The 56,167-nt window shown below is 64.9% G+C and carries 54 protein-coding genes, 1 tRNA gene and 1 pseudogene; 26 read left to right on the top strand and 30 right to left on the bottom strand.

The genetic code is table 11. From position 1 onward, the window contains the following. Positions 1-193 precede the first annotated feature (193 nt). Both ACVW17_RS20400 and ACVW17_RS20395 read left to right on the top strand, forming a co-directional pair. Entirely contained in the window at positions 194-1,168 is a 975-nt protein-coding gene (locus ACVW17_RS20400; RefSeq protein WP_456753537.1) for a helix-turn-helix domain-containing protein, read from the top strand. Between the two features lie 25 nt (positions 1,169-1,193). After that, a complete protein-coding gene (locus ACVW17_RS20395) occupies positions 1,194-1,613 on the top strand; it encodes a YkvA family protein (RefSeq protein WP_456753536.1) in 420 nt (139 codons plus the stop codon). Here the strand turns inward: ACVW17_RS20395 and ACVW17_RS20390 are convergent. Beyond that, complete coding sequence (locus tag ACVW17_RS20390) at positions 1,610-2,974, bottom strand: histidine kinase (RefSeq protein ID WP_456753535.1); 1,365 nt, start codon at positions 2,972-2,974, stop codon at positions 1,610-1,612. The two genes, ACVW17_RS20395 and ACVW17_RS20390, sit on opposite strands and share 4 nt — an antisense overlap. A 181-nt stretch (positions 2,975-3,155) precedes the next feature. Between ACVW17_RS20390 and ACVW17_RS20385 the strand changes: the two genes are divergently transcribed. Further along, the gene (locus tag ACVW17_RS20385) at positions 3,156-3,776 is read left to right on the top strand and encodes a response regulator (RefSeq protein WP_456753534.1); all 621 of its coding nucleotides are present in this window, start codon (positions 3,156-3,158) and stop codon (positions 3,774-3,776) included. A gap of 24 nt (positions 3,777-3,800) precedes the next feature. Further along, complete coding sequence (gene fghA / locus ACVW17_RS20380) at positions 3,801-4,646, top strand: S-formylglutathione hydrolase (protein ID WP_456753533.1); 846 nt, start codon at positions 3,801-3,803, stop codon at positions 4,644-4,646. A gap of 133 nt (positions 4,647-4,779) precedes the next feature. Here fghA and ACVW17_RS20375 read toward each other — a convergent pair whose 3' ends face one another. Both ACVW17_RS20375 and ACVW17_RS20370 read right to left on the bottom strand, forming a co-directional pair. Further along, positions 4,780-6,111, bottom strand: coding sequence for an IS1182 family transposase (locus ACVW17_RS20375; RefSeq protein WP_456756347.1), 1,332 nt, complete (start codon positions 6,109-6,111; stop codon positions 4,780-4,782). Between the two features lie 238 nt (positions 6,112-6,349). Further along, positions 6,350-6,862: a DUF3280 domain-containing protein gene (locus ACVW17_RS20370; RefSeq protein ID WP_456753532.1), complete on the bottom strand. Its 513-nt coding sequence runs from the start codon at positions 6,860-6,862 to the stop codon at positions 6,350-6,352. 187 nt (positions 6,863-7,049) lie between these two features. Here ACVW17_RS20370 and ACVW17_RS20365 point away from each other — a divergent pair, with 187 nt between their 5' ends. The 6 genes from ACVW17_RS20365 to ACVW17_RS20340 all read left to right on the top strand — a co-directional run bounded on the left by ACVW17_RS20365 (position 7,050) and on the right by ACVW17_RS20340 (position 11,902). Further along, positions 7,050-8,231 carry an ABC transporter substrate-binding protein gene (locus ACVW17_RS20365; protein WP_456753531.1) on the top strand — a complete coding sequence of 394 codons (1,182 nt, stop codon included), beginning with the start codon at positions 7,050-7,052 and terminating at the stop codon, positions 8,229-8,231. A gap of 5 nt (positions 8,232-8,236) precedes the next feature. Continuing rightward, positions 8,237-9,214 carry a YVTN family beta-propeller repeat protein gene (locus ACVW17_RS20360; protein WP_456753530.1) on the top strand — a complete coding sequence of 326 codons (978 nt, stop codon included), beginning with the start codon at positions 8,237-8,239 and terminating at the stop codon, positions 9,212-9,214. Further along, positions 9,211-10,026: an ABC transporter ATP-binding protein gene (locus ACVW17_RS20355; RefSeq protein WP_456753529.1), complete on the top strand. Its 816-nt coding sequence runs from the start codon at positions 9,211-9,213 to the stop codon at positions 10,024-10,026. The genes ACVW17_RS20360 and ACVW17_RS20355 overlap by 4 nt, the downstream gene beginning before the upstream one ends. Further along, the gene (locus ACVW17_RS20350; RefSeq protein WP_456753528.1) at positions 10,023-10,871 is read left to right on the top strand and encodes an ABC transporter permease; all 849 of its coding nucleotides are present in this window, start codon (positions 10,023-10,025) and stop codon (positions 10,869-10,871) included. The genes ACVW17_RS20355 and ACVW17_RS20350 overlap by 4 nt, the downstream gene beginning before the upstream one ends. Continuing rightward, entirely contained in the window at positions 10,868-11,485 is a 618-nt protein-coding gene (locus tag ACVW17_RS20345; protein ID WP_456753527.1) for a hypothetical protein, read from the top strand. Before ACVW17_RS20350 ends, ACVW17_RS20345 begins: the two co-directional genes overlap by 4 nt. 141 nt (positions 11,486-11,626) lie before the next feature. After that, positions 11,627-11,902 (top strand): copper-binding protein, encoded by a 276-nt coding sequence (locus tag ACVW17_RS20340; protein WP_456753526.1) that lies wholly within the window; start codon positions 11,627-11,629, stop codon positions 11,900-11,902. Positions 11,903-11,926: 24 nt separating this feature from the next. Here ACVW17_RS20340 and ACVW17_RS20335 read toward each other — a convergent pair whose 3' ends face one another. Together ACVW17_RS20335 and ACVW17_RS20330 are read right to left on the bottom strand one after the other, a co-directional pair. Then, complete coding sequence (locus ACVW17_RS20335) at positions 11,927-12,481, bottom strand: PQQ-dependent catabolism-associated CXXCW motif protein (RefSeq protein ID WP_456753525.1); 555 nt, start codon at positions 12,479-12,481, stop codon at positions 11,927-11,929. Next, positions 12,478-13,359 (bottom strand): substrate-binding domain-containing protein, encoded by an 882-nt coding sequence (locus tag ACVW17_RS20330; RefSeq protein ID WP_456753524.1) that lies wholly within the window; start codon positions 13,357-13,359, stop codon positions 12,478-12,480. Before ACVW17_RS20330 ends, ACVW17_RS20335 begins: the two co-directional genes overlap by 4 nt. A 167-nt stretch (positions 13,360-13,526) precedes the next feature. On the opposite strand from ACVW17_RS20330, the gene ACVW17_RS20325 reads away from it, so the two are divergent. Both ACVW17_RS20325 and ACVW17_RS20320 read left to right on the top strand, forming a co-directional pair. Next, positions 13,527-14,453, top strand: a complete 927-nt coding sequence (locus ACVW17_RS20325; protein ID WP_456753523.1) for a quinoprotein relay system zinc metallohydrolase 2 — start codon at positions 13,527-13,529, stop codon at positions 14,451-14,453. A gap of 44 nt (positions 14,454-14,497) precedes the next feature. Continuing rightward, entirely contained in the window at positions 14,498-15,322 is an 825-nt protein-coding gene (locus tag ACVW17_RS20320) for a quinoprotein dehydrogenase-associated SoxYZ-like carrier (protein WP_456753522.1), read from the top strand. A 41-nt stretch (positions 15,323-15,363) separates the two neighbouring features. On the opposite strand, the gene ACVW17_RS20315 is transcribed toward ACVW17_RS20320, so the two are convergent. Next, entirely contained in the window at positions 15,364-15,705 is a 342-nt protein-coding gene (locus ACVW17_RS20315) for a hypothetical protein (protein WP_456753521.1), read from the bottom strand. A 149-nt stretch (positions 15,706-15,854) separates the two neighbouring features. Between ACVW17_RS20315 and ACVW17_RS20310 the strand changes: the two genes are divergently transcribed. From ACVW17_RS20310 to ACVW17_RS20295, 4 genes are read left to right on the top strand one after another with little or no spacing between them, the layout of a single operon-like run. Continuing rightward, a complete protein-coding gene (locus ACVW17_RS20310) occupies positions 15,855-16,787 on the top strand; it encodes an ABC transporter substrate-binding protein (protein ID WP_456756481.1) in 933 nt (310 codons plus the stop codon). Positions 16,788-16,789: 2 nt separating this feature from the next. Continuing rightward, the gene (locus ACVW17_RS20305; protein ID WP_456753520.1) at positions 16,790-17,527 is read left to right on the top strand and encodes an ABC transporter permease; all 738 of its coding nucleotides are present in this window, start codon (positions 16,790-16,792) and stop codon (positions 17,525-17,527) included. Next, complete coding sequence (locus ACVW17_RS20300; protein ID WP_456753519.1) at positions 17,517-18,227, top strand: ABC transporter ATP-binding protein; 711 nt, start codon at positions 17,517-17,519, stop codon at positions 18,225-18,227. The genes ACVW17_RS20305 and ACVW17_RS20300 overlap by 11 nt, the downstream gene beginning before the upstream one ends. 41 nt (positions 18,228-18,268) lie before the next feature. Further along, positions 18,269-18,622, top strand: coding sequence for a hypothetical protein (locus tag ACVW17_RS20295; protein ID WP_456753518.1), 354 nt, complete (start codon positions 18,269-18,271; stop codon positions 18,620-18,622). Positions 18,623-18,626: 4 nt separating this feature from the next. On the opposite strand, the gene ACVW17_RS20290 is transcribed toward ACVW17_RS20295, so the two are convergent. Continuing rightward, positions 18,627-18,863 carry a hypothetical protein gene (locus ACVW17_RS20290; RefSeq protein WP_456753517.1) on the bottom strand — a complete coding sequence of 79 codons (237 nt, stop codon included), beginning with the start codon at positions 18,861-18,863 and terminating at the stop codon, positions 18,627-18,629. A gap of 211 nt (positions 18,864-19,074) precedes the next feature. Here ACVW17_RS20290 and ACVW17_RS20285 point away from each other — a divergent pair, with 211 nt between their 5' ends. Next, positions 19,075-20,142, top strand: a complete 1,068-nt coding sequence (locus tag ACVW17_RS20285; protein WP_456753516.1) for an efflux RND transporter periplasmic adaptor subunit — start codon at positions 19,075-19,077, stop codon at positions 20,140-20,142. Then, entirely contained in the window at positions 20,135-23,263 is a 3,129-nt protein-coding gene (locus ACVW17_RS20280; protein ID WP_456753515.1) for an efflux RND transporter permease subunit, read from the top strand. The genes ACVW17_RS20285 and ACVW17_RS20280 overlap by 8 nt, the downstream gene beginning before the upstream one ends. A gap of 258 nt (positions 23,264-23,521) precedes the next feature. Here ACVW17_RS20280 and pqqA read toward each other — a convergent pair whose 3' ends face one another. Next, positions 23,522-23,602 (bottom strand): pyrroloquinoline quinone precursor peptide PqqA, encoded by an 81-nt coding sequence (gene pqqA / locus ACVW17_RS20275; protein WP_009031067.1) that lies wholly within the window; start codon positions 23,600-23,602, stop codon positions 23,522-23,524. A 342-nt stretch (positions 23,603-23,944) separates the two neighbouring features. Further along, the gene (locus ACVW17_RS20270) at positions 23,945-24,343 is read right to left on the bottom strand and encodes a calcium-binding protein (protein WP_456756480.1); all 399 of its coding nucleotides are present in this window, start codon (positions 24,341-24,343) and stop codon (positions 23,945-23,947) included. Between the two features lie 217 nt (positions 24,344-24,560). On the opposite strand from ACVW17_RS20270, the gene ACVW17_RS20265 reads away from it, so the two are divergent. The 4 genes from ACVW17_RS20265 (at position 24,561) to ACVW17_RS20250 (ending at position 27,987) form a co-directional block, all read left to right on the top strand. Continuing rightward, entirely contained in the window at positions 24,561-24,806 is a 246-nt protein-coding gene (locus tag ACVW17_RS20265) for a hypothetical protein (protein WP_456753514.1), read from the top strand. 229 nt (positions 24,807-25,035) lie between these two features. Next, positions 25,036-26,700 carry a methanol/ethanol family PQQ-dependent dehydrogenase gene (locus tag ACVW17_RS20260; protein WP_456753513.1) on the top strand — a complete coding sequence of 555 codons (1,665 nt, stop codon included), beginning with the start codon at positions 25,036-25,038 and terminating at the stop codon, positions 26,698-26,700. A gap of 13 nt (positions 26,701-26,713) precedes the next feature. After that, complete coding sequence (locus ACVW17_RS20255; protein WP_456753512.1) at positions 26,714-27,064, top strand: c-type cytochrome; 351 nt, start codon at positions 26,714-26,716, stop codon at positions 27,062-27,064. Then, positions 27,061-27,987, top strand: coding sequence for a substrate-binding periplasmic protein (locus ACVW17_RS20250; protein WP_456753511.1), 927 nt, complete (start codon positions 27,061-27,063; stop codon positions 27,985-27,987). Before ACVW17_RS20255 ends, ACVW17_RS20250 begins: the two co-directional genes overlap by 4 nt. Positions 27,988-27,996: 9 nt before the next feature. Here ACVW17_RS20250 and ACVW17_RS20245 read toward each other — a convergent pair whose 3' ends face one another. From ACVW17_RS20245 to ACVW17_RS20195, 11 genes are all read right to left on the bottom strand, one after another. Beyond that, positions 27,997-28,905 carry a flagellin gene (locus ACVW17_RS20245; protein ID WP_456753510.1) on the bottom strand — a complete coding sequence of 303 codons (909 nt, stop codon included), beginning with the start codon at positions 28,903-28,905 and terminating at the stop codon, positions 27,997-27,999. A gap of 16 nt (positions 28,906-28,921) precedes the next feature. Then, positions 28,922-30,703: a flagellar hook-associated protein FlgK gene (gene flgK / locus ACVW17_RS20240; protein ID WP_456753509.1), complete on the bottom strand. Its 1,782-nt coding sequence runs from the start codon at positions 30,701-30,703 to the stop codon at positions 28,922-28,924. A gap of 27 nt (positions 30,704-30,730) precedes the next feature. Further along, a complete protein-coding gene (locus ACVW17_RS20235) occupies positions 30,731-31,186 on the bottom strand; it encodes a flagellar protein FlgN (protein ID WP_456753508.1) in 456 nt (151 codons plus the stop codon). 19 nt (positions 31,187-31,205) lie between these two features. Next, positions 31,206-31,457, bottom strand: a complete 252-nt coding sequence (locus ACVW17_RS20230; RefSeq protein WP_456753507.1) for a hypothetical protein — start codon at positions 31,455-31,457, stop codon at positions 31,206-31,208. After that, positions 31,457-32,746 carry a flagellar hook protein FlgE gene (gene flgE, locus ACVW17_RS20225; protein WP_456753506.1) on the bottom strand — a complete coding sequence of 430 codons (1,290 nt, stop codon included), beginning with the start codon at positions 32,744-32,746 and terminating at the stop codon, positions 31,457-31,459. Before flgE ends, ACVW17_RS20230 begins: the two co-directional genes overlap by 1 nt. Before the next feature lie 19 nt (positions 32,747-32,765). Beyond that, on the bottom strand, positions 32,766-33,437 hold the full coding sequence (locus ACVW17_RS20220; protein ID WP_456753505.1) for a flagellar hook assembly protein FlgD: 672 nt from the start codon (positions 33,435-33,437) through the stop codon (positions 32,766-32,768). 250 nt (positions 33,438-33,687) lie between these two features. Next, complete coding sequence (locus tag ACVW17_RS20215) at positions 33,688-34,206, bottom strand: hypothetical protein (protein WP_456753504.1); 519 nt, start codon at positions 34,204-34,206, stop codon at positions 33,688-33,690. A gap of 94 nt (positions 34,207-34,300) precedes the next feature. Then, positions 34,301-34,744, bottom strand: a complete 444-nt coding sequence (locus tag ACVW17_RS20210) for a flagellar export chaperone FliS (RefSeq protein WP_456753503.1) — start codon at positions 34,742-34,744, stop codon at positions 34,301-34,303. Next, positions 34,744-36,444, bottom strand: coding sequence for a flagellar filament capping protein FliD (gene fliD / locus ACVW17_RS20205; RefSeq protein ID WP_456753502.1), 1,701 nt, complete (start codon positions 36,442-36,444; stop codon positions 34,744-34,746). The genes ACVW17_RS20210 and fliD overlap by 1 nt, the downstream gene beginning before the upstream one ends. A gap of 63 nt (positions 36,445-36,507) precedes the next feature. Further along, positions 36,508-37,332 (bottom strand): flagellin, encoded by an 825-nt coding sequence (locus tag ACVW17_RS20200; RefSeq protein ID WP_212016051.1) that lies wholly within the window; start codon positions 37,330-37,332, stop codon positions 36,508-36,510. Between the two features lie 140 nt (positions 37,333-37,472). Next, positions 37,473-38,174, bottom strand: coding sequence for an RNA polymerase sigma factor (locus tag ACVW17_RS20195; protein WP_456753501.1), 702 nt, complete (start codon positions 38,172-38,174; stop codon positions 37,473-37,475). A gap of 667 nt (positions 38,175-38,841) precedes the next feature. Between ACVW17_RS20195 and ACVW17_RS20190 the strand changes: the two genes are divergently transcribed. The 3 genes from ACVW17_RS20190 to ACVW17_RS20180 are packed head-to-tail and all read left to right on the top strand — an operon-like array spanning position 38,842 to position 43,407. After that, a complete protein-coding gene (locus tag ACVW17_RS20190) occupies positions 38,842-41,229 on the top strand; it encodes a hypothetical protein (RefSeq protein WP_456753500.1) in 2,388 nt (795 codons plus the stop codon). A 58-nt stretch (positions 41,230-41,287) separates the two neighbouring features. Then, positions 41,288-42,646: a hypothetical protein gene (locus ACVW17_RS20185; protein WP_456753499.1), complete on the top strand. Its 1,359-nt coding sequence runs from the start codon at positions 41,288-41,290 to the stop codon at positions 42,644-42,646. Between the two features lie 35 nt (positions 42,647-42,681). Continuing rightward, a complete protein-coding gene (locus tag ACVW17_RS20180; protein WP_456756479.1) occupies positions 42,682-43,407 on the top strand; it encodes a formyltransferase family protein in 726 nt (241 codons plus the stop codon). An 18-nt stretch (positions 43,408-43,425) separates the two neighbouring features. Here ACVW17_RS20180 and ACVW17_RS20175 read toward each other — a convergent pair whose 3' ends face one another. The 4 genes from ACVW17_RS20175 to ACVW17_RS20160 all read right to left on the bottom strand — a co-directional run bounded on the left by ACVW17_RS20175 (position 43,426) and on the right by ACVW17_RS20160 (position 49,914). Further along, on the bottom strand, positions 43,426-44,379 hold the full coding sequence (locus ACVW17_RS20175) for an aliphatic sulfonate ABC transporter substrate-binding protein (protein ID WP_456753498.1): 954 nt from the start codon (positions 44,377-44,379) through the stop codon (positions 43,426-43,428). Positions 44,380-44,403: 24 nt separating this feature from the next. Further along, complete coding sequence (locus ACVW17_RS20170; protein WP_456753497.1) at positions 44,404-44,634, bottom strand: hypothetical protein; 231 nt, start codon at positions 44,632-44,634, stop codon at positions 44,404-44,406. Positions 44,635-45,006: 372 nt separating this feature from the next. Continuing rightward, positions 45,007-46,461, bottom strand: coding sequence for a short-chain fatty acid transporter (locus tag ACVW17_RS20165; protein WP_456753496.1), 1,455 nt, complete (start codon positions 46,459-46,461; stop codon positions 45,007-45,009). A 51-nt stretch (positions 46,462-46,512) separates the two neighbouring features. Beyond that, positions 46,513-49,914: a molybdopterin-dependent oxidoreductase gene (locus ACVW17_RS20160; RefSeq protein WP_456753495.1), complete on the bottom strand. Its 3,402-nt coding sequence runs from the start codon at positions 49,912-49,914 to the stop codon at positions 46,513-46,515. A gap of 143 nt (positions 49,915-50,057) precedes the next feature. On the opposite strand from ACVW17_RS20160, the gene ACVW17_RS20155 reads away from it, so the two are divergent. Further along, positions 50,058-50,735 carry a GntR family transcriptional regulator gene (locus ACVW17_RS20155; protein WP_456753494.1) on the top strand — a complete coding sequence of 226 codons (678 nt, stop codon included), beginning with the start codon at positions 50,058-50,060 and terminating at the stop codon, positions 50,733-50,735. A gap of 42 nt (positions 50,736-50,777) precedes the next feature. Here the strand turns inward: ACVW17_RS20155 and ACVW17_RS20150 are convergent, their stop codons facing one another. From ACVW17_RS20150 to ACVW17_RS20125, 6 genes and pseudogenes are all read right to left on the bottom strand, one after another. Beyond that, positions 50,778-51,938, bottom strand: coding sequence for an acyl-CoA dehydrogenase family protein (locus ACVW17_RS20150; RefSeq protein ID WP_456753493.1), 1,161 nt, complete (start codon positions 51,936-51,938; stop codon positions 50,778-50,780). A gap of 127 nt (positions 51,939-52,065) precedes the next feature. After that, a complete protein-coding gene (locus ACVW17_RS20145) occupies positions 52,066-52,833 on the bottom strand; it encodes a crotonase/enoyl-CoA hydratase family protein (RefSeq protein WP_456753492.1) in 768 nt (255 codons plus the stop codon). A 31-nt stretch (positions 52,834-52,864) separates the two neighbouring features. After that, positions 52,865-53,647, bottom strand: a complete 783-nt coding sequence (locus tag ACVW17_RS20140; protein ID WP_456753491.1) for an SDR family NAD(P)-dependent oxidoreductase — start codon at positions 53,645-53,647, stop codon at positions 52,865-52,867. An 18-nt stretch (positions 53,648-53,665) separates the two neighbouring features. Continuing rightward, positions 53,666-54,916 (bottom strand): acetyl-CoA C-acetyltransferase, encoded by a 1,251-nt coding sequence (locus tag ACVW17_RS20135; protein ID WP_456753490.1) that lies wholly within the window; start codon positions 54,914-54,916, stop codon positions 53,666-53,668. Positions 54,917-55,174: 258 nt separating this feature from the next. Continuing rightward, positions 55,175-55,438: pseudogene (locus tag ACVW17_RS20130) on the bottom strand (helix-turn-helix domain-containing protein); the annotation flags it as partial. Between the two features lie 619 nt (positions 55,439-56,057). Beyond that, positions 56,058-56,133: transfer RNA gene (locus ACVW17_RS20125), tRNA-Lys, on the bottom strand. Positions 56,134-56,167 lie beyond the last annotated feature (34 nt).

Below are 56,167 nucleotides of genomic sequence, written 5' to 3'. Positions count from 1 at the left end.
AGCGCCAGTTTGACGCGTGCTAAGGTTGCGCTTGACGAGCCCAGAACTAAGTCGGAGGATCACCCGACATTGACCGGGAAGATGTCCCGTCGCCTCCCTAAGCTGTTCAGAATCAGGGAGAAGGCGCATCATCCCGGACCAGACCTAAGCTCTGTTGGCAGTCACGTTGGGGATCGAATCGGTGGCTGGAAAGATGTCCGATACAGTCCATTCACTCAGCACGAACGGATTGACGCCCAAGCGTCAGATCCAGCGCTGGTCGGATGCGCTCACTGACCTCTGCGGTCAGTTCGACGTCGATGCGCTGGAAGGATCCTCGCTTGAAGGCCGGATCAACTACACCACCGTGTCGCGGCTGAAGTTGTGCCAGATCGAGGCAAGCCAGCATCGCATCGCCCATGCGCTCTCGCGCATTAAGCTGAGCGAGCATCCCTACATCAAGATCGTCTTCCAGACCCATGGCGTCTCGCATTTCGAGCAGGACGGTCTGCACTTCGACATCATGCCGGGCGACTGCTTCGCCTATGACGTGTCGTGTCCGCACACGATCATCAGCCCGTCCCTGACGCGTCATGAGGTTGTCATCGTTCCAAAGGACCTGCTCAAGGAGCGCGGCTTCCAGCTCTCCAAGATGGCGCCGTGCAAGCTGTCGGCGCGCAACGGCACCGGCCGCATCGCCTATGATTTCGTCCATGCTGCGTTCGGCGAGGCGCCGACGCTGACCCCGGTCAACGCGGTCGGCGTCGCCGATGCGCTGATCGACCTGCTGCTGCTGCCGCTGCGCGAGACCGGCGCGATGTTCGATCGCGGCAGCGCCGAGGCGACCTATGTGCGGGCCCAGGGCTTCATCCGCGAGCACCTGCGCGATCCCGATCTTTGCATCGACCGCATTTCCGCGGCGCTGGGCTGCTCCAAGCGCTATCTGCATATGCTGTTCAGCGATCGCGGCATGACTGTCAGCGACTACATCTGGAAGGCACGGCTGCAGAATTGCCGGCAGGAGCTGGAATCCCAGAACGGCAAGACCATCACCGATGTCGCGTTCTCATGGGGCTTCTCGAGCTCCTCGCATTTCAGCCGCGTCTTCCGGAAGTATTTCGGCATCGCGCCCTCCTCCGTCCACAAGGGTCTGCACGGCGGCATACCGGTGGATGTGGTGCTGGAGTAGCGCTTCCGTCTGGCGTGCAGGCGCCATGCTGTCGGCCTTCAAACTCTCCTCACTCAAGCTGTCTTCGATCAGGCTTTGGGCGCGCAACCTCAAGCGTGACAGCGTTGCGCTCTACCTAGCATCGCGCGATCCACGCGTACCGTGGTACGCAAAGGCCCTTGCAATCGCCATTGCGGCCTATGCGCTCTCGCCGATCGACCTGATACCGGATTTCATCCCGGTGCTCGGCTATCTCGACGACCTGATCCTGCTGCCGCTCGGCATCTGGCTTGCGCTTTCGCTGATTCCGGACGAGGTCATGGCGGAATCCCGCACTAAGGCCGCAGCCATCTTGCAGCGCCCGATCAGCCGGGCCGGCATGATCGCGATCGTCACGCTCTGGATCGCCGGCGCACTGGCGCTGGCCTGGGCCGCCTTCACCTATTGGCCGCGGTCACCGGGCTAAGCGCGCACGGCCTTCGGCACCAGCGCCTCGACCGTCACACCATCATCGGCGGAATCGATCTTGAGCGTGCCGCCGAGCGCGAGGATTCGCTCCTGCATGCCGGTCAAACCGCGGCCAAGCCGGTGATCGGCGAGCAAGCCGCGGCCATTGTCGCGGACCCGCACCAGCGCGCAGCCGCGGCTGCCGCGCGCGCCCGCCTGCCGCTCCGCAGGTTCGATCGTGATATCGACCGAAGTCGCGCCGGCGTGGCGGAACACGTTGGTGAGCGCTTCCTGGACGATGCGATAGATCGTCAGATCGGCCATCTCGCCGGTATCGCCGAGCTCGGGCGATACGTTGCTGTCGATCTCCACCTCCGGGTGGGTTTCGCTCCACATCCGCACCAGCGCGCCGAGCGCCTCCGCAAGTCCGAGCTCGGCCAATCCGACCGGCCGCAATCGCTCCAGGATGCGGCGGGTGAACTGCTGCAGCGCATTGACCTGCTCGAGGATGGCGTTGCCGTGCTTGCGCAGCGCCGCCGGATCGGGCTGTTCGACCTCCGCCAGCCGGGTCAGCGCGCCGGCATGCGCACGCAGGGCGAACAGATAGGGCCCGAACTCATCGTGCAGTTCGCGCGCGATTTCCTTGCGCTCGGAATCCTGCAGCGACACCGCGCGTTCGGCCAGCAGCCGCTTGCTATCCACGGCTTCGCCCAGTGTCGCCGCCAGATGGTTCAGTTTGGCACAGATCGCGGCCAGTTCCGGCGACCCGCCAGGCTCGACGCGCGCGTCGTAATCGCCGGCCTCGATGCCGGTCATGGCCTGCGACAGCGCCTCCAGCGGCGCCAGCGCGCGGCCGACCACCAGCATGGTGACCAGCAGCAGCGCCACCGCGATCGCGGAGCCCACCTCGAGCTGGGTGACGATGCCATCCCAGATCTCGGCGATTTCGTCGTCTGGATGCGAAGTGATGACAAGCGATTGCGGCTTGCCGTGAACCGAGATCGGCACCCGCACCGAGGTCTGCTCGGGATGGACCAGCGCGACGAACCATTCCGGCGCGGCGCGCAAACCATCGGCGTCCTCGGGCCGTTCGGTGGACTTGGCGGTCGCGCCATCCTGTCGCGTGATGCTGACGTGACGCAGCCGGCTCAGGTCCTGGACGATCTGGTCGAGCCGCGCATCGGGGTCCGGTGCCTCGTCGAGACCGGCCACGATCGTCGCGACGAACTCGCGCGCCAGCCGGATCACGCTCTGGTCCTCGGCCTGGACGCGCGGACCTGCTTCGAGCACGAGCCGCGCAATATTGATGCCCAGCCCAAGCGCCAAGATCAGCGCCAGCAGCAGGTTGATCCGTGCGCGCAAGGATAGCTTTTGCCACATGACGTTGCCCCCGACCGCGATCCCTCCTCCGAGAGGATCGTTGACAGCCAAATTTGCCCGGCTATCTAATCGCACCCTATCGCAATCCCATGCGAGGTGCACAACCGGCCGGAACCGAGGTGTTCTTCGTGCAAGCCGATGAGACGATGAGTGAACAGAAGCAGGTCGCCGGAACAATGCCATGCGCATTCTGATCGTTGATGATCATCCCATCGTTGCCTCCGGTTGCCGCACCGTGTTCGCCGACGATCCCGGGATCACCCTGCTCGAAGCCGCGGATGCCGAAAGCGGCGAGCGCGCGTTTGTCGCAGACAAACCCGATCTCTGCGTGATCGACATCAACCTGCCGACCGTCTCCGGCTTCGAGCTGGCGCGCCGCATCCTGACGCGCGATGCATCCGCACGCCTCATCATGTTCAGCATGAACGACGACCCGGTGTTCGCCGCCCGCGCCATCGACATCGGCGCCAAGGGCTACGTTTCGAAGACCGGCGATCCCAACGATCTGGTCGAGGCGGTGCGCGAAGTCGGCAATGGCGGCGTCTATCTGCCGCCGGCGATCGCACGCAACGTCGCGTTTGCGCGGCCGGGCTTTGCGCAAAACCCGCTGTCCAAGCTGACCTCGCGCGAGATGGAGATCCTGCGCCTGCTCAGTTCCGGCAAGAGCCTGTCGGAGATCGCCTGGCTGGTGCATTCGTCATACAAGACGGTCGCGAACACGTCATCGATCATGCGCCAGAAGCTTGGCGTGCGCACGTCGGCCGAGCTGGTGCGCCTAGCGATCGAGAGTGGCGTCGCCTGACGCTGCACTCCAACCGAGAGGAATATGGCAATGCAGACGGTTTCCCAGAACAAGTCGCATGGCGGTACGCAAGGTGTTTACCGCCATCCGAGCCGCGAGACCAAGACCGACATGACCTTCTCGGTGTTCGTCCCGGAACACGCGGCCGGCGCCAAATTGCCTGTGGTCACCTATCTCTCAGGCCTGACCTGCACCCACACCAACGTCACCGAAAAGGGTGAATTCCGCCAGGCCTGCGCCGAGCTCGGCCTGATCTTCGTTGCGCCCGACACCAGCCCGCGCGGCGAAGGCGTTCCCGGCGATCCCGCCAATGCATATGATTTCGGCCTCGGCGCAGGCTTCTATGTCGATGCGACCGAACCGCCGTTCGCGACCAATTACCGGATGTGGAGCTACGTCACCGAGGAATTGCCCAAGCTGATCGCCGAGCATTTCCCGGTCGACACGACGCGGCAATCGATCCTCGGTCACTCCATGGGCGGCCATGGCGCGCTGACGGTCGCGTTGACCTATCCCGATCGCTATCGCGCGGCCAGCGCGTTTGCGCCGATCGTGGCGCCGTCGCAGGTGCCGTGGGGCAACAAGGCGCTCGGCGGCTATCTCGGCAACAACAAACAGGCATGGCGCAAGCACGACGCGGTCGCGCTGATCGAGGACGGCGCCCGCTTCTCGGACCTGCTGGTCGATTACGGCGATGCCGACGGCTTCCTTGCCGAGCAGCTGCGGCCCGAGCTGTTGAAAGCCGCCTGCGAGAAGGCCGGCATCCCGCTCACTTTGCGGCGTCAGCCGGGCTACGACCACAGCTACTACTTCATCTCGACCTTCATGGCCGATCACCTGCGCTGGCACGCCGCACGGCTGAAGGCTTGAGCGTTCCCCGCGCGAAGTGTGAGTATCCGTCATCCTGAGAGCTTGTGACGGATTCGGCTCCTGCGGAGTTTTTGGCGGCTGTTCGTCGCAGCAATTGGCAGGTTTGAGTTCGAGTTCGGCGATGACCCGTTGTTTAGGCTCTGGAGAGGCGGTTGCCTTGCAGGATGTTGTTGACGAGGGCGTACCAGAGCACGACGGCACGGACCTTTTCGATGCCGCGCACGGTCAATTGCCGCAGGTCCCAATTGCGCCAGCGGGCATGGATGCACTCGCAGATCGACCGGGACCTGTATCGGGCCTTGCCCTCTTTGCTCGCCATTCGCGCACGCCAGGCCAACACCCCCGGACCGTCGCCGCGCCGCGGTAGATAGGGATCGGTACCGTGCTTGGATTGAGTGGGCGGACAAAAGATATCGATGCCCTCGGCATAGGCCCATTCGATGTCCTCGGCACTGCCAAAGCCGCCATCGACGAGATGGTCCTTGGGCAACCCTCCGGGCCGCGCACGCTGCCGCTCCAGCATGGGACGCATCAGGCCGCGATCGGATCCGATGTTGCAAATTCTGGTGTCGACGACGATCTGCTCGCCGGCCACGCTCGTCACCTGCACGTTGTAGGCGGGGCGGAAGCCGCCGTTCGCCATCTTCATGACCCGTGCATAGGCGTCCGTCGTGGAGGCCCGCGGCTCCTTCGGCGTCTTGCCGTTGCCGCGACTTTCTTCGCGCTCCTTGCGCTGCTGCTTGATCTCGGCGAGCGCCGTCTGCGCCGCCTTCACCCGCGCGCTGCGTTCCCGCGCGGCCCGCTCCTTGGCTGCCCGGGCACGCTTATTGCTGGCGTCCGAGCGTGTGTCGACCTCGCGCTTGAGGTCTTCCACCACGGCCTCAGCCTGCGCCAAATGCTTATCCAGCGTCGCCTCGCGCCGGAACGAGGCCGCCCCGGCGCTGGCCCGGACCCGCATGCCATCCTGCGCCAAGGTCTCCAGATCGACGAGACCGGCCTTTGCCAACGCTGCCAGATGCTCACTGAGCAGTCGGTCAAGCAGATCGGCGTTGCCGACCCGGAAGTCCGCCAGCAGGTGATAGTTCACCGACACCCCGCCGCACAGCCAGCGATAGGCATCGTGGCTCTCGCACAGCCGCTCCAACGCCCGCGCGCTGCCAACGCCTTCGCTGGCGGCATAGAGCCACAGCGCCAGCAAAAGCCGGGGCGAGGTCGCGGGGTGACCGGGACGATCGCCGCGAGCCTTGATCCGGTCCTCCAACTCACTCAGATCAAGCTCTTCGACATAAGACCAGATCAGCCGCACCGGATGGTCTTCCCCGATCAGGCTCTCAATATCAACCGCTCGCAGCGCAATCTGGTCGCGCTGGGGCTCACGCAGCCGCGGAGCGCCGGGCAAGCCCGCTTCGACTGATGGCTTCGCCTGCTCCGGCAGGTCCCCAAACAACTCATCGGCAGCCAACATCACCTCCCGCGAATCCATCATCGCCAGAGAATCACACCGCGCCGGCTTTCGGCTATAATGCTCGCTGAAACCCCAAAAAAATCACACCCTCTGAGGAGCCGCGCAGCGGCGTCTCGAAGGATGCACGGCCCGGCTGGTGGCCGTCGACCCTTCGAGACGCGCGCAAGGGCGCGCTCCTCAGGGTCACGGGGCTAAACTGGTGTCGCTCCATCAACGCTATTGCGAGCGAAGGGCTGATCTATCGGGCCTGCGGCAGGCCGTAGTTCGGCGCGAGCAGGCGGTTGCGCACGAGGTAATCGGTGGCCCGCGACCAGGATTCGTCGGTGTTGCCGCGCATGTCGGCGCTCGCGGCCGCCACCAATTGCCCGGTGTGCACGTCGCGCAGATAGAGATTGATGTTGAGGATCAGGTTGGAGACCTTCTGCACCACGCCGGTCATCGCAAGGTCAGCGCCGAGCTGGCCGGCCAGCTTCACGTCGCAGCCGCCGCAGGCCTGAAGATTGCTGCCGTGCGCCGCAACATTGACGGGCGCGATATCGAGCACCCGGAACTTGCCGGAGTCCGCAAGCTCCTTGCGGACCTGATCGCCGGCCCGCAGCAGCCGTGCCTGCTCGTCGGTCCGCGGCCCGTTCACTTCCCCTTGCAGGCTTGTATCGATCATCTCGAAGTCGAACACCGCAAGCTTGGGCGGCTCGGCGCGGACCGCCGCAGACATCACCAGCAAAGATACGACGACGAACGCTGATCTCATGCAAATCCTGATCTCATGCAAAGCCTGATCTCATGATTGTGAACCAATCGAATATGTAACCTTGCAACGACAAAAAGCGGGGTTGCAAGCCAGGCCAATTCCGGCATCTTGCACATCAACGCTTGGCCAGAAAAGCGGAAGCTTTCGATAGTGCCATGCCGAGTGAGGAAAGACTGCGGGAGGAGTTATGTTCCGATGGCTGATCGGCACGATCGCGCTCAGCATGATGGCGACCGGAGCGCTGGCGGCTGGTCCCGTCGAGATCCATATCGGCTATCTCGGCCATGCCGGCGTCAAATCGACGCTCTCGCTGGTCGAGCAACCGGCCGACAACGACGGCATCGCCGGCGCGCGGCTTGCGATCGAGGACAACAATACGACCGGCAAGTTCCTCAACCAGCGCTTCACGCTCGACGAGGTCAAGGTCAAGGACAGCGACGATGTCGCCAAGGCCGCGGCCGATCTCGCCGGCCGCAACGACTACATCATCACCGATCTGCCCGCCGATGCCCTGCTCAAGGTCGCCGACGCATTGCGCGATCGCGGCACCGTGCTGCTGAACGCGGGTGCGATCGACGACCGGCTGCGCGAGCAGGACTGCCGCGCCAACGTCATCCATGTCGCGCCGACCCGCTCGATGCTGGCGGACGCGCTCGGCCAGTACCTGGTGTGGAAGCAGTGGAAGCGTTGGCTGCTGGTGACGGGCTCGCATGATCAGGACAAGCTCTACGCCGATGCGCTGCGTCGCGCTGCCACGCGGTTTGGCGCCAAGATCGTCCAGGAACGGACCTTCGAGGACACCGGCGGCGCCCGCCGCACCGACTCCGGCGTGACGCTGATCCAGCGCCAGATGCCGGTGTTCACCCAGCAGGCGCCGGCCTACGACGTACTGGTCGCCGCCGACGAGAGCGAGGTGTTCGCGAACTATCTCCCTTACCGGACCTGGGACCCGCGGCCCGTCGCGGGCTCGGCGGGCCTGGTGCCGACCAGCTGGGACGCGGCGCATGACCAATGGGGCGCGGTCCAGATTCAGAACCGCTTCGTCAAGCTGAACATGCGCCGCATGACCGCGCTCGACATGCAGGCCTGGACCGCCGCGCGCATGATCGGCGAAGCCACTTCCCGCACCAATTCGGGCGATCCCAAGAAGGTCATCGCCTTCCTCAAAGGCAAGGATTTCTCGATCGCCGCCTTCAAGGGCACGCGGTTGACCCTGCGCGACTGGAATTGGCAGCTCCGTCAGCCGATCCTGCTGGCCGATGGTCGTATGGTCGTTTCGGTCTCGCCGCAGGAAGGTTTCCTGCACCAGGTCTCCGAGCTCGACACGCTCGGAGTTGACCGGCCCGAAACGAAATGCAAGCTGCAGTGAGGGAGATGAAACGTATGTGGCGCCGCTGTCTGTTGACCGGGATGCTCGTTTGGCTTGCCGCGACACCGGCGTCCGCCTTCGTTGCCTATGTCTCCAACGAAAAGGGCAACACCGTCACGGTGATCGACACCACCAGCTGGACGGTGACAAAGACCATCAAGGTCGGCCAGCGGCCGCGCGGCATCGAGTTCTCGCGCGACGGCAAGTTCGTCATGGTCGCGGTCGGCGACGACGACACCATCCAGGTGATCGACACCAAGACCCAGGAGATCGTCGACACCCTGCCCTCCGGCCCCGACCCGGAACTGTTCACCCAGGATGCGGCCGGCAAGACCATGTATGTCGCCAACGAGAACGACAACACGGTCACCGTGATCGATCTCGAGAAGCGCGCCCGGATCGGCGACATCCAGGTCGGCGTCGAGCCTGAGGGCATGACGATCAGCCCGGACGGCAAGATCCTGATCAACACGTCCGAGACCACCAACATGGCGCATTTCATCGATACGTCGACGCGCCAGATCGTCGCCAATGTGCTGGTCGATTCGCGGCCCCGTTTCGCCCAGTTCAAGCGCGACGGCTCCGAATTGTGGGTATCCTCCGAGATCGGCGGCACGGTGTCGATCATCGATCCAGTCAAGCACGAGGTCACCGGCAAGATCACCTTCGAGATCCCAGGCCTGCGCAACGAGGCGATCCAGCCGGTCGGCATCGGCATGACCAAGGACGGCAAGACCGCGTTCGTCGCGCTCGGACCCGCCAACCGCGTCGCGGTCGTCGACGGCGCGACCCACAAGGTGCTCAAATATCTCCTGGTCGGCCAGCGGGTCTGGCACATGGATTTCACGCCGGACGAGAAATATCTGATGGTCACCAACGGCGTCTCCAACGACGTCTCGGTGATCGATGTCGCATCCCAGAAGGTGATCAAGACCATTCAGGTCGGCGAACTGCCCTGGGGGATCACGATCGCGCAGCCATGACCGCAACCGACGCCCATATCGCGAGCCAGCCGTCGCCGGATACAGGCCCTGTAGCGGCGGTGCAGCCGGCATTGTCGATCGGCAATGTCAGCCACAGCTACGGTCCGCGACGCGCCCTGATCGACGTCAATTTCACGGTTCAGCCGGCAAGCTTCACCGCGCTGCTCGGCCTCAATGGCGCCGGCAAGAGCACGTTGTTCTCGCTGGTGACGCGGCTGTTCGGCATCCAGAACGGCCAGATCAAGATCTTCGGCCACGACATCAGCCGGACACCGGGTGAAGCGCTGCGGCTGATGGGTGTCGTGTTCCAGCCGCGCACGCTCGATCTCGATCTCTCGCTGACGCAAAACCTGCTCTATCACGCCGCGCTGCACGGCATCTCGCGGCGCGAGGCGCGGCTGCGCAGCGCCGAGGTGCTCACCCGCATCGGGCTTGCCGACCGCGCCGGCAGCAAGGTGCGCGATCTCTCGGGGGGGCAGATGCGGCGGCTCGAGATCGCCCGCGCGCTGCTGCATCGGCCTCGGCTGCTGCTGCTCGACGAAGCCACCGTCGGGCTCGACGTCAAGGCGCGCGCCGACATCCTCGACCATGTCCGCCAGCTCGTCACCGAACAAGGCATCGGCGTGCTGTGGGCGACGCATCTGTTCGACGAGATCATGCCGGGCGACGACCTCGTGGTGCTGCATCAGGGCCGGATGCTGGCGCACGGGGCGATGGCGCGCGTGATCGCCGATGCCGGCGCCCAGGACGTCAACACCGCGTTCATGCGCCTGACCGGAACGGCCACCCTTACCGGAAAGCCGCCCACATGAGCAGCACGACGGTCACGCCCGAGCGCAGCGGCTTCTCGCCGTCGGAATACATCGTCTGCCTGAACGGCATCGTGTGGCGCGAGGCGCTGCGTTTCCTGCATCAGCGCGAGCGCTTCGTCTCGGCGCTGGTCAGGCCGCTGGTCTGGCTGTTCATCTTCGCCGCCGGCTTCCGCCAGGTGCTCGGCATCTCGATCATCCCGCCCTATGAGACCTACATCCTCTACGAGGTCTATATCGCGCCCGGCCTGATGGCGATGATCCAGCTGTTCAACGGCATGCAATCCTCGCTGTCGATGGTCTACGACCGCGAGATGGGCAACATGCGGACGTTGCTGGTCAGCCCGCTGCCGCGCGGCTATCTCTTGTTCTGCAAGCTGCTCGCCGGCACGGCCGTCTCGCTGCTCCAGGTCTACGCCTTCCTGCTGATCGCCTGGTTCTGGGACATCACGCCGCCGACCGTCGGCTATCTCACGGTGCTGCCGGCGCTGGTGCTGTCGGGCCTGATGCTCGGCGCCTTGGGCATGCTGATCTCGGCCAGCATCAAGCAGCTCGAAAACTTCGCCGGTGTGATGAACTTTGTCATCTTCCCGATGTTCTTCGCATCGTCGGCCCTCTACCCGCTCTGGCGGGTGCAGGAAGGCAGCCCGATGCTGTATTATGTCTGCCAGTGCAATCCGTTCACCCATGCGGTGGAGCTGATCCGGTTTGCGCTGTACGGCAAGATGAACTGGGTCTCCCTCGCGGTGGTCGGCGGCTGCACGGTGGTGTTCATGATCGGCGCGATCCTGGCTTACGATCCATCGCGCGGCCTGGTGCGCCGCGGTCCCGGCGGAGGCGAGGCATGACGATCTGGCGCATGGCACTGGGCGCGCTGCTCGCGATGGTTCTGTCGAACCAGGACGCATCGGCTGCCGACCCGCGTTATCCGGACTGGCCCTGCCAACAGGCCAAGGTGCCGGAAATCTCGCTCGCCGCGGTGTGGGCCGGCCCGCCGCTCGGCGATGCCGAGACCAAATGGCGGGACGATCCGAAGGTCAGCGCGCTCGCGACCAAGCTTGCCGCGCGCCGCGTTCCGCTGGAGGACGCGCAGAAGGAGATCACCGAGTTCCTGCAAGCCTCCGCGGCCGACAAGGCCAATGCCGGAAAGCTGCTGTTCGCAGGCCTGTTCGATACGCTCAACGGCCAGCGCGCCTCGGTCATGAACGGGCTCGAGCGCGTGATGCGCAAGCAGCGCGAGGCCGCGGAAAAGATCCGCGACGATACGCTCGCGCTGCAAAAGCTGCAGGACGCCACCCCGCCGGACCAGGCCAAGGTCGACGAGCTCGGCAATCAGCTGGTCTGGGAAACGCGGATCTTCGAAGACCGCGGGCGCGTGGTGAAGTTCGTCTGCGAGGTGCCGACCGCGATCGATCAGCGGCTGTTTGCGCTCAGTCGCACCATCCAGCAGGAGCTGGACTAAGGCTTGCCCCCGGTGATGACAGATACGCATCCCGACGCGCTCTTTTGGGCCGCGCTGTTGCGGAACCAACTGCGCTCTCCGCTCGTTGACTCCAACTATATCTGAAGTTGGGAGACCTCGATGAGAGCAGCCAAGATCGTCATGACCAGCCTCGCGGCCGCGAGCCTGATCACCTCAGCGGCTTTGGCCCAGCAACCGATGACCGGAATCGTCACCAAGATTGACCGATTGAGCGGAACCATCTCGCTCCAGCAGACGCAAAGCGGAACGGTGGGCGCGGCCGGCGGCGCGATGCAGGAATACAAGGTACCCAAGGGATTGTCGCTGGAGGACTTCCACGCCGGCGACAAGGTGACGTTCACCACCTCAGACAACGATGGCGGCAAGACCATCAACAAGCTCGACAAGCAAAAATAACCGGGATGACGTGTGAGGACGGGCTCAATGCTCGCCCTCGCGCGGCTCGGGTTCCGATTCCGCCAGCGGCAATTTGGCGCGCCCCCAGCCGTCGGTCCCCTCCGGATACCACGCCACGTTGCGGTAGCCGTAGGACAGCACGCGCTTGGCCGCGTTCCACGACATCCAGCAACTTTCCTGGCAGTAGATCACGAGCAATTTTGCCGTGTCGCCGCCGGAGGCGCGGACCAGACCGCGTCGCAGATAATCTTCGGTCGATGCGGCGAGCTTGCCGTAGCCGGTGTCGGGCAGCCAGATGCTGCCGGGGATGTTGCGATGCGGCCGCTCGCGCCACACCGTGCCGGCGGGAAGATTCGGCTTCGGTGCGCGCGGCAGCACGTCGACGAAAGCGCCTGATTTGTCGCGCCAGATCGCTTCCGCCTCCGCAGTCGTGAGCACGCGTGCGCCGGCAAGCGATGTCGGCACTGGCGCACGGTAATCCTCGGTGCGATAACCTTCCGGCTCTGGAGGCGGGTCCTGCGCGCGGACAGGCGAAGCGGCGACCAACATCACCGCAAACATCGCCGCGAGGCGGATCATGGCGACTTGGTCGCGCTCTCCGGACCGATCGGACGGTCGTTCTCGTCGAGCAGCGGCACGCCGTAATCAAGCAGGATCTTGTTGATCGCCGGCTGGTTCTCCTGGATCAGGCGGTTGAGCTGCCGCTTCCAGTTCTGATCGGACCCGCGCACGCCCATGCCGATGCGATAGACCAGCTTCGGTCCGGTCGTCTCCTTCACCAGCGGCGTAATGTGCAGCGGCGGGTTCGCCTTCTTGGCATAGAAGCCCGCCATCGGTCCCCACAGGATGCCGGCATCGATCTCGCCCTTGGCAAGATCGTCCATCATGGCCTGGGCCGACGAATCGTAGCGGGTGTCGATCATCAGCGGATAGGGCTTCGCATTGCCCATCAGGCCGGCGGCGGCCATGTTGGTGGCGGGCGGCGTTCCCGCAACGATGCCGATATGCTTGCCCTTCAGCCGCTCGTCCTCGAGCGTCGTGACCTGATCGAGCTCGCCGCCCGCCTTGGTCACCAGCGCATAGGCCGTGCGGTAATACGGATTGGTGCCTTGGGCGAGGTCATCGCCCTGCGGAAAGCCCATGATCACGTCGCAGCGATGCGCCGCGAGCGTCATCCGCACGAAGCCGGTCGCCTGCGGAAAGAACATGTAGTCGAGCTTCTTCTGCAGCTTCTCGGCAAACAGCTCGCCGATCTTGTTCTCAAACCCCTCGCCCTTCTCGTTCGAGAACGGCAGGTTGCGCGGATCGGCGCAAATGCGCAGCACCTTGGCGTCGACCAGCTCGATCGAGAGTTCGCCCTGATCATTGATCTGCGCGCGCGAGATATCGCCGCCGGCGAGGCTTGCGATCAGGCCGGCAACCGCGAGCAGAACAGGACGGCATCCGACAATTCTCATTACGTCGTCTCCTCGTGATCGGATCGATCGCCGCGATCCACCAATTGCCCGGCGCACCATGACGTGCAACAGGAATAATCATCGCGATTGCGCCGCGTTGCTTGCTGCAGCGCACACTGGCGCGCGGCGACATCGATCGCGCGCTCCGGAGAAACTGAGGCGGAAACATGGTTCATGGCGGATCGGTGCTTGCGCTGCTCCTGGTGCTTTGGACGCCGACCATAGCGTGGGCGCAAGAGGCGGAATTGCCTGTGAGCGAAGTCGCGCCCGGAATCTTCGTTCACAGCGGGGTCACCTCCTTGATGACGCGCGAGAATGAAGGTGCCATCGCCAATATCGGATTCGTGATCGGCGACAGCGCGGTTGCGGTCGTCGATACCGGCGGCAGCGTTCGCGAAGGCCGGCAATTGCTCGCCGCGGTCCGCAGTCACACCGACAAGCCGATCCGCTACGTGATCAATACCCACGCGCATCCGGACCACAGCTTCGGCAACGCGGCGTTCGTCGGTGACGGGACCCGTTTCGTCGGCCACAAGATGCTGCCCCGCGCGCTGGCGGCACGCGGGCAATTCTATCTCGACGGCTTTCGCCGGACGATGGGCGACGCCTTGATCGACGAGGTGAAGATCATTCCGCCGACCGTGCTGGTCGAGGACACGCTTCAGCTCGACCTCGGCGGACGAAGCCTGACCTTGAAGGCCTGGCCGCCTGCCCATAGCGACAACGACCTCACCGTCTTCGACGCGCAGACCAGCACCCTGTTCGCGGGCGACATGGTGTTCCTGGTCCACATTCCCGTGGTCGACGGCAGCCTCAAGGGCTGGCTGCGTGCGCTCGACGACCTCGCGGCCATTCCCGCCGAGCGCGTGGTTCCCGGTCACGGACCCGTGAGCGCCTGGCCTGCGGGGCTCGCCGACGAGCGGCGTTATCTTGAGACGCTGGCCGCGGACGTTCGCGCCCTGGTCAAGAGCGGCAAGCCGATCACGGCCGCGGCCGAGCATGCAGCGGAGGCCGAGCGGCCGCGCTGGCAGTTGTTCGACGATTACAACGCCCGCAACGCAACTGCAGCATTTTCGGAAATTGAATGGGAGTAGCCGTTGGTCCTATAATGACGCGGCTCGCACAGGATTTCGCGAACATGACCGGACATCGCGCCCGCCTGCTCTGCATCGCCAGCCTCTTCACGATCGCGCTGGGCACACCGGCTGCGTCCGCGGCAGAGACCTATGATCCCTGGCCGGGCCTGGTCCAGGACATCTTCAGCAACCGCCCGATGAATGACGGCAACGACGTCATCGGCATCGAGATGCCGTCGCGGGCGGAAGATGCCGCGATCGTGCCGGTGACGCTGCGCAGCAAGCTTCAGCCCAGCGACAGTCGCCGCGTCGTCGCGATCACGCTCGTGATCGACGAGAACCCGGCGCCGATGGCCGCCAGGTTCACGCTTGGACCGGACGCCAACGTCACCGAGATCTCGACCCGCGTCCGGGTCAACAACTACACCAACGTTCACGCCGTCGCGGAGCTCAGCGACGGAAAGCTCTATGTCAGCAAGGTCTATGTCAAAGCCTCCGGCGGCTGCTCGGCACCGGCCGGCAAGAATGTCGAGGAAGCAAACAACCGGCTTGGCCAGATGCGCTACCGGCAATTCACCAGATCCGAACAGGGGCCGGCGAGCAGCACGCGGGACGCCCAGATCATGATCGGGCATCCGAACAATTCAGGCCTGCAGATGGACCAGGTCACGCAGCTCTATATCCCGGCCTTCTTCGTCAACGAGCTGCACATCTGGCAGGACGACAGCCCGGTGCTGGCGATGGAGGGCGGCATCTCGATTTCCGAGGATCCCAATATCCGCTTCACCTACGTCTCGAATGGCGCCAAGCGTTTCCGCGCCGAAGCCAAGGACACCGAAGGGCACGTCTTCGAGCACGAATGGAAGGTCGAGAATCCCGGGACCTGACCTGCCCGCTATCTGCCGATAGACTTTAGAAGCACCTGACTTCAGAAGCACCTGACTTCAGCCTCGGCCTGCGCGCGCCTGAGGTCGTTGAGCGCATTGGCGGCCTGCTCCGAGGAGCGGAACTGACCGCCCAGATTGCCGCGCACCTGCGCCATGCTCAGCACGGTCTCGGCGGTGACGTAGCGGTCATAGGGGATGATCGAGGCGACCACATCGATCGAGCAGGAACATTGCTCGATCGACTGCCGGGATTCGCCATTGGCCTTCATGCAGCCGAACACATATTCCGCCCGCGCCGAGGTCGGATAGTCATTGATCTCCTGGGCCCGCACGCCGATGGCGGTACCGGCGAGCGCCAGGACGGCGACAATCGGTCGTAGCATGCCAGCTCCTGCCATGGTCCTGCTTCCTCTTCTCTTTCCGCAAGCTATGCTATGGAGATTGATCAGAAAAGAAAACATTCGGGGAAGTGGCGCAAGAAACGATGATCATCTCTGTACGCACGGTGTTGGCTGCGGCAGTTCTGGCGGTCATGCAGTTCGGCACCTCGTGCAATGCGGAGACCGTCCGCGTTGCAGCGCAGAAGACCGGAACGCTGGCCTGGGAACTGGCCGTCATTCGCTCCCACGGTCTCGACAAGAAGGCCAATCTGTCGATCGACGTCGTCGAGCTCGCCAGCCCCGAGGCCGGCAAGATCGCGCTGCGCTCCGGCACGGCCGACGTGATGGTGTCGGACTGGCCCTGGGTGTCGCGCGAGCGCTCGCTCGGCGCCAGGCTGCAATTCTATCCCTATTCGAGCGCGCTGGGCGCCGTGATGGTCCCGGCCGCCTCGCCGCTCAAGACGCTCGCCGACCTCAAGGGGCGGAAGCTTGCGGTTGCCGGCGGCGCGATCGACAAGAACTGGCTGCTGCTGCAGGCCGCATTGAAGCAGGACGGCGTCGACCTGAAGTCGCAGGCGAGCATCGTCTACGGCGCGCCGCCGCTGCTCGCCGCCAAGACCCTCGACGGTGAGATGGACGCGACGCTCAACTACTGGAATTTCTGCGCCGCGCTTGAAGCCAGGGGTTTTCGCCGTCTTGCCGGCATGGAAGACGTGCTGAAAAAGCTGGGCAGCAAGGGCCGCATCGCGATGATCGGCTATGTCTTCGACGAAACCTGGGCCAACGCCAACAAGGACCTGGTGGCCCGCTTCATCGCCGTGACGCGTGCCGCGAAAGAGATTCTGGCGACCTCGGATGCCGAATGGGACACCATCGCGCCACTGACCGGCGCGCAGGATCCGGCGACGCTGCACGCCTACCGAGACCGCTACCGCGAGGGGATCCCGCGGCGTCCGATCGCGGACGAAGAAGCCGATGCACGCGTGCTGTACCGGGTGCTGGCGCAACTCGGCGGGCGTGATCTGGTCGGCACCGCGACCGAACTCGATCCCGGCACGTTCTACCAAGCGATCCCGGGAGACTAGCGGTGCTGCGTCTATTGTCCTTCGCACTGTTCATCGCGACCTGGTGGATTGCCTCGCTCGTGATCGGCGATGCCAAGCTGCCGGCCCCACCGGCGGTGCTGTCGGTGCTCGCAGCCGAGGCACGATCGGGGGCGTTGTTCGTCAATCTCGGCGCAACGCTCGCCCGTGTCGCGCTGGCCTTCACGCTTGCAATGGCACTCGGCTCGGCGATCGGCTATCTGATGGGCCGCGTCTCGCTCGCCAATCGCCTCGGCGATCCCTGGCTGATCCTTCTGCTCAATTTGCCGGCGCTCGTCGTCATCGTGCTGGCCTATATCTGGGCCGGCTTGACCGAGGTCGCGGCGATCGCGGCGATCGCCATCAACAAGCTGCCGACCGCCGTCGTCACGCTCCGCGAGGGCGCCCGCGCGCTCGATCCCGCGCTCGACGAGATGGCGACCGCCTTCGCCATTCCGCGCGGCCGCGCCTTCCGGCATGTGGTCCTGCCGCAGCTTGCACCCTATATCGCGGCGGCGGCGCGCTCCGGGCTCTCGCTGGTCTGGAAGATCGTGCTGGTCGCCGAATATCTCGGCCGCCCCAACGGCGTCGGCTTCGAGATCGGTGTCGCCTTCCAGCTGTTCGACATTCCCCTGCTGCTCGCCTATTCGCTGAGCTTTGCCGGCGTCGTGCTCATCATCGAGACCCTGATGGTGCAGCCGTTTGAAACCAGGCTAACCCGGTGGCGGCTCCGTGCAGCTTGAGGTCAATATTTCAGGCAAGAGTTTTGCGAGCGCAGCCGGCAAGCGGCACGACGTGCTCGACACCATCACCTTCACCTTGAACGCCGGCGAGGTTGGCGTGCTGTTCGGCCCATCCGGCTGCGGCAAGAGCACCCTGCTCCGGATTTTCGCCGGACTCGATGGCAACTACCAGGGCCACGTCACGCGCTCGCCCGGCATGCGCCTTGGCATGGTGTTCCAGGAGCCGAGGCTATTGCCCTGGCGCACCGTCGAGGAGAACGTGCGGCTCGCTGCACCTGATGTCGATGCCGACACGCTATCCGCGCTGTTCGAAGTGCTCGAACTGGGCGCGCACAGCAACCACTTTCCCGGCGAGTTGTCGCTCGGCCTCGCGCGCCGCGTCGCGCTGGCGCGCGCCTTCGCCATCGAACCGGATTTCCTGATCCTCGACGAGCCGCTGGCCTCGCTCGACAATGCGCTGGCGGGGCGGCTGCGCGACCAGATCGCCACGCTGGTGGCCAGCCGGAAGATGATGACGCTGCTGGTCACCCACGATCTCGACGATGCCGTCCGCCTCGGCGACCGCCTGTTCTTCCTATCGCCGCGGCCGGCGCGGATCCTTCACGTCGAAACCATCGCCGCGCCGCGCGCTGTGCGCGGCGAGGCCGAGATCGGCGAAATCAAGCGGCAGCTCTCACAGTTGGACCTTGCAAATATGTGAGACGCCGTCATCCTTGGACGAAAGCGGTAGGGAGAGATCGGATGTCGCGCGCGTTGATCGCTGTTGGTGTTGCGTTGCTGGTGCTGCCGGCAACCGTGCTCGCCCAAAGCAAGGGCAAGGGCATTCGGTTGTGGAATCTGACCAGCGCGACGATCTCGAGCTTCGAGCTGTCGCCGGCCGGCAAGAATGAGTGGGGCCCCAACCAGACGCTGAACGACAAGGACAAGGAAGTCGACCACGACGAGCGCCTGCGCATTACCGGCGTGGAGCCTGGCCGCTACGATGCCAGGGTCGGCTACAGCGGCGGCAAGCAGTGCGTCGCCCGCGACATCGAGATCAAGGCGGACGCCGTGTTTTCGGTCTCCGACAAGGATCTCAGGGATTGCAACAAATAAGGAGCTAACCGGCCGGCGGTTCGCCGCCCGTGCTCGCACGATCATTGGTGTGCGGATATTCGCAGCGCCATCGCACCGCAGTCCATTTCGGATGTTCGCCGACCCATTGCGCGATGTACGGCGGCGCGGCCATGGCGCATTGCTGCAGCGAGCCGCTCCAGTTGAACACCAGATGCTGCTCCTCGCAGGTGGCGGGCGACAGCACGGCACATACAGTGACAATCAGATCAATCGGGTTCATGCATGAAACCTCGCGGGCGTCGTCAAAAGATAACATAAGCGCTACGCCCGCAGCAGCCGGAAGTTTCAACGCCGTGCGAGATCGAGCGGAACCAGGCGGTCACGGCCCCGCTAGAACGTCGACCTGGTCCGAGCCGGCAGCCGTAAGACCGGCGCCTTGCCGCCAGTTCATTTCGTCAATAAGCTGGTTCCTCACAACTGCTAACAGGCTGATGGCTCTTACGGAAACCTTCTGGCGTGGCGCCGCGATCGCTGTGTGCTTGCTGGCGCTCGCCGCAGGCGCTTGGCCTCTCACGGGTCAAGTCCGGCGTGCTGCTGCGGAGCCCCAACCGGATAAATCGGATTCGGGCCGTACCGAGCCCTCCCGCACCGCAAACAGCGACCAGGCCGTGGTCAAGCTGACGCCCAGCCAGCAGGGACAGATCGGACTCGAAACCGCGGTTCTGGAAGCCGCTCCGCATCCCGAGCAATTCCACGCATACGGCGCCGTGCTGGACATCTCCCGCATCACCGAGCTCACCAACAGCTACGCCAACGCACAGGCGCAGCTCCAGACCGCGCAGGCCAAGCTCGAAGTCGCGAAGAGCGCGTTCGACCGGACCAAGAACCTGGTCGACTCCGCCGCGCTGCCGAGAAAGGAAGCCGAAACTGCGGAGGGAACGTTGCGGACCGACAAGGCCGCGCTTGCCGCCGCGGAATCGCAGCTCCGGACGCTGGCGGCGACGGCGCAGCAGGAATGGGGGCCGGTGATCGGCCGCGGCATCGTCGAGCGCTCGCCCGCCGTTGTCAGGCTGATCGAACGCGATCAGTTTCTGGTCCAGGTGACGCTGCCGCCCGGCGTGAGCGTCACCGGGACTCCTGGAACGGCTCTGGCGCAGGCGCCGACACGAAATGCGAATATCGATCTTCAGTACGTCTCGCCGGCAACACGCACCGACCCCCGCGTTCAGGGACTGAGTTATTTCTTCTCGGCGCCGGGCGACAGCGGCCTGTTGCCCGGCATGAACACGACAGTCTATGTGCCATCCGGCAACACGTATGAGGGCGTGTTCATCGAAGATACCGCGATCGTGCGATGGCAGGGCCGATCCTGGGTTTACCTGCGCGTGAGCTCCGACAGCTTCCGGCGGCTTCCGATCAGCACCGATCAGCCGGTCTCGGATGATGACTACGTCGTCCGGGACATCCCGTCGGGATCCGAAATCGTGATGCGGGGCGCGCAGGTCTTGCTGTCCGAGGAGGCCAAGAGCCAGCTTCGGGGCGGCGATGACAATGACTGACGGCATCGGCGCCAGCAGGTCAGGCCCGCAAGCCGCTCTTGTCGCGTTCGCCATCCGCTTCCGCGGCATCGTGCTCGCGTTGTCGTTGGCGCTGCTGGGCTATGGCCTGTTCGCGCTCGGCGAAGCCAAATACGGCGTCTTCCCCGAATTCGCTCCGCCTCAGGTTACGATCCAGACCGAAGCCCCCGGCCTCAGCCCGGAGCATGTCGAGCTTCTGGTCACCCAACCGATCGAAACGTCGATCAACGGCCTGGCCGGCGTCGAAAGCCTGCGCTCGTCGTCGATCCAGGGCCTCTCGGTGGTGACGGTCGTCTTCCAGCCGGGTAGCGATATCTACCGGGCGCGGCAATTGGTGACGGAGCGCCTTGCCGTGGTGGCCGCGCGGCTCCCGCAGGGCGTGCAGCCGCCGTCGATGACGCCCTTGACCCCGCTGGCCGGCACGGTGCTGGTCATCGGCCTGACGTCCGACAAGCGCTCGCTGATGGATCTGCGCACCATTGCGGACTGGACCGTATCAAGACGGCTTCTGGCCGTACCGGGCGTCGCCCAGGTCGCCACCTACGGCAAGGATGTCAGGTCTCTGCAAGTGCAGGTCCGCCCCGACGACCTGATCCGGTTCAAGGTCGGCCTGAATGATGTACTGGCCGCTGCGCGCAAGGCCACCGGCGTGCGGGGCGCCGGCTTCATCGATACCGCCAATCAGCGCATCACGCTGCAAACCCAGGGCCAGTCTCTGACGCCCGAGCAGCTGGCCCGCACCGTGCTTCTGCACGAAGGCGGTGCTAGCGTGGTTCTCGGCGACGTTGCGACCGTCGTGACCGCGCCCGAGCCGCCGATCGGGGCCGCCCTGATCGACGGCGTGCCGGGCATCATGCTCATGGTGAGCCAGCAATACGGCGCCAATACACGAGAGGTCACCACGCGCACCGAAGCCGCGCTGCAAGAGCTGCGACCGGGCCTTGAAGCCGACGGAGTTCGACTCCAGGCGGACATCTTCCGCCCTGCCAATTTCATCGACGCGGCGACCGAGAACGTGCTCAACGCCCTGTTGATCGGCGGCGTGCTCGTGGTCGTCGTTCTCTTTCTATTTCTGTTCGACTGGCGCACCTCGATCATCAGCTGCACGGCCATCCCCCTGTCGTTGATCGCGGCCGTGCTCGCGCTGCAATGGATGGGTGAAACGCTCAACACCATGACGCTGGGCGGCCTTGCAATCGCGATCGGCGAAGTCGTCGATGACGCCGTGATCGGCGTCGAGAATGTCGTGCGCCGCTTGCGTGAAAACCGCCGGGCAACGGTGCCGAGATCCGAGGTTCGCGTCGTGCTCGACGCCTTCCTCGAAGTGCGTACCGCCGTTGCCTATGCGACATTTGCGGTGCTGCTGGTCTTCCTCCCGATCCTGACGCTCCCCGGCATTGCCGGCCGCCTGTTCGGCCCGCTGGGCATCGCCTACATCTTCGCCGTGCTCGCCTCGCTCGCGGTCGCGCTTACGGTGACGCCGGCGCTCTCCATGCTGCTCCTCGTCGGGAAGACCGGCGAACGGCGCCTGCATGAACCGCCTGCGGTGCGGTGGTCTCGTCGCTACTACCAGGCCTTGCTGCGCCGTATCGGCCGTTACCCGAAGCTGGTGATGACGTCAGCCGCCGCTTTGACGATCGCCGGCGCGGCGATGCTGCCTTTCTTCGGCGGGACGTTCCTGCCGGATCTGCGGGAAGGCCATCTGATCCTGCACGTCTCCGCGATTCCCGGCACCTCGCTCGACGAATCGCTTCGCATCGGCAAGCTGATGACGGATACGCTGCTGAAAATCCCGGGTGTACGCCGGGTGGCGCAGCATGCCGGCCGGGCCGAAGCCGGCATCGACACGGTCGGTCCGCATTCCAGCGAGTTCGAGGTCGACCTGGAGCCGGGGCTCTCGGGCAAGGCACAATCCGCGGCAGAAGCGCGCATCAGAACCGCGCTTGCCGACTTCCCCGGGGTTTCCTTCTCGAGCAAGACCTACCTGACGGAACGCGTCGAGGAGACCGTCTCCGGCTTCAGCGCGGCGGTGGTGGTCAACATCTACGGACCCGATCTCGATGCGCTCGAGCGCGCGGCACGCGACGCCGCGCGAGAACTGGATGAAGTCGGCGGTGCCGCCGACGTCCAGCAACGAACCCCATCGGGTATGCCGCAGGTCAATGTGACGCTGCGCCCGACCGACCTGCAACGCTGGGGGCTCGATGCGGTCGAAGTGCTCGAACTGATTCGGACCGCCTATCAGGGCGACGTCGTCGGCCAGGGCTACGAAGGCAATGCCGTCTTCAATGTCATCGTGATCCTCGACGCGTACGACCGCGCCCGGCTCACCCAGATCGGTGACCTGCCGGTGCGCACGCCGAGCGGCGCCTACATTCAGCTGAAGCAGATCGCCGACGTCTACGAGACGTCGGGCCGCTATCAGATCCAGCATCTCAATGCGCAGCGCGTTCAGACCGTGACGGCCAACGTCAGCGGACGCGATCTCGAATCCTTCGTGGCCGCCGCCAAACGCAAGCTGGCTCGCGAGGTCACGCTGCCGCCCGGCGCCCGTGTGGAATTTGCCGGGGCGGCCGAGGCTCAGGCCCGGTCGCGGCACGATCTCATCGTCAACTCCTTGCTGGCCGGGACAGGCATCGTCGTTCTGCTCGCGATGGTGACCGGCCATTGGCGAAATTTGTTGCTGGTCCTGATCAACCTGCCGTTCGCCTTTGTCGGCGGCGTGTTCGCATTGGCGCTGACCGGCGGCCTGCTTTCACTGGGATCGATGGTCGGCTTCGTCACGCTGTTCGGAATCACGCTGCGCAACTCGATCCTCATGATCTCGCACTATGAGCACCTCGTGCTGGTCGACGGTCGTGTGTGGGGACTGGATACCGTGATCGAGGGCGCAGCCGATCGGCTCGTCCCGATCCTGATGACGTCGCTCGTGACCGGCCTCGGATTGCTGCCGCTGGCGATCGGCGCGGGAGAACCGGGACGCGAGATCGAGGGCCCGATGGCGATCGTGATCCTGGGGGGCCTGATGACCTCGATGGCGCTTAGTCTGCTGGTGCTGCCGACCCTCGCGCTTCGATATGCGCGCTTCAAGAGCCGCGCCTGAACACGTGCAAGGCGCGTGACGAGCTGGACCCGGTTTCGCTACACAAGCAGCGAACCGCGCGGACCAGGCATTGGCAGCGCGATCGGGCAATGACGGTTGAGCGATTTCTTGTTGGCGGGATCGCCGAAGCCGGTTCAGACCAGCTTTGCGCGCCGGCGCGGTCTGTTCGACAGGCGCCCGGGGATCGAAAGACCCGCCGACACTGCCACGGCCTCGACGGCGTATGCCATCGAAGCCGCGGCAGGTCGTCAGGTGATGTTACTTGCGCGCTGCGCAGGCGTACATGTTGATTTCCATGCCCACCGGCACTTCGACGATCTTCGGTGTTTTCCAGGCCATTTCCTTCTCCCAAGGTAAAGTTGGCGCAAGCCTCGCGCCGCGCGGCAAACTAAGACTGGCTTTTCCAGGGCGCAAGCTGGGCTGGTCGGAACCCGACTTCGCTGCTGGACATGCCGACACGGACGACGGCTCGCTGACGCCTGCCCGGCCTTGAGACGGCCGGGAAATCCCGACACTGATCTGTCAGGCATTTTCCGGCTGCCGGGCAGCGGCGCATCGATAAGCAAACCCGATTGCGCCGCGCCGGTCTTGCCCAAGAGCGAAATCGCAACTTTTTTTGTTATGCGCGGAATCCAGCATCGATATCCGGGATCCGCCCAGCCGGACTCGCCGGCAACGCGGCTATTTAAGCAGACGCAGCAGGGCCCGGCCGGCCCGCGACTTCAGCTCTTTCGCGTCCAGCGTTCCGTCACTGTCGGGATCGGCGGCCTTGAAGCGCTGCTCGACCACCGCGAGGTATTCGTCGAGCGTCAAGGTGCCGTCGTGATCCGGATCAGCCATCTTGAGTTCTTTCGCGGTGAGCCGTCCGTGCAACTCGCGCACGTCGAGCGTGCCGTCATGATCGGGATCGAGCTTCGCGAACAAATCGGCGGCAGCCTTCTTCGCTTCGGCAAGATCGACCGTGCCGTCATTGTCGGGGTCGAGCATCTTCAGCGCGTTGCGACTGCCGGATGCCGCCAAAGCGGGACCCGCGAGGGCGGCCATGGCCAAACTCAAAGCAAGCGATCGGCGCGAAATCATCATAGGTCTCCTTTGAGAGCCGCTCCTGCCGAAACTCCCGTCAAGACAAGAAACGGAGCCTGCCCTGCGTCGAACCCACCATAGCAGTTCCGACGAAGCTGCCTACCCGTCAAGGAGGCGGCAGACCGTGTCGGGTTTCGGGTGGAAAGCGATTGTCTCACGGATCATGTCTGGCATTCGGCAGATTGCATTGCACCGGGGATCAGCGAGGCGACCCATGAGCGAGATTGACAGGACCACATTGGGCTCACTCGTCGCACTGATCCTGATCGCGCCGGTGTCCGCGCAGAACGCGGCCCCCGCCCCGACAATGGATGCGGTCCAGCATCGCACCCTCACCGGCAAGGAGCGGCTCGGGCGCAAATGGACCGACGAGCAGCGCATCGACAACTGCAATGTGCCGCCGGACAAGCGCGGCACCAAGCCGCGGCCGAGTGCGTGTCCGCATGCGCCGTCAAGCTGATCGAACGCTTCGCACTGCGACATAGCGACGGTCCCGCCTGGTGTTGAGTATTCCACACGACGGTAAGCCACGGACGCATTTGCGAAAAACCTGACGAGCTCAACCAGCCTCCCGAGCTTGGCTGGGGTTCGTTCACGTTTTCGTATTGACCCGTTTTGGTTTCAGGCGGATGGTTCCGCCCGCAACGTCAGGAATAGGCGTGCAGAAAAAGGTTCATTGGGAGGATAGGATGAGACGCATTGCGCTGGCCGCAAGCCTCGTGATTCTTGCATCGTATGGTGCAAGCGCCCAGACCAACGAGCAGTTGGTCAAAGGGGCGACCGATACTTCGAACGTTCTCAATTATGGAATGGGTTACAATCTTCAGCGCTTTTCGACGCTGAACCAGATCAACAAGGACACCGTCAAGAATCTGGTGCCGGTCTGGAATTACAGTTTGAACGACGACCGCAGCGAGGAATCGCAGCCGCTCGTCTACCAGGGCGTCCTTTACGTCACGACGCACAACGCGACGATTGCGGTCGACGCCAAGACCGGCAAGCAGATCTGGAAGACCAAGGTCGAGTATCCCGCCGAGACACCGCGGATCGTCTGCTGCGGCATCATCAATCGCGGCGCCGCGCTGTATGACGGCAAGGTGTTCCGCACCACCCTCGACGCCAATGTGATCGCGCTCGATGCCAAGACCGGCAAGGAGCTGTGGCGCCAGAAGGCCGCCGACATCAAGGAAGGCTACTCGATGACGGTGGCGCCCTTGGTCGCCGACGGCGTCGTGATCACCGGCATCTCGGGCGCCGAATTCGGCACCCGCGGCTTCATCGACGGCTGGGATCCGGCCACCGGCAAGCAACTCTGGCGGACCTACTCGATCCCGACCCCGGACGAGCCCGGTGGCGACACCTGGAAGGGCGACACCTGGAAGCTGGGCGGCGGCTCGACCTGGATCACCGGCTCCTATGATGCCGAACTGAACACGGTGTATTGGGGCATCGGCAATCCGGGCCCGTTCAACTCGGCGGTGCGTCCCGGCGACAACCTCTACACCTGCTCGGTGCTCGCACTCGACCCGAAGACCGGCAAGATCAAGTGGCACTACCAGTTCTCGCCGAACAATCCGTTCGACTATGACTCGGTGGCCGAGATGGTCCTCGCCGACATGAACGTCGAGGGCAAGCCGACCAAGGTGCTGATGGATGCCAACCGCAATGGCTTCTTCTACGTGCTCGATCGCACCAACGGCAAGCTGCTCGCGGCCAATCCCTATGTGAACGTCAACTGGGCCACCGGCATCGACATGAAGACCGGCCGCCCGATCGAGACCGACGTCTCCAAGGATGCGCGTGACGGCAAGAAGGTCACGGTCTACCCATCGATCCTCGGCGGCAAGAACTGGGAGCCGATGTCGTTCAATCCGCAGACCGGCCTCGCCTATGCCAACACGCTCGCCTTCGGCGGCCACTACAAGGCCGAGCCGGTGACGTTCAAGCAGGGCGAATGGTATCTCGGCATGGACCTCACCGATCCCTGGGAATGGGGCACCGGACCGCGCGGCCATCTCAAGGCGATCGATCCGATGACCGGCAAAGCGAAGTGGGAAGCGCCGAGCGACATTCCGCGCTTCTCCGGCGTGCTCTCCACGGCCGGCGGCGTGGTGTTCTCCGGTCAGCTGACCGGCGAATTCGAGGCGTTCGACGCCGACACCGGCAAGAAGCTCTGGCAATTCCAGACCGGCTCGGGCATCGAAGGACAACCCATCACCTGGCAGCAGGACGGCGTGCAGTATGTCGCCGTCACCTCGGGCTATGGCGGCGTCTATTCGCTGTTCTCCGGCGACGAGCGGCTTGCCAAGGTGCCACCCGGCGGCTCGCTGTGGGTTTTCGCGGTCAAGAACTGAGCGCGGAGCACACGTGACTGAACGCGTATCCCTGTTGACGGCGGCGATCTTCGCCGCCGTCGCGGCGACCTTGATCATATTGATCCCGGCGGCCGCACAGCAACCCAGTGCAATCGACCTTGAGGGTCAGGCCGACCAGGGCAAGGTCATCTACGCCAAGAATTGCTCGCATTGCCATGGACCCAACATGGTCAATTCCGGAACCATCACGCCGGATTTGCGCGCATTTCCCGACGACAAGACGCGCTTCGTGACCACCGTGAAGCAAGGCAAGAACGGCAAGATGCCGCCCTGGCTCGACATCCTGAGCGAGCAGGAGATCGCCGACGTCTGGGCCTTCCTGGTGACCCGGAGGCCGCAATGAGAGCAATCCTCGCGGGCACAGCGGCAGCCCTGCTGCTTGCGATGACGGCGGCGGCACATGCCGGCGACGCGCCGCTCAAGGTGTGCCTCGACGAGGATCTGCCGCCGCTATCGGCGCATCATCGCGGCAAGCCGGATGCCGGCTTCGACGTCGCGCTCGCGCAAGCGGTTGCCGAGCGGCTCGGGCGGCCGCTCAAGATCCAGTGGTTCGAGAGCAAGCTCGACGAGGATTCGAGCCCGGCGCTCGAAGCCAACGCGCTGCTGTCGGACGGCCGCTGCGCGCTGGTCGGCGGCTACGCCCTCACCACCGACTCGCTGAAGGTGCCCGGCGTCACGACCGCCAAGCTGCCGGACTTCGACGGCGCGACGCGCGACGATCGCCGCCGGCGGATTCCGATCGGGGTGCTGGTGCCGAGCCAGCCCTACATCTATTCGCCGATGACCGTCGTGCTCGGGCCGAAAGCGAAACAGCGCAAGATCACCGATATCGGCGACCTCGCCGGCCTTCGCCTGACGATCGAAAGCGGCACGCTCGGCGATGCCATCCTGATGACGTTCGACAAGGGCAGGCTGATCGAGGACATCACCCACCTGGTTCCCGGCCGCAGCGACCTGCTGGGCGAACTCGAGCGCGGCGAATACGACGCCACGCTGCTCGACCTGCGCCGCTTCGACGCCTACCGCGCCGAGCATCCGGACACCAAGATCGCCGCCTCCGGCTATTACTATCCGATCGGCGCCAACCGCGGTTACGTCGCGCTCGACACCGACAAGGCGCTGCTGGAGGCCGTCAACAAGGCGCTCGCCGATCTGCAAGCCAAGGGCGCCATCGCCGAGCTCGGCAAGGCCGCCGGCCTCACCTGGCTCGCGCCGCGCGAGCCGATCGTCCTCGGCGATGTCTGGCTGAAGATCCTGAACCGGTGATGCCGGCGACTACCGCAGGTAGCTCGCCAGGTTCATGCTCTGGATCTTGGAGATCGCCGAATAGGACGCCGTCAGCTGGGCCTGATAGGTCGACAGCTGCGCCGTCACCGCGGCGACGTCGACGCTGGTGAGGTCCGTCGACAGGGTCTTGGCGAAGTTCTGGTAGTCGCTCTGGTCGGTGCTGCCGGTCTCGATCTGCGACGCCGCGGTCGAGAGCTTGGCCTGCACCGTCGACGTCGCATCCAGCGCGGTGCTGGCGAGGTCGAGCGCCTGCGAGATATCGCTCGACGACAGGCTCGAGCTGTTGCCGACATATTTCAACAGCCGCATGACCTGCTCGAACGCCGGATTATCCGCGGTGACGCCATAGGACACCGACTGGCTGTCGGAGACGCGCACGGTCGCGATCTCGCTGTCGCCCTTGTAGTAGCTGGTGTCCGATGTCGTCAGCGAGCCGGTGCCGGTGCCGAAGGTCGACATGTCCACCGGGGCGGTGTCGGTGCGGGCTCCGCTGAAGACGTATTCGCCGTCATACTGGGTGTTGAGCAGTCCCTGCATCTGCGCCATGGCCTGCTGGGCATAGTTGATCACCGATGCCGTCGCCGTGCTGCTCCCGGTGGTGGCCGCGCTGAGCTGGGTGCGCAGCTGGGTGATGATGTCGGTCACCGAGCCGACCGCCGAATACATCGCCTGCACCTTGTTGTCGGCGAGATTGGCGGCGTCGATATAGGACTGGGCGCGCGTCACCGAGACCTGCAGATTGATCACGCGCCCGGCGCCGGATCCGTAGCCGCCGAAATCCTCCGATTGCATCCCGGAAGATTCCTGCACCTGCTCGTTGGCCATCGCCGCCTGCAGCCGCAGCGCGCTCGTGATCATCTGGTCCGACTGCGCGAAGGTGGCAACACGCATCAACATGACGACGGTCTCACACTCAGCTTGCGGTCATCGCGGTCATCAGCGCCGAGAACATGGCGTTGATGGCCGTGATGATCTGGGACGCGGCGGCGTATTTGTTCTGCAAGGCACTTAGATTGGCGCTTTCCTGGTCGATGTTGACGCCGGATTGCGACGACAGCGAATTCGCATAGGTCGACTGCGCCGTCTGCTTGGCCGTGTAGGTCGACGACGCCTGGGTCGCCTTGCCGGCGACGTTGGCGACGATCGCAGCCGCATAGTCGGTGAACGAGCCGGTGGTGGCGCCGAGCCCGCCCGCCATCGCGAAATTGGTCGATCCCGTCAGGGCGCTCGAGAGCGCGTTGATCACCGTCGCCGAGCCGGGCGACAGCACCGAGTTTCCGGTCGTCAGCGTCGATGACGCACCGAGCGTCGCGGTCGGCAGCGCCGACGTGCCGTTGAGGATGTCGCTGCGCACCGCGATATCGGAGGCGCTGGTCCCGGTGATCAGGTCGTTGAGCCCGAAATAGTCCGAAAATCCCTCGGCTGGACTGCCGACCGAGCTCGTCATCTCGTTGATGGCGACGCCGTAACCGGAGCCGTTCGCCGAGATCGTCAAATGTCCGTTGGCATCGAGCGAAGCCGTGACGCCGGGCACCTTGCTGTTGATATCGTTGACGAGCGCGCTGACCGTGGTATCGGACGCGAGATCGAGATCCTTGTAGGACACCAGATTGCCGCTCTTGTCCGTAACCGCAATCCGCACCGTGCCAGTCGCCGACAACGGCGTCGAATTGCTCACGGTCGCGGTTCCGGTCAAGGTCGCCGGCGGCGGCAACGATGTGCCCTGGTTGGAGACGGCGTTGACGGTCGCGGTCAGCTGCTGAGCGAGCTCGTCGAGCTGCGACTGCGCGGCCGGCAGCGTCTGGTCGCGCAACGTGATCAGTGCACTGACCTTGCCGGACGTGATCTGCGAGGTGATGTCGACCCCGTTGACGGTGATCGCGCTGAAGCCGCTCGTCGCCGATCCCGCGGCGTAGGTCGTCGCCGCCGTGACACTGGACGCCGGCGTGTAGCTCAATGGATGCGCCGTGCTGTCGACCAGGGCCTGTCCCGAGCCGGTATAGACCTGCACGTCGCCGCTCGAGTTGGTGAAGTAGCTCACGTTCATTTGCGATGCGAGGTCCTGCAACGCGCTGTTGCGCTGGTCCTCGAGATCGGCGGTCGGCTGGCCTGCGGCGGCTTCCTGCTTGATCTGCTTGTTGAGGTCCGAGATCTGCTGCAGATCGGAATTGATGTCGGTGACCGACGACGCGATGTCCTGGTCGGCGTTGGAGCGCAGCTTCTGGATCCCGCTCGAGGTCTGCTGCAGCTGGTCGGTGACCGCGTTCAGCGCACTGACGGCGTTCGCCTGCAACGACGCGCTGCTCGGCGTGCTCGCCAGCGACGACAACGCCGACTCGAAAGCCGCGATCGTGTTCGCCAGCGAGGTGCCTGTCGTCGAGCTGTCCGAGCTCGAGGTCGAGCCATAGAGCTGCTGAAGCTCGGTCAGATAGTTGTTGTTGGTGTCGGCGGCACCGAGATCGGAATCGGCGCTGACCAGAGACTTCAGCAGCAGCTTGTCGACCGAGCTGGTAATCCCCGTGATCGTGACGCCGGTGCCGACACCAGCGGTAACGCTGCTGCTCTGGTTTGCGGTCTTCTCGGTATAGCCCTTGGTGTCGGCATTGGAGATGTTGGCCGAGGCTATGCTGATCTGCACCTGCGTGGCTGACAGCCCGCTGAATGCGATGCTTCGTGCGATATCGAGCGACGACACGGCCTACTCCCTCCGGCGCTGGCCCGATCAGGCCCGCACGTTGGTGCCATAGGACATCGCGGGCGTAACGCGACGGCCGCCGGCCCCATAAGGCGATACGTTGGCGATCTGCTCGCGGATCGCCTGCATGATCGCCTCGATCCGGCGGTTGCTGGCATCGATCGCCGCGCGCAGCCGCATCACGTTCTCGTCCATTGCGACCCTAAGCTTCAGGATCCGGTCCATCAGCTGCTCGCGCAGCGCGCGGTCCTGGACGTTGAGATTGGCGGCCTTGCCGACCGCCTCGGCCACGCACTGCTCGAACAGGATGGCGAGGCGGTTCTTCTCATCGACCTGCTTCAGCCGCGAGGCCGGCAGGCCCTTGGCGAGCTCGACGTTCTCCTCGTTCACGATCGCGATCAGATTGTCGATCAATGCGATCAACGACCTGGCGCGTTCGTCATTGCCCGCGGGATTGATCTTGATGTTGCGTTCCGGTGTCATGTCATCACTCCCGTTCAAGCTAGTGTCCGCGGCGCAGGTCGCGAACCGATTGTGCGCTGCGCCCGTATGCGGCGATCGCGGTTATCCGGGCGGTGGCCCGGTTGAATTCCTGGTCGAGCCGCGCGCATTCGCGCATCAGCAAGTCGCGCAATGTTCCGATATCGTCGAGCAAAGCGATGAGCTGCGCCCGGTCGTTCGGCTGGACCGCAGCGGCCTTCGCCTTCAGCCGCCGAAGCCTGACCAGCAGGCGGTCATTGTTGTTGTCGGTCATCATCGCGACACCGCGGAGATCAGCGTATCGAACATCTTGTCGACGGTGGTGATCACCTGCGACGCCGCCGAATAGGCCTGCTGCGCCGAGATCATGTTGGAGAACTGGCCGCTGGTGTCGGTGGTGCTCGATTCCAGCTCGCTGCCGTAGATCGTCCCGGCGCCGTTGCTGCCCGAGGTCTGCAGCGTGGCGTTGCCGGAGGCCGCCGTCGCGGAATACATGCCGTCGCTGGCCGCGCTCAATCCGTTAGGGTCGCTGAAGGTCGCAACCGCAATCTTGTAGATCGCGATGGTCTGACCGTTGGAGTAGGTGGCGTCGACCACGCCGCCCTTTCCGATCGCGATGCTGCTCAGCTTGCCGTACGGCAGACCGTCCGAGGTGATGCTGGTGAGATCGACGGCTGGCGTGGTCTGGCCCGACGAATACTGTGTGAGGCCATCGGTCTTGCCGGCCGTACCGAGATTGAGCGTGATGGCGGTACCGTTGGCGGTGGAGCTGTCGGCTGCGCCGTCCTTCCATCCGGTGATCGAGATGGTCGGCGGGCTCGGGTTTGTCGAGGCGAGCGAGCCGTCGGCATTGAAGGTGATATCCACCGTATCAGTGATCGCGTTGGCACTTGCCGTGGTGGAGTCCGACGCGAGCTTGGGCTGCTCGAAGCTGGCCTGCCAGGTATTGTCGGCGGTCTTCTTCCAGTCGATCTGGATCGTGCTCGCCGTACCCAGCGAATCGTAGACCGTCATCGAGCTGTTGAAGGTCGCGCCGACGGCGGCATCGGCCGGCAGGTTCGCCGCGACCGTGGTCTTGGTGGTGGCGCTGCCGCTGGTGGAGGCCACCTGGGTATTGATCGGCCCAAGGCTCGCGGCAGAGGCATTGCCGATGATGTTGCCGTCGGCGTCGGTACGCCAGCCTTCGAGGTAATTGCCGTTGTTGACGAGGTAACCCAGATTGTCGGTGGTGAACGCACCGTTGCGCGTATAGGAAGTCGTGCCGCCGGTCGTCGCGTTGGTGGTGACAAAGAAGCCGCTGCCCTGGATCGCAACGTCGGTGGCGTTGGTCGTCGCGGCCAGCAAGCCCTGCTGGGTGATATTGGCGCGGCCGGACACCGTGACGCCGCCGGACGTGTACGAGGTGGCGCTGTTCGACGCCGTCACCAGATCCTCGAACATCGCCGACGTGGTCTTGTAACCGGTGGTGTCGGCGTTGGAGATGTTGTCGGAAATCATTGCCAGCGACTGGCTCTGCGCATTGAGCGCCGAGATCGCCGAGGAAAGTGCACCAGTGAGACTCATGATAATACTCCGGAAGCAATCAGGACGTGACGCCGATGATGTTGGCGGCGCTGACCGAGACGCCGTTCACGAGCAGCGACGGCGTCGAGCCGGAGGCATCGATCCCGGTCACCGTTCCCGTCATCGTGGTGTAGCTGAGCAGCGAATTGCCGGCGGAGTCGGTCGCGGTCACCTGGATGGTGTACTGGCCGCCATTGCTGAGCTGCGTGCCGTTCGTGGTCTGGCCGTTCCAGGTGAAGCTGTTGGAGCCGGCGTTTCCGGTCCCCTTGCCGCTCCATACCGTGTTGCCCGAGGAGTCCTGGATCGTGATCGCGACGTTGGACGCGGCCGAGGTCAGCGAGTAGCCGAACGTCGCCGAGCCGTTGGTCAGCTCCGCCGTATTCGTCTTCGCCTCGACGGTGTGACCGATGTAGTTGACCGAGTTGAGCGTCACGAGGCTCGAGAACGAGCTCGCCAGCGACGTCATGCTGGCGTTGGTCGACTGCTGCTCGGTGAAGTTGGCGTAGGAGGTGAGCTGATTGATGAAGTCGGTCGTGCTGGTGGCATTCAGCGGGTCCTGGTTCTGCAGCTCGCTGACCAGCAAATTGAGGAAATCGGTCGAGCTCATTCCCATCGACGCGGTCGACGATGAGCTCGACGATGAACTCGAGGCGGCGGAGGTTGCAGCAGAGGTTGCCGAGGAAACGGTCATGACAAGGCTCTCTTCGTCGCGGGTCAGTGCGACGGAACGCGTTGGAACATTGGGGTCGTGAAGTCGTTCGCAGATAAAACGGATGACGCGCCGAATTCAGGCGCGGATTCATCTCGGTGGAATCACTTGATTAATCGGCAGAATTTGCCGATCGGCCAACGGCCATAAGGCGCTCCTCAGAGCTCGCAAAGGGTCGCCAGCGACCCGCCACGGAAACGCGCGGCGTCGTCATCGGGCAAACGCAGAGAGCCTAGAGCGAAAGGTTGATCGGCAGATCCGGCTCGCCGAACAGCAATGCCGGCGGCGTCAGCGCGGGCAACAGGCACAGCGCCAGCAACAGCGCGGGCAGCACCTTGCCTTGCGGCGCGGATTCGCCCGCAGCTTGCGCATCGTTTGGCTGGTCTTCGGGCGCAGCCGGCTCCGAAGCCGGCTCGGGAGGCGCCTGTTGGGGCAGTTTCGCCGCTGCGGCCGTGATGCGGTCGACAAGCCCCTTGGGTGCGCGAACCGGCGGTGCCGCAAGGGCCCGCCGCACCGCGCTGGCCTCTTCATAGAGCGTCCGCGCCTCGGCCGAGGAGGCCAGCAGTTGGACGGCGGCAAGACGCTGATCATCGGGCCAGCGGGACAGATCCTCCCCCAGCCGGTCGATCAGGTCTTCGAATGTCGCAACGTCCATCCCGCGCGCAGATCCAGCCTCGTCGCCAAGGCTGTCATAAAGCATTCGCGGGACGGCGGAAATCAATTTCCGCCGCCGGTCCGTCAGGTCCAGCATGGTGCTCACCGGGCGGCCTTTTTCCCCAACAGGACGCCCGCCCTGGCGCCCTGCCCCCTCCCGGCGAAACCGGTTCGCCGGCCGATTCGCCCGCTCAGCGGCCGGCGGCCGATTCGAGCGTCTTGTCGAGCGTCTTGGCCTTGGCCGCCTTGCCGGCGGTCGCCTCGACATATGTCCAGGCGTCGCGAAGCTCAGTCAGGCTGGCGATGATGCGCCGGAAATTCTCCCTGGCGTGCGGCCGGCCGTAGGAGCGCAGGCATGCCATGATCAGGGCATTGTAGGTCCGGAACAGGCGATCGGCCATCGCGCCGCCGCGGGTGACGTCGAGATGGTGGCTCAGTCCGCGCAGGATCGCGGTCGCCCGCGTCAGATAGGCGTGCCCTTCCTCGAAGCGCTTCGCCTCGTGCGCATCCAGCGCCTTCTGCAGGAAGGTGATGGCGCCATCGCACAGCATCACCACCGCCTTCAACGGCGGCACCGCCACCGCGGCGGATCGATAGGCATTGTTGGCGAGGTAGGCCGTGGCATTCTGGGTCATTATTTACTCGATGATGCGTTCAGGAGGGCACTCAGGTAGCCCAGCGTGTTGTTCGCGCTTTCGATGGCGGCCTGATAGTTGGCGTATTGAAGCTGCAGCTGCGCCTTGAACGTCGCTGCATTGCTCTGAATGTCATTGACCTGGGATTGCAGCTCGGTGTCGCGCGACTGCAAATTGGTGATCAAGGTTTGCAGCTGACCGCTGGTCCCGGAATTGGTCTGCGCGAGTTGATAGATCTGCGTCGCAAGACCGGAGGTCGACGACACGGTGATCGATTGCGAGGTCGAGCCGGTATAGGTGAATGCCATGCCGGCATAGATCGTGCCCGCGTTGCCGATAATGGAGTTGCCGACAATCGAAAAGCCGGAGCTGTCGCCGCCGACCGAGGCCCCGCTCAGCGTGCCGGTCGAATCCACGGTCACGTCGAGCGTGAAGGATTGCGGGGACGTGCCGGTATTGACCACGCTGAGCTGGCTGGACGAGGTGGTGGTCTGCGCCGACAGCAGTTTGGTCACACCGGCCAGATTTTGCGTCAGCACCGTCGACAGCGTACCCGTATCGAGCTGCAGCTCGTTGTTCTCGTTGAAGGACAGGCCGAGATCGGCCATCGTCATGCCGTTCACGGTCCCGCTCAGCACCTGCTGGAGCTGGGTCATGATATCGCGCATCGTGCTGTCGCCGAACAGCACTGCGGTCGATGCGGCGGTGCCGTCGGAATTCTGCGCGGACTGCGCGATCACCTGATCGCGAAACGCGTTGTAGTTGGTGACGAAGGTCTGCAACGCACTCGTGATCTGGCTGGTGTCGGTCTGGATGCTGATGTTCAGGCTGGTGCCGCTCGGCGTCGGCTGCAGCAGGTCGAAGGTGACGCCGGTCAGAACGTCGGAGATATCGTTGGTATTGCGGGTGAGCGCGATGCCATCGAGCGTGAACTGCGCGGACTGCGACTTCTGCAGCACGTCGGTGAAGGCCCCCGACGTGTCGGTGACGCCGAGCTTGTTCAGGATATCGTCGCCCGACGTCGACGAATAGGTGATGTCGGCAGCGTCCTGGGTCCCGGTCAGCACCATCTCGTAGGACCCGCTCGAGACCTGGACGATCGAGGCCTGGACATTGGTGGTCGAGGTCTGCGCATTGATGGTGTCGACGACATCCTGCATCGACATGCCGCTGGTAATCGAGATCGCCGTGCTGGTGCCGCCGGCCAAGCCGAGCGAGAACGTGCCGGCGAGGCCCAGCGCCGTCGACGAGCTCGACTGCGTGGAGCCGATCACTTTCTGCGCGGTCGCCAGCTGGCTGATCTGGAGCGTATGATCGCCGGTCGCCGAGCCGCTGTTGACGCTCAAGTTGAGCGCCGAGGAGGCGCTGACGTCGCCGGTCGACGAAATCGTCGCCGAGCGCGTGGCAAATGCGTTGGTCGCGATCGAATTGATGATCGAGGTGCTGAGCGACGACAGCCCGGTGGCCAGCGTCGACAATTCCGTCTGCAGCGATTGGTAGGCGGTGATCTTGGCCTGGTTGGCGGTGATCGACGTCGTGATCGTGGTCGCCTGCGTGAGCTTGGCGTTGACCTCGGCTTCGATCAGGGCATCCCAATCGATACTGGTCGAATTGGTCGTGCCGGTGGTTGTCACCGTGCTGGCAGAACTGGGCGACGTCGTGCTGGATGTGCTGCTCGAGGTGGCGCTGCTAACCGTCATGTCGACACTTCCGCCGCAATAGGAATCGGGCCGGCATCATGCCGGCCCGATCTGTCTGTCGAATTAGCCGAGCAGCTTCAGCAGGTACTGCGGCATCTGGTTCGCCGCCGTTTCCGCCGAAACCGCGGCCTGGGTCTTCACTTCGGCCGAGGACAGCGTCGCCTGCTCGGCGGCGATATCGACGTCCTTGATCGCCGAGTTGGCGGACTGCAGGTTCTGGGTCTGGGTCGAGATCGAGTCGGCGCTGAAGTTGAAGCGCGATTCCTGGGCACCGATCTCGGCGCGGGCGGACGACACGGTGTCGATCGCGCTGTCGAGCGCCGACATCGCGCTGGTGGCGGTCGAGAGGCTCGAGACGTCGAGCGAGGTGACGCCGAGCGAGGACGCCGTCAGGCTGGTCAAGGTGATCGTGATGGTGTCGGCCGAGGTCGAGCCGACCAGCACCGAGACGCCCGAGGAGAACACGCTCGAACCGTCGAGCAAGCTCTGGCTGCTGTAGCGGGTGCCGCTGGCGATCGAGTCGATTTCGCCCTTGAGCTGCGTGAATTCCGAGTTGATGTAGGCGCGGCTGGAGTCAGCCACGGTGCCGGACGCGGACTCCGAAGCCAGCGACTTCATGCGGGCCAGGATGTCCGAGATGTTGGAGGCGCCGCCGTCGGCGGTCTGCAGGATCGAGGTCGCCTGCGCCGCGTTGGTGGCGGCCTGCTGCAGCGTCGTGATGTCGGAAGAGATGCGGGTCGAGATCGCGAGGCCGGCGGCGTCGTCGGAAGCCGAGGTGATGCGCGAGCCGCTCGACAGCTTCGACAGCGCGCTGGTTTCCTGCTGCGAGTTGATGTTGAGGTAACGGACCGCGGAGTTCGCGGCGGTGTTGGTGGAAATTGCGGGCATGAGTAGCTCCTGTGATGATGGGGCATGGCATGCCGCATCGGGAAGAAGAGAGGTGACGCGGATCCAGCCCCCGTCCGCCCGATCAAACGGGTCGGCCGCCGGTGGTCAGGCGCGAAATCTTCAGAAGCCGAAATTTATGGTTAGCAGTCGGTAAACGCGCCGCGCAGGTCCCGCTCGTGCCGCTTGAGCATCTCGCGCAGCTGTTGCCGCCCGCGCTTCAAGAGCGATTCGACCGCCGCGACGGTCGTGTCCATCACGTCGGCGATCTCGCCGTTGCTCATGTTCTCGTGGTAGGAGAGGATCACCGCGACGCGCTGCTGCTCCGGCAGGCGCTGCATCGCGAGCTCCAGAAGATTGCCGATTTCGTTGCGCTCGATGACGGTCGAGGCGTCGAGCTGCGTGTCGGCGACCTCGGGCACGACATCGACGTTCTCGGTGCGCGGCTTGCGGCGCAGATCGATGCAACGGTTGCTGACGACGCGATAGAGCCAGGTCGAGAACTTGGCACGGCCGTGCTGCCAGCGGCCGCGATGCGTCCACACCTTGAGCATCGTGTCCTGCACCACGTCTTCGGCGTCGGCCGCGTTACCGACGATGCGCAGCGCGATCGCGTAGGCGCGATCGACATGGCGTTCGACCAGAGCACGAAACGCCGCCTCGTCGCCGGCGGCGAGGCGGTCGAGCAGTTCCTTGTCCTCGTCCTGGATCTCGACGGTGTCGAGCGGGCCCGCATCGGCAACCGTGGGGACGTTGCTCCAGGGAGCCGCCGCTTCGACCGGCGCAGCCGCGACCGTCGTGGCCTCCACCTCGACCGCTGCCATCACATCAAGCGCGTAACTCATCCGCCGCTCTCCAACCAACGCCGCTGGCACACATCCCATGCGGCTTCTGAGCGTTGAACGGAGGCGCCAGGCAAACCAGGCGAACTTTTTTCGTTATTTTTCAAGCGCTTAGCTGGATCTTTTTGCCGACCGCCCGGCAAAAGCTGCCGCCGCGCGAAGGCGCAACCGGCAATTCTACGGAAAATGGAGCAGTCGTTCAGCATCGCCTCGCATGCCCGCGGAAAAGTTCGTCGCGCCGGAAAACGCTGTTGTCACATCAACTAACGCCACGCGAACACGTGCATGCGCGGAGCATGCGAGTGATCCATTGCCGTTGGTCGCCATCTTGCATTCGACGATTGCGACTAGGCAATTTTTTCCGAATCACCATTTCGACGTTATCGGATTTTTTGAATCTGTCAGTCGCGAAGCGCGCGTTTTCGAATCCCGCATCAACTTTTTTGAACCGACGCGCCTGATTTGTCTCATGCACGCGTTCAACGCATGAGGACTGGCGGGAATTTTGCGCATGACGATCATGACGGTCGACGCGACGCGTCGGGCGCAGAATGTTTCTGCATGTTCATTCGATGTTTTCGATACATTTCTGCTGCGCGCCTGCACGGCGCCAGATGGCGTATTTGAAAGGGTTTTTCAGCTTTCTCGCATTGCTGAAAAATTTCCGAATATGTCCGTCAGTTTCGTTCAGCATCGAATCCAGGCTGAGGCGCGCGCGCGCAAGCTCGCGCTGGAGCGCAACGGCTCCACTGAAGTGCGCATCGCCGATATCTATAAGTACTTTCCGTTCAGGCTGTTCGGCCTGAAGCGCGACGCATTGCAGGATCTCGCGCGAATCGAATTCCAAGCCGAGCTCGAGCTGTGCCGCGCCAATCCGGAAATGCTCGAGCAATATCTAGACATGAAGTGCGGCGGCTTTCGCGTCGGCTTCATCTCCGACACCTACTGGAGCACCGAGCAGCTTTCGCAACTGCTGCGCAGCTGCAGTCCCGGGCTGAGCTGGGATTTCCTCTACGCATCCTGCGATCACGGCAGCAGCAAGAGCGAAGCGCTGTTCGAGGCCTATCTCGCCGAGCAAGGCGTCGATGCGGCGAGCTCGTTTCATGTCGGCGACAATCACGACGCTGATATCAAGGGCGCGCGCCGTCACGGCATTCGCCCGCGCTACTATCCGCAGGCCAGCGCGGCGCTGGCCTCGAAGTTTCAGCGCGAAACAGCGATGTACGAACTGCTGTGTCCCGATCAGCCGTCGCGACTCGATCGCGGCGCCCGTACGCTGCGGCGTGCGGTGGCGGCGCGGAGCGCTGAGCATTCGCCAGCCTTCAGCCTCGGCGTGACCGTGCTCGGCCCCGTCATGGCGGCGTTCGACGCCTTCATCGAGGCCCGGCGTGCGGCGCTGGTGCGCGCGGGCGCGCGCGTGGCGATCGGATTCCTCGGCCGCGACGGTCTGCTGCCGCATCGCGTCTGGCAGGCCAGCCATGGCGAGAGCCAGGCAGGCCATGGCGAGAGCCAGGCCGGCCATGGCGAGACCGGCGCCTATATCGAGATCAATCGCCGTGTCAGCCTGGTCGGATCCGCCGATACGCTCGAGCCGCTGATCGAGCTGCTGAGCCGTGTCGTCAAGATCGACGCGCCGACCTTTGTCGATATCGTCAAGGTGCAGCCGCCTGCGGTGATGAATTTCTTTGCCCGGTATCCGGACGGCATTGCGAGCGGTCGCGAACTCGCCGACGCCCTGCCCGATCTGATGGACCCGCGCGAGATCACCGATATCGCGGCCGGCGTGCGCGACCGCCTGCTCACCTATTTGCGCGCCCGGATCCCGGACTTCGATCACTGTACCGACCTGATCCTGGTCGATCTCGGTTATTCGGCGAGCGTGCAGAAGTCGCTGCGGCGCATCTTCGATCGCGAGGGCATTCGCATCCGCCTGCACGGCGCCTATCTGCTGACGCTTGACGACGCCTTCGACGATATCGCCGATGACGACAGCGCGGAAGGCCTGATCTCCGATCGCATCGTCACGCCGCACGTCAAGCGCATGCTGATCCGCAACGTCGCATTGCTGGAGCAGCTCTGCTGTTCGGCGGAGGGATCGGCGCGCGACTATCGCGGCGGCGAGGTGCTGCGCGAGGGCGATCAGCGCCCCGCCGCCCAGCTCGCACTGGCGACCGAGGTGCAGTCCGGGACGATCGCCTATGCATCGCGCGCCCGCGAGCTGGCGCCGCGCTATGCATTGCAGCCCGACGCGGACCCGATAGTCGCCGCGCGTTGGGCCGCCGCGGTGCTCGGGCGCCTGCTGCTGCTGCCCGACGATGACGAACTGGTGCTGCTCGGCGGCATCAAGCATGACGTCAATCTCGGCACCCAGGCGCTCGCGCCGCTGCTCGATGCCGACTTCATCAATGATAGCATCAGCGCCCGCGGCCTCGTGGCCGCCTGCACGGCGCCGGCGCCGCCGATGTGGCTGGCCGGCAGCTTTGCCGCGTTGTCACCGTCGCACGCCTATCTCTACACGCTGTTCGGCGCCAATCGCCTGCCCGCCAACGTGTTCGGCGAGTCGCACTGCGGGACCTTGCAGGTCGGCCTGTTCGGGCGGGACGGCCAGGCGTCGCTGGAGGCGATCACCGTCTATCATACCGGGCTCGGTGATCTTCGGCTGCGGATCCCACTGTCGCGCCGCATGGCGGTTGCGACCATCGCGCTGCCGTTGCCGAAACTTGCCCGCAACGGGCTGCTTCACGGCATCACCGTCCAGTACGGTGAAAGCGCGGCGAAAGCTGCGGCCAGTCCGAACCTGACGGCGATCGCCGGGGAACGGCTCACCGATGCCGGCATCGAGCGGACCGGCCGTCAGTTCCGCGCCACCAGCGAAGACGGCATGCTGCTGATCCCGGTCGACGGCTTCGAGGACGACGTTGCGATCTACACGATCGCGCTGACCGCCCTCGACCATGACCGCATCCTCGCGGTCGAGACCCGTGACGGCAACCGAGCCCCCTCGGCCACGCTGTCCTGGCGCGCGGGTAACGGCGCGCCGCCAACCAACGGCAGCTGATTTGTCCGCCTGATCTGGCCGCCCCGCCCGTAGAAGGTTAACGAGGGGTAGTGCGGGCATGATTTCGGCTGACACGGCGCAAGCGGACGGCTTGCAGACGAATTTCGACCAATTGCTGGCGGCGAACGGCATCCGGATGAGCGCGGCGCAGCGCCGGCGGCTGGCATGGCTGTCCGAGCGGCTCGGGCGTGTGTCGATCCACCAGGCCGGCTCGGTGCCGGCGCGGGATGACGGCGTCATCATCGTCGTCGAGCCGCCGAGCGGCCCCGCCGCCGAGATGCTCTACCGGTCGCTTCGCGCCGACAGCGCGGTCGTCATTCCGTTCGGCGAGAACCCGGCGTTCGATTTCCTGAAATCCAAGCTGACCGACTTCGGCACCGTCGGACCAAGCTACGATGGCCCGCACGAGATGTGGTGGGGCGGCCTCAACTGGCGTCTGATCGCGCCCGAGGCAGGCGCAAGCTCCGAGGCCCCGCTGCGCGTGGTCACCTGCTATCCGCGCGCCCTGGGCGACGATCATGCCCGCGCGCTGCGCGAGAAGCTTGCCGAATTCCAGATCGCGAGCGAGATCGTGCCGATCGACACCGCGGACGGCGCGCACATAAGCGCATCCGACAAGTCCGCCTTCATGCTGCGGGTGTGGGAGGCGCACGACGAGCCGCTGCTCTTCATCGAAGCCGATGCAACACTCAGCGAGCCGCCGCTGCTGCCGTCCCACCTCGCTTGCGACGTCGCGCTCCACAAATGGAACCGGTGGGAGATGTCGGCGCGCACCCTCTATCTCGGCCGCTCGCCTGCCGCCGAAGCGCTGCTGCGCACCTGGCACCGCATCGCGACCGCCTATCCCGCGGTGTGGGACGGCTACCTGCTCGACCAGGCCTGGAGCCTGACGTCGTCGCAGATGGCGCTCGACACCGCCTGGCTGCCGCGCTCATACCACGCACCGGCCGAGGACGCCGGCACGCCCCGCCATACCACGATCGTTCACAACCTGCCGACCGACAACAGCGATCTCGGTCCCGACGCCGAATTCGGCGTCGCGCTGCGGCCCGCGCGGCGCGCCAGCCGCAGCGGCGGCCGCGATGCCATGATCGTGGTCACGTCGCAGGCGGCCTCGAACGATGCGATCACCGTGATCATGCGCGATATCGCGACCAGCGACGCGCGCGAGATGGCCGCCAGCATCGAGGCCGTCACCGGCGCATTCGCCGCCGATTGCGGCGGCTTCGGCCGGCTCGAACTCGCGCTCTGCCCCTGGCAGGACGACATCCGCGCGGCGAAATCGGCAGCCAAGAGCGCCAACAACCGGATCATCGAGATCGCGCCGTGGCAGACGCTGCCGACCGATCTGTTCCGCACCGTAGGCCAATCCCGCGATGCCGGCAGCGTCGTCATCATGGCCGGGCAGCGCGGCTGACGGACGGAAAGAACGAACAAGAGAAGGACACCCGCATCATGAAGACCATCATCCTTCTCACCGGCGTCGCCGACCAGCAATTCGCGCTCACCGAACTGTTGAAGGCGCACAACCCGGCGCTGTCGTTCCGCTGCGCGGTGACGGCTGAGGAACTGGCCGCGATCGAGCCCGAGGTGTTGCGCGAAGCCCGGCTGCTCGCCTTCACCACCAGCGTCATCGTGCCGGAGAGCATTCTGACGGCGCTCGGCCACGGCGCCTATAATTTTCACCCCGGCCCGCCGCAATATCCCGGCTGGGCGCCGGCGCATTTCGCGCTCTATGACGGCGCGCGCAGCTTCGGCGCGACGGCCCATGTGATGGCCGCGCGCGTCGATTCCGGTCCCGTCGTCGGGGTCGAGTCCTTCATCATTCCCGACAAGATCGGCGTGCGCGGGCTTGAGCAGATCGCCTATGTGCGGCTGGCCCATCTGTTCTGGCGGATGTCGCGCGATCTCGCCTGCAATCCGGCGCCGCTGGCCGAGCTGGAGATCGCTTGGTGCGGCGTCAAAAGTACAAGGCAGATGTACCGCGACATGTGCGAGCTTCCCGCCGGCATCAGCCCCGGTGAGCTGGCACGCCGGATCCGCGCCTTCCACGACGATTTCCGCGGCATCCCGCTGACCGTCTCCGTGCACGGCATCCGCTTCCAGCTCGCGACGACGACGACACAGACGCCCGAGGCGCCCCAAGTGATCGCGCCGCCGCTCGCCGCGGCTTCCTGACCACGCCACCAAATCGGCTCACGAGCCGGGTGTCCATTTCCAGACGATATCGGAAACATTGATCGGCTTTGGGATCAGCCCGATCGCCTTGAAGCGGTCGGCAATCGCCTGCTGGCTCCTGATGATCTCGGCGTCGACCGGCACCACCTGGTAGTTCGAGCGCGCGACGAAGCGCCTGACCGCCTCGATGTCGACGCCGGTGGCCTCGGCCTGCGCACGAGCCACCTCCTCGCGGTGATCGGCGGCCCATTTTCCTTCGGCGGCAAAGATGGAGTTCAGCTTCGCGACGATGGATGGATACTTCGCAACAAAGTCCGATCCCGCGATGTAGAACGCGTTCGGCTTGTGCACGTCCTTGTCGAAGGCGATCACGCGGACCTTGTCCTTGATCTCCGCCAGCGCCAGATAGGGATCCCAGATCGACCATGCGTCGACGATGCCCCGGGAGAACGCGACGGTCGCGTCCGCCGGCGCCAGCGGCGTCGGCGTGATGTCGCTCCAGGACAGGCCGGCCTTGTCGAGCGCGGCGACGAGCAGATTGTGCGCGCTCGAGCCCTTGCCGAACGCAACGCGCTTGCCCTTGAGATCGGCGAGCGTCCGGATCGGGGAGTCCGCCGGCACGATGATCGCCTGGTTGCTGCCATCAGAGGTCACCGCCGCCACGTACGCGATCTTGGCCGCGCCGGCCTGCGCGAAGATCGGCGGCGTATCGCCGACGAACCCGAAATCGACGCTGCCGACATTGATCGCCTCGAGCAGCGGCGGCCCGAACTGGAAGTCGATCCACTTCACCTCGATGCCGAGCGGCTTGAAGGCGTCCTCGACGGTGTGACGCTGGCGGACGGCCGGAAACAAGCCGCCTTTCTGCGTGCCGATGCGGATCTCGGCCGGCTTGTCTTCGGCCCGGGCCGGCGCGACGGCGAATGCGGACAATGCCAGCGCGGCCGCAAGAATGGTACGTCTTGTCGTCATGACAGTCCTTTCAAAGGTTGTCTTTCAGATATTGCGTGAGTTCGATGACGGCTGGCCGCGCGCCTGGCGGCGCTGCAAATGCGCCCTCACCGCGCGCTCCGCGGCGCGGGCGGAGCCGAAATGCCCGCCGTCGAGGCCATCGAAGGCGCGGTCCGAAGAGAAGAAGCAGAAGCCGCTGTTATCGCCGACGACGATACCCGCGGTGCGATCCGATACTTCGATGACGTAAGCTTGGGATGTTTGCGCTTGGGACATGCGTGCTCCATCGCCGAATGACGGCGTCCTGTCTGATTGTCGGGTGCTTTGGATTTGTCGAAGCGATTAACAACAGACGCCGGTCGCCGCCGAGACGCAGCGGTGCTGCATGCGGCGTCGCATGTCGCACATCAAGCTGCGGTGGATATGTCTCATTGCGGTGACCTTGGACAACACGGATATCGCGCATCAATATCCGGCCGAACCGCGCGGCGGTCAATGAAATGGCTGACCAAAGATCAGGGCCCGGCGCGATAGCTCATTCGCCGCGGGCCGAAAAACAGCACAGTTTTGATGATGCCGGGCGCGAACGGCATGAACTGGCGGAACGTTGGCCGGGCACCGTGCCTCGCGGTGCCCGGCCCTCACCGCTCAGGGCAGGATCGGCGGATGATAGGTGAAGGTCGCCATCAGGATCGCGGCCAGCAGCATCACGATCGGGAAGTGAATGAAGAACTGCACCGAGGTGTAGCCGATCAGATCCTTCGACTTCAGGCCGAGAATGCCGAGCAGCGGCAACATCCAGAACGGGTTGATGAAGTTCGGCAGCGTCTCGGCGATGTTGTAGACCATGACCGTCCAGCCGAGATGGGCGCCGATGTCGTTGGCCGCCTTCATGATGTAGGGCGCCTCGATGATCCACTTGCCGCCGGCCGACGGCACGAAGAAGCCGAGCAGCGCCGAATAGATTCCGACCAGAAACGAGAACACCGTCGAGTTGCTGGAGGCGCCGACGAACCAGTGCGCGATCGTGTCTGACAGCGTGGTGCCGCTGCTGTTCGGCACCTTGGTCAGGATCTGCGCGACGCCGGCATAGAACGGAAACTGCAACAGCACGCCGGAGACGCTCGGCATCGCCTTGGAGAAGGATTCGACCAGGCTGCGTGGCCGCCAATGCAATACGATGCCGAGAATCAGGAAGACGAAATTGTAGGTGTTGAGCCCCGACAGCGTGATCAGCGGATTGCCCGACTGGAACGTCTGCCACAGCCAGCCGGCGGCAAGCAGCGCGATCAGGATGGTCAGCAGCGGGCTGAATTCCAGCCAGTCGCCCGGCCGGGCCGGCTTCCTGGCTTCGATGCGGTCATCGCCGAGCGCGACACCGAGGTCTTCCGCGGTCTTGGCCTGCGCGGACGCGGGCGTCGTGAAATAGCAGATCGCGGCCGACACCACAGTGACCATCACGACGGTGACCATGTTCTGCCAGGTCAGGATGGTCTCCGAGAAGCCGATCACGCCGGTGATCGGCAGCAGCGACGCCGGGATGCTGCCGGCATTGGCCTGCAGCTGCGCGGCCGACGACGTGATGCCGAGGGTGAAGCCGCAGCCGAGCCCGAGATAACCGGCCGCGCCGGCCGCCCGATAATCGAGCCGGATATCCGTGCGCCGCGCGATCTCCCGCACCAACAGGCCGGAAAAGATCAGGCTGAGGCCCCAGTTCAGCAGCGAGAGGAAGATGCTGAGCACGCCGACGAACACCACCGCGCCGCGGCCGGTCTTCGGCACGCTCGCGAGCCGCGTCAGTACGGCCGCGACCGGCGGCGACATCGCCACGACGTAGCCGCCGATCGCGACCAGCGCCATCTGCATCGTGAACGGGATCAGATTCCAGAACCCGTCGCCGAACGCGCGGCTGACGGCGAGCGGCGAACCGCCATGCAGGATCGCGCCTGCGGCGACCGCAATCACCGCGATCAGCACGAAGACATACGCATCCGGAAACCAGCGCTCCGCAAACGCCACCAGGGCCTGCGAAAAGCGCGCGATGATGTTGTCCGCGACCGGTTTTCGTAAGTCCACGGTTTGATCGTGCGTAGCATTCGTCATCAATTGATCCCCTTCCGGCGATGCGGTTCGTCTTCAATCCTGATTGGTCATTCAAAGTGCGAGCGTCAGATCGGTCAGCGGCACGGCCTGGCAGGCGAGGCATTGGCCCTCGCTGCCATCGACGGGGCCGAGATGGGTGAATTGCCCATCGACGACCTCGACCGCACAGCTCTCGCATTGCCCGACACGGCAGCCGCTCGGCAGCGCAATGCCTGCCGCGGTCGCGGCGTCGAGCAGCGTCCCCTGCTCCGGTCCCCAGGAGAAGCTCTGCTTGCTGCTCGCAAGCCGGACAGTCCGCGGCGCAAGGTTGGTTGGCACCGAGGGCGGCGACACGAAGCTCTCGGCGAAGATGTCGAAGCGCGGCACGCCGAGCGCCGCCACGGCCGCAATCTGCGCCGTGACGAAGTCCGGCGAGCCGCAGATGTAGACCAGCGGCCGGCACGATGTCAGCGGCTTGACCTGTTCAAGGTCGAGCCGCCCCTTGCGCAGCGCATCCGACTCGATCGGATCGCCCGCGAGCGGCGCGGAAAAGAAGGTCACCCGCGTCAGTCCCGGCGTATTCGCTTCCAGCTCCGCAAGCCGCTGTGCAAACGGATGCTCGCGGCTGCTGCGGCAGCCATGCAGCAGCAGGATTTCGGCAACACGATCCTGCGGCGCGATATGTTGCAGCGTCTCGAGGTAGCCGACAAACGGCGTGATGCCGATGCCGGCTGCGAGGAAGACCAGCGGCCGCGGTCCCTTCAATGGCGGCGTGAAGGTGCCGCCCGGCGGCTCCAGCAACACCTCGTCGCCGACCGCAAGGCCATGCAGACGATCCGGCATGAAGAACGGTGCGTCGTCGCTCCATGCTTCATCAGAGAAGCGCCCCTTCACGGCGATCGACAGCGCATCAGGCAGATCGCCCGATCCGGTCAGCGAATAGGCCCGCGCCTCTGTCGTGCCGGGCAGCGAGATCATCACATGCTGGCCCGGCAGGAAATCGGGCAGCGCACCGCCGTCACGCGGCCGCAGGCTGAGAGCGATGACGTTGTCGGCCTCGGCCCGGCGCGCGGCAACCATGAAGCGCCGCTGGCCGCTCCACACGCCGCGGCTTGCCACGGCATCGCGGCTGATCTCACAGACGATCGCGCGCAGCGGGACCGAGCCGCTGACGGGATCGCGCACGTCGTCGTGCAGCACGGCGTTGATGTTCCGGGTGTGGACGCCGGCCGCAGCTGACCGATCGCGGCCGAGCGGCGGACAATCTTCCCACCAGCCGAACTCGGCGACGACGACGCGATCGTCGAGCGCCGCATTGAGCCGCACCTTCAGACGCACGGCACCACCCGGCGTCTCGACCACGGCCCAGTCGCCTTCGACCAGCCCGCGCCGCGCGGCGAGTTGCGGGCTGATCTCGACCGCCGGGTCCGGCGACTTGCGCCGCAGCGAGGCGATATGCCGATGCGAGGAGTGAACGAACCAACCGCTCTTGGCGGTGGAGAGCACCAATGGAAAGCGTTCGTCCGCCGCTGCCGTGAGCGGGCTACCAACCGGTTCGACGTGATCGGGCAAAGGATCATGCCCGTGTCCCAGCATCAGCTCTGAATAGATCTCGACCCGGCGGGTCGGCGTCGCGAAACCGGCCACCGTGCCGTCCTCTCGGGTGACGGCGTATTTTTCATTGCGGAAGGCCTGCGGGAAGCGGCGTCCTTCGGGATATTCGCGCAGATCCTCGACGCCGATGCCGAGCGGCGCGAGCTGATAATTCCAGCCGGCCTCGATGTCGCCGCCGAAGAACAAGTCGCCCATACCGAGCTTGAGCGCGAGCGCAGCCGCGATCTCGTAATCGGCCCTGACCTCGCCGACCGGCGCGACCATGCGCGGGCGAAACTGCACGGTCTCGACGGCTTCCTGGGTGATCTCGAACCCGATCTTGAGCGCATCGCGCTCCCACGGCGTGCTGGCCGGCAGCACGAAGTCGGCGCTCTCCGCGGTCGGGTTCATGAACATGTCGATATGAACCTGGAATTCCAACGCGTTCAGCGCCGCACGGTTGCGCTCCGAATGGCCCTGCGAGACCACAAAATTGGTGCCGAAAGCAACCAACGCACGCACGCGGTAAGGCTCGCCCTCGAGCACGGCCCGGCTGAAATCGCGCGCCGTGATCCAGCCCTTCGCCGGCGGACCGAGCGGCAGTTCGGCGAGGCCAAGCGCCTTGGCCTGCTGCTCCGGCGGCAGGATGTTGTAGTCGTTGAGCGGGCGTGTCGGCGGCGGCACCGGCCAGCGATTGCCGCCGGGCCGATCGCAAGCGCCGGTCAGCGCATAGAGCGCGGCGATCGCGCGCTCAATTGCGGTGGCGTTGGTGTGCTGGCCGACGCCGGTCCAGGAATGATAGGCAAGCCGCGGCCTGCTCGCGAGCAGCGCGTTGAATGCGTCGATATCAGCGACATCAAGCCAGGTCAGCTCCGCGACGCGCGCCGGCGTGTAAGGCGCGGCGCGCTCGACGAGCAGTTCGAACGCGGTTGCCGCCGATATCATCCTCCCGTCGCGTGCACGGATCGACAGCGCGCCGCGCAACCGGCCACGGCCCTCCGGCGCATAGCGCGTGTCGCAAGGCACCGGCGAGCCCGACGCATCGAAACGGACGAACGCATCAGACGTGCCATCCGGCCACAACATGTCGGCGCGCAGGAAGCGGCCAGTCGCGCGATCGACCAGCAGCGATCCGTTGGTCCATGCGTCGACGAACTCAGCATCGAAATTGCCGGTCGCGATCAGGTGGCGGATCGCGCCCATCGCAAGCGCGCCATCGGCACCGGGACGGATGCGCAGCCAGAGATCGGCCTGCTGGCCGGAGCCGTTCGGCTTGGGATCGACGACGACGACCTTGGCACCGCGCCGCCGCGCATCGGCGATTCGCGTTGCTTGCGCGAGCCAGGTGCGCGCCGGATTGTGGCCCCACAGGATGATCGCATCGGCATTGTCGTAATCGGGAAAGCCGATGCCGCGACCGAAGGTCAGCGCGTGCGCGAAGTCCTTGTGCCAGCCGCAGATCTCGACCGCGTAGATCAGGTTCGGACTGCCGAAGCCGCGGATGAAGCGCTCGACCCACTCGAAGCTGTCGACCATCGGCGTGCCGCTCGGCGTGGTGACACCGAACGCCACCGCCTCGGCGCCGCTCTCGGCGCGGATGCTGCCAAGCCGGTCGGCGATCTCGGTCAGCGCCTCGTCCCACGACACCTCGACCCAGCCGGGATCGGCAGCGTCGCGCGGGCGGGTCCGCTTGAGCGGGACGGTCAGGCGGCGCGGGCTGCCGACGATTTCCGGTGCCGCCCGGCCCTTGGCACAGAGCGCCCCACCGGTCGGGTGGTTACTTAATACCTCCACGCCGACGAGACGCCCATCCTCGACCACGGTGACAGCACCGCAGCGCGAACGACAAAGCGTGCAATAGCCGGGTAGCCGCTGTTTCACCGCTGCCTCGTGGTCAGGTCAACTCATGTGACGCATTCTTGTAATGCGCTACACATTTACGTCATACGCTACCGTCCTCGTCAAGGCTAAGTAATAATCAGGGACGAATCGGAGTTCCCGGCGAGAGGCGGCTGCGACCACCCATGGACCAGAATTTGCGCGAACAGGTGCTGCAGCGGGTGCGCGCGGAGATCATTTCCGGGCAGAGCCTTCCCGGCACGATGTATTCTGTGCCGAGTCTCGCGGCGAGCCTCGGCGTCTCCTCGACGCCGGTGCGCGAGGCGCTGCTCGAGCTCAGCCGCGGCGGCCTGGTCGAGCCGATGCGCAACCGCGGATTCAAGGTGGTGGAGCCGACGCTGACCGAGCTGCGCAATCTGTTCGATATGCGCGAGGTACTGGAGTTGCACGCCGCCGTGCTGGTCGCCGCCAATCCGCCGAAGGACCTACCGGCGGTGCGCGGCTGGGCCGATCAGATCGCGAGGGCGGTCGAGACCGACGACGTCCAGCTCTATCTCGAAGCCGACCGCAACTATCATCGCGAGTTCATCGCCGCCGCCGGCAACGAGCTCCTGACCGAGATGGTGATGGGCCTGCGCGACAAGATGCGGCTCTACGGCATCAGCTCGCGCGCCGGCCACGAGCGGCAGCAAGCCTCGGTGCCGGAGCATTACAAACTGATCGAACTCGCGCTCGCCGGCGAGACCGAGGCGCTGCCGACCCTGCTGCGCAGCCACATCCGCTCCTGGGAGCCGATCTTCGTCGATGCGTTGATGCGCTCGAAGGAGCATGCGCGCGAGCCGCTGCGGCAGGCGCGCGGCTGACGCGCGACCGGTGCTGGATAGATCGTCTGACGCGGCGACCGGCTAATCCAGAATGCTCTTGTAGTGCTCCGAGAAGACGTCGCGGCCGATGATCAGCCGCATCACTTCGGAGCTCCCCGCCAGGATCCGATTGACGCGCGCATCGGTGAACATCCGGCTGATCGGATATTCATCCATGTAGCCCGCGCCGCCGTGCAGCTGCACACCGAGGTCGAGCATCTTCCACTCGACTTCCGAGGACATCATCTTGGCCTTGGCGCCCATATTGCTGGTCAGCCGCCCCGCATTGTGCTCGGCCACGCAGTGATCGACATAGACCTGCACGAGATCGATCTCGGCATCCATCTCCGCCATGCGGAACTGGGTGTTCTGCTGCTCGGCGAGCGGCCTGCCGAACAGCTTGCGATCCATCACGTAAGCGCGCGTGATATCGAACGCCCTGCGGCCATTGGCAATCGATCCGACCGCGGAGATCAGCCGCTCCTCGGCGAGACCCTCCATGAGATAGTAGAAGCCCCTGCCCGGCTCTCCCAGCACGTTGGCCTTGGGCACCCTCACATTCTGGAAGAACAGCTCGGCGGTGTCCTGCGCCGGCATGCCCATCTTCTTCAGATTGCGGCCCCGTTCGAACCCTTCCATGCCGCGCTCGACGATCAGGAGCACCATCGCGTGCTTCTTCTCGGCGCCTGCCAGCTTGGCCGCCACGATCACGACGTCGGAATTGATGCCGTTGGAAATGTAGGTCTTCGAGCCGTTGAGCAGGAAATGATCGCCCTTGTCCTCCGCCGTCGTGCGCATGCCCGCGAGGTCCGAGCCCGCGCCCGGTTCGGTCATCGCAATCGCCAGGATGGTCTCGCCGCTGACGCATTTCGGCAGGAAGCGATCGCGCTGCTCCTCGGTGCCGAAGCGCTTGAAATAGGATCCGACCAGGCGGCTGTGCAGCGTGTTGAACCAGCCCTTGCAGCCGGCACGCGCGGTCTCCTCGATGATGATCTGCTCGTAGCGGAAGTCCTCGTCGCCCATTCCGCCATACTTCTCTTCAGGCCAGATCATCAGGAAGCCGAGGTCGCCGGCCTTCTTGAACGCGCTGCGGTCGACGATGCCGGCCTCCCGCCACTCCTCCATATGGGGCGTGATCTCGCTCGCAAGGAACTTGCGGTAGGAGTCGCGGAAGATGACCTGATCTTCGGTAAAGCTGCGCATTATTCACCCAATAGCGCTCTCACGTGATTTGGAAGCCGGCCGGCGAGCGGCGGGGCACTCGCAAAAAATGGAGCGCCGGTTCTGCTGCAATCAAAACCGGCGCTCCGTCATCGAAACAGTCGCTGCCTTACTTGCCCTTCCAGTTCGGCGCGCGCTTTTCCGCGAAGGCCGCCGCGCCCTCGCGGGCATCCTCCGAGACGAAGACCGGACCGACGATCTCCTGCTGCCTCGTCCACATCTGGTCTTCCGGCCAGAGCCGGGATTCGACGACCACCTGCTTGGAGGCCCTGACTGCGAGCGGGCCGTTGGCACCGATCGCGGCCGCAAGCTCGAGCGCGGCGTCGAGCGCCGGGCCATCGGTCACGCGGTTGATGATGCCGAGTTGGTGAGCACGCTCGGCACCGAAGAATTCGCCCGTCAGTGCGAACTCCATCGCCACACGGACCGGCATCTGCCGCGGCATGCGGATCAGGCCACCGGCCGCAGCCGCCAGCCCGCGCTTCACCTCGGGGATGCCGAACTTGGCATTGCGGTTGGCGACGATCATGTCGCACGACAGCGCGATCTCCATCCCGCCGGCGAGCGCGTAGCCGTCGACCGCCGCGATCAGCGGCTTCTTCGGCGGCGCCTCGGTGAGGCCGGCGAAGCCGCGGCCGGGGATCGACGGCCGCTCGCCCTTCAAAAACCCCTTGAGGTCCATGCCCGAGCAGAACGTGCCGCCCGCACCGGCGATGATGCCGACGCTCAGCGCATCATCGGCATCGAGCCGGTCTATCGCCGCAGCGACGCCCTTGGAGAGTGCGAGGTTGGCTGCGTTCTTGGCTTCCGGCCGGTTCAGCGTGATGATCAGGATCGGTCCGCGGACTTCAGTGAGGACCGGAGCTTCTTCGGACATCGCTTTCGCCTCCTGTTACGCGCGCGGACGCCTATCGCGGAGCCATGCGGATGGCGCCGTCGAGGCGGACGTCTTCACCGTTGAAATAGCCGTTGGTGATCATGGTCAGCGCCAGATGCGCATATTCCTCCGGCATGCCGAGACGCTTCGGGAACGGCACCGACGCGCTGAGCGCGGCCTTGACGTTCTCCGGCGCGCCCTGCAGCAGCGGCGTGTTGAAAATGCCCGGCAGGATGGTGTTGACGCGGATGCCCTCAGCCATCAAATCGCGCGCGATCGGCAGGGTCATGCCGACGACGCCGGCCTTGGAGGCCGAATACGCCGCCTGCCCCATCTGGCCGTCCTCGGCCGCGACCGAAGCGGTGTTCACGACCGCACCGCGCTCGCCGTGCTCCAGCGGAGACAGCGACAGCATGCCCTGCGCCGACTTGGCGATGCAGCGGAAGGTGCCGACCAGGTTGATCTGGATGATGCGGTTGAAGGCGTCGATCGGGAAGTGCGTCGGCTCACCGGTCTTCTTGTCGCGGCCGGCGGTCTTCACCGCATTGCCGGTGCCGGCGCAGTTCACCAGGATGCGTTCCTGGCCGTGTGCCGCGCGGGCCTTGGCGAAGCCCGCATCGACCAGCTCGTCGGAGGTGACGTCGACCTTGCAGAACACGCCGCCGATTTCCCTGGCGATGGCTTCGCCCTTGTCTTCGTTGAAGTCGAAGATCGCGACCTTGACGCCTTGCGCGGCGAGCGCCCGCGCGGTGGCTGCGCCGAGGCCGGACGCGCCGCCGGTGACGACGGCGGCGACTGATGAATCGAGTTTCATGGCAGTGTCCTTTCGCGATCAGATGCGTTCGATGATGATGGCCGGCGCCATGCCGCCGGCGGCGCACATGGTGACGAGACCATAGCGACCGCCGCTGCGCTCGAGCTCGTCGAGCGCGGTGCCGATCAGGATCGATCCGGTTGCGCCGATCGGGTGGCCGAGCGCGATCGAGCCGCCGTTGATGTTGACCTTCTCGCGATCCAGCTCGAGGTCGCGGATGAACTTCTCGGCGACAACCGCGAACGCCTCGTTGATCTCCCAGACGTCGATGTCGTCCTTGGTCAGGCCGGCCTTGGCGAGAACCTTCTTGGCCGCCGGAACCGGCGCGTTGAGCATCAAGGTCGGATCGTCACCCTGGTTGGCATAGGCCACGATGCGGCCGCGCGGCTTGAGGCCGTGCTTCTCGGCATATTCCTTCGACGTGATCAGCACCGCGGCTGCGCCATCCACCACACCCGAGCTGTTGCCGGCATGATGCACGCCCTTCCACTCGAGGCCCGGGTAACGGCGCTGGATCTGCTTCCTGAAGGTCACGCCGTTGCCGAGATCGAAATCGGCAAGCTGCTCGAAGCTCGGCTTCAGCGACGCCAGGCCTTCGGCGGTGGTCTCGGGGCGCGGGAATTCCTCCCGATTGAGGGCGACGCTGCCGTCGTCGTTGAGCACGGGGATCACCGACTTGGCGAAGCGGCCTTCATCGATCGCCCGCTTGGCGCGCTGCTGGCTCGTCAGCGCCAGCGCATCGCAGGCCTCTCGGCTGATCCCCTCGCGCGTCGCGATGGCGTCGCCGCACACGCCCTGGTGCGACTGCGGGTGGATCTCGTCGAGCGCCGGATTGCCCGAACCCATCATCCGCGCCGGCTGTCCCGCCTTGGAGCGCTCGGCGGCGAGGGTCTGCTGATAGCTCATCATCTCGGTGCCGCCGGCGATGACGCAATCTTCCATCCCCGACATGACCGAGGCTGCCGCGAGGTTCACCGAGGTGATGCCGCCGCCGCAGAAGCGATCCAGCGTCGTGCCGCTCGCGTTGATGTCGTAGCCGGCCGCGAGCGCCGACATGCGTCCGAGATCGCCGCCCTGCTTGCCTTCCTGGGTCGAGGTCGACCAGATGATGTCGTCGACGGTCGAGGTATCGAGCTTGTTGCGCTCCTTGAGCGCGCCGAGCACGGTCGCGGCCAGCTGCTGCGGATGCAGGTGCGACAGCGCGCCCTTGCCCGGCTTGCCGATGCCGCGCGGCGTGCGCACCGCGTCGATGATGTATGCCTCAGACATGCGTTTCCCCTTGCTTTGGATGCTTCGTTGCTGTGAGCCCGTGCCGATGCCGATGGCCGCTTCCGCTGCGCCGCCTGCCCGGAACGAGCCGGGATGTCAGCGGTGTGGCGTCACCGCAAGCGGCTCGGCGACCGCGCTGCGCTGATCGTCGAAATAGTCGAAGCGCGAATTGATCCCCCGCAGCATCGATGATTGCGCGTTGTCGCGCTGCCGCTCGTCGGCACAGTCGGGCTTGTCCGCAAACAGCGGAGCGCCGGGCGCGGCGGCGTGCGGACCCAGCGCATATTTCTGCTCCTGCGGCAGATAGATCAACTGGCCGATCTGGGTCAGCGTCAGCGTCAGACGGGAGACCGTCGATCGCGGCAGACCGCAGCGATCGGCGATGTCACGATTGCCGAGGCGTATGCTTCGACCTTCGAAGCAACGCACGATGTCGAATGCGCGCGACACCACCTGGATCACGCGCCGGTTGTCCGTGCCGGCGGCATCTTGCGCCATCAGTACCTCAGATCGACGTCCCATCGTTTACGCCTCACTCCTCATGTTTTCGTACGGGTGAACGAAGCCCACTCTGCTTGCCGCAGAGGGCGTTGATCCGCGCCGGCGGTCGTGTAGTGCCGGGCCGTGCATGCGCGACAAAGCTTGTGGCCTGCTGGACGAGGCCGTTGTCGGCCTGTTCGAGACCGGTCCGCGTGGACGCGGTCAATGCCTGGTCTCCTGGACAAACGACGCCGCGCCCGAGCGGGGCAAGCAGCTTCGAATGTCTTTGGCCGGCCAGCATCAGGCGGATTCTTTCCCTAGGGTTTTGGACCTTAATTAATTGATTAATTAGCCGAGTGATTAAAGTGGGCGCTTCGCCCTGTCAACCGCGCTCGCCGCAGGGCCCCCCGCGCTGGGATGATGACAGCTCGCGCACCGCTCAAGCGAGCGGGGCAGATTTACGGGATTGCGGATCCGTTCGTGGCGAACTTCATCCCGCTGCCGAATGGTGGTCGGGCGGAACGGCCGACGCCAATCCGCAGCAAGCGCATGCGGCCTGATCGGGAAATGTGGAAGCCAACAAAAGCAGCCAGGGTGTCCGAACAGACGCGACTGCTGGCCGGCGTGGCCGATACGAGGGCGAACCTAAGCTTTGAAAGCTTGGTGGGCGCACCAGGGCTCGAACCTGGGACCCGCTGATTAAGAGTCAGCTGCTCTACCAACTGAGCTATGCGCCCGGAACTTGTCCGGAAATGACCCTCGCAAGAGAGG

It is taken from the genome of Bradyrhizobium sp. USDA 4473, assembly GCF_054063335.1.
This window is presented reverse-complemented; position numbering and strand designations above follow the sequence as displayed.

Bases quoted from the DNA above. Each gene is read 5' to 3' on its own strand.
- ACVW17_RS20400 (WP_456753537.1), top strand. From the start codon at position 194: ATGTCCGATACAGTCCATTCACTCAGCACGAACGGATTGACGCCCAAG.
- ACVW17_RS20395 (WP_456753536.1), top strand. From the start codon at position 1,194: ATGCTGTCGGCCTTCAAACTCTCCTCACTCAAGCTGTCTTCGATCAGG.
- ACVW17_RS20390 (WP_456753535.1), bottom strand. From the start codon at position 2,974: ATGTGGCAAAAGCTATCCTTGCGCGCACGGATCAACCTGCTGCTGGCG.
- ACVW17_RS20385 (WP_456753534.1), top strand. From the start codon at position 3,156: ATGCGCATTCTGATCGTTGATGATCATCCCATCGTTGCCTCCGGTTGC.
- fghA (WP_456753533.1), top strand. From the start codon at position 3,801: ATGGCAATGCAGACGGTTTCCCAGAACAAGTCGCATGGCGGTACGCAA.
- ACVW17_RS20375 (WP_456756347.1), bottom strand. From the start codon at position 6,111: ATGTTGGCTGCCGATGAGTTGTTTGGGGACCTGCCGGAGCAGGCGAAG.
- ACVW17_RS20370 (WP_456753532.1), bottom strand. From the start codon at position 6,862: ATGAGATCAGCGTTCGTCGTCGTATCTTTGCTGGTGATGTCTGCGGCG.
- ACVW17_RS20365 (WP_456753531.1), top strand. From the start codon at position 7,050: ATGTTCCGATGGCTGATCGGCACGATCGCGCTCAGCATGATGGCGACC.
- ACVW17_RS20360 (WP_456753530.1), top strand. From the start codon at position 8,237: ATGAAACGTATGTGGCGCCGCTGTCTGTTGACCGGGATGCTCGTTTGG.
- ACVW17_RS20355 (WP_456753529.1), top strand. From the start codon at position 9,211: ATGACCGCAACCGACGCCCATATCGCGAGCCAGCCGTCGCCGGATACA.
- ACVW17_RS20350 (WP_456753528.1), top strand. From the start codon at position 10,023: ATGAGCAGCACGACGGTCACGCCCGAGCGCAGCGGCTTCTCGCCGTCG.
- ACVW17_RS20345 (WP_456753527.1), top strand. From the start codon at position 10,868: ATGACGATCTGGCGCATGGCACTGGGCGCGCTGCTCGCGATGGTTCTG.
- ACVW17_RS20340 (WP_456753526.1), top strand. From the start codon at position 11,627: ATGACCAGCCTCGCGGCCGCGAGCCTGATCACCTCAGCGGCTTTGGCC.
- ACVW17_RS20335 (WP_456753525.1), bottom strand. From the start codon at position 12,481: ATGATCCGCCTCGCGGCGATGTTTGCGGTGATGTTGGTCGCCGCTTCG.
- ACVW17_RS20330 (WP_456753524.1), bottom strand. From the start codon at position 13,359: ATGAGAATTGTCGGATGCCGTCCTGTTCTGCTCGCGGTTGCCGGCCTG.
- ACVW17_RS20325 (WP_456753523.1), top strand. From the start codon at position 13,527: ATGGTTCATGGCGGATCGGTGCTTGCGCTGCTCCTGGTGCTTTGGACG.
- ACVW17_RS20320 (WP_456753522.1), top strand. From the start codon at position 14,498: ATGACCGGACATCGCGCCCGCCTGCTCTGCATCGCCAGCCTCTTCACG.
- ACVW17_RS20315 (WP_456753521.1), bottom strand. From the start codon at position 15,705: ATGCTACGACCGATTGTCGCCGTCCTGGCGCTCGCCGGTACCGCCATC.
- ACVW17_RS20310 (WP_456756481.1), top strand. From the start codon at position 15,855: ATGCAGTTCGGCACCTCGTGCAATGCGGAGACCGTCCGCGTTGCAGCG.
- ACVW17_RS20295 (WP_456753518.1), top strand. From the start codon at position 18,269: ATGTCGCGCGCGTTGATCGCTGTTGGTGTTGCGTTGCTGGTGCTGCCG.
- ACVW17_RS20290 (WP_456753517.1), bottom strand. From the start codon at position 18,863: ATGAACCCGATTGATCTGATTGTCACTGTATGTGCCGTGCTGTCGCCC.
- ACVW17_RS20285 (WP_456753516.1), top strand. From the start codon at position 19,075: ATGGCTCTTACGGAAACCTTCTGGCGTGGCGCCGCGATCGCTGTGTGC.
- ACVW17_RS20280 (WP_456753515.1), top strand. From the start codon at position 20,135: ATGACTGACGGCATCGGCGCCAGCAGGTCAGGCCCGCAAGCCGCTCTT.
- pqqA (WP_009031067.1), bottom strand. From the start codon at position 23,602: ATGGCCTGGAAAACACCGAAGATCGTCGAAGTGCCGGTGGGCATGGAA.
- ACVW17_RS20270 (WP_456756480.1), bottom strand. From the start codon at position 24,343: ATGATTTCGCGCCGATCGCTTGCTTTGAGTTTGGCCATGGCCGCCCTC.
- ACVW17_RS20265 (WP_456753514.1), top strand. From the start codon at position 24,561: ATGAGCGAGATTGACAGGACCACATTGGGCTCACTCGTCGCACTGATC.
- ACVW17_RS20260 (WP_456753513.1), top strand. From the start codon at position 25,036: ATGAGACGCATTGCGCTGGCCGCAAGCCTCGTGATTCTTGCATCGTAT.
- ACVW17_RS20250 (WP_456753511.1), top strand. From the start codon at position 27,061: ATGAGAGCAATCCTCGCGGGCACAGCGGCAGCCCTGCTGCTTGCGATG.
- ACVW17_RS20245 (WP_456753510.1), bottom strand. From the start codon at position 28,905: ATGTTGATGCGTGTTGCCACCTTCGCGCAGTCGGACCAGATGATCACG.
- ACVW17_RS20235 (WP_456753508.1), bottom strand. From the start codon at position 31,186: ATGACACCGGAACGCAACATCAAGATCAATCCCGCGGGCAATGACGAA.
- ACVW17_RS20230 (WP_456753507.1), bottom strand. From the start codon at position 31,457: ATGACCGACAACAACAATGACCGCCTGCTGGTCAGGCTTCGGCGGCTG.
- flgE (WP_456753506.1), bottom strand. From the start codon at position 32,746: ATGAGTCTCACTGGTGCACTTTCCTCGGCGATCTCGGCGCTCAATGCG.
- ACVW17_RS20220 (WP_456753505.1), bottom strand. From the start codon at position 33,437: ATGACCGTTTCCTCGGCAACCTCTGCTGCAACCTCCGCCGCCTCGAGT.
- ACVW17_RS20215 (WP_456753504.1), bottom strand. From the start codon at position 34,206: ATGCTGGACCTGACGGACCGGCGGCGGAAATTGATTTCCGCCGTCCCG.
- ACVW17_RS20210 (WP_456753503.1), bottom strand. From the start codon at position 34,744: ATGACCCAGAATGCCACGGCCTACCTCGCCAACAATGCCTATCGATCC.
- fliD (WP_456753502.1), bottom strand. From the start codon at position 36,444: ATGACGGTTAGCAGCGCCACCTCGAGCAGCACATCCAGCACGACGTCG.
- ACVW17_RS20200 (WP_212016051.1), bottom strand. From the start codon at position 37,332: ATGCCCGCAATTTCCACCAACACCGCCGCGAACTCCGCGGTCCGTTAC.
- ACVW17_RS20195 (WP_456753501.1), bottom strand. From the start codon at position 38,174: ATGAGTTACGCGCTTGATGTGATGGCAGCGGTCGAGGTGGAGGCCACG.
- ACVW17_RS20190 (WP_456753500.1), top strand. From the start codon at position 38,842: ATGTCCGTCAGTTTCGTTCAGCATCGAATCCAGGCTGAGGCGCGCGCG.
- ACVW17_RS20185 (WP_456753499.1), top strand. From the start codon at position 41,288: ATGATTTCGGCTGACACGGCGCAAGCGGACGGCTTGCAGACGAATTTC.
- ACVW17_RS20175 (WP_456753498.1), bottom strand. From the start codon at position 44,379: ATGACGACAAGACGTACCATTCTTGCGGCCGCGCTGGCATTGTCCGCA.
- ACVW17_RS20170 (WP_456753497.1), bottom strand. From the start codon at position 44,634: ATGTCCCAAGCGCAAACATCCCAAGCTTACGTCATCGAAGTATCGGAT.
- ACVW17_RS20165 (WP_456753496.1), bottom strand. From the start codon at position 46,461: ATGACGAATGCTACGCACGATCAAACCGTGGACTTACGAAAACCGGTC.
- ACVW17_RS20155 (WP_456753494.1), top strand. From the start codon at position 50,058: ATGGACCAGAATTTGCGCGAACAGGTGCTGCAGCGGGTGCGCGCGGAG.
- ACVW17_RS20150 (WP_456753493.1), bottom strand. From the start codon at position 51,938: ATGCGCAGCTTTACCGAAGATCAGGTCATCTTCCGCGACTCCTACCGC.
- ACVW17_RS20145 (WP_456753492.1), bottom strand. From the start codon at position 52,833: ATGTCCGAAGAAGCTCCGGTCCTCACTGAAGTCCGCGGACCGATCCTG.
- ACVW17_RS20140 (WP_456753491.1), bottom strand. From the start codon at position 53,647: ATGAAACTCGATTCATCAGTCGCCGCCGTCGTCACCGGCGGCGCGTCC.
- ACVW17_RS20135 (WP_456753490.1), bottom strand. From the start codon at position 54,916: ATGTCTGAGGCATACATCATCGACGCGGTGCGCACGCCGCGCGGCATC.